The 57,671-nt window shown below is 44.9% G+C and carries 52 protein-coding genes (1 of these 52 running past the window's edge); 25 read left to right on the top strand and 27 right to left on the bottom strand.

The genetic code is table 11. From position 1 onward, the window contains the following. The 3 genes in view from ACOSVQ_RS19010 to ACOSVQ_RS19000 are tightly spaced (at most 18 nt apart) and all read left to right on the top strand, a layout consistent with a single transcriptional unit that may run on beyond the window. Positions 1-772 carry the 3' portion of a virulence factor BrkB family protein gene (locus ACOSVQ_RS19010; RefSeq protein ID WP_491984007.1) on the top strand. Its footprint begins 146 nt before the window's first position, so the window shows 772 of its 918 coding nt (coding positions 147-918); its start codon lies beyond the left edge, outside the window; the stop codon is at positions 770-772. Continuing rightward, complete coding sequence (dtd, locus tag ACOSVQ_RS19005) at positions 744-1,178, top strand: D-aminoacyl-tRNA deacylase (protein WP_491984006.1); 435 nt, start codon at positions 744-746, stop codon at positions 1,176-1,178. The genes ACOSVQ_RS19010 and dtd overlap by 29 nt, the downstream gene beginning before the upstream one ends. Positions 1,179-1,196: 18 nt before the next feature. After that, complete coding sequence (locus ACOSVQ_RS19000) at positions 1,197-2,126, top strand: bifunctional GNAT family N-acetyltransferase/hotdog fold thioesterase (RefSeq protein WP_491984005.1); 930 nt, start codon at positions 1,197-1,199, stop codon at positions 2,124-2,126. Positions 2,127-2,136: 10 nt separating this feature from the next. Here ACOSVQ_RS19000 and ACOSVQ_RS18995 read toward each other — a convergent pair whose 3' ends face one another. The 4 genes from ACOSVQ_RS18995 to hslR form a co-directional block, all read right to left on the bottom strand. After that, positions 2,137-4,014 (bottom strand): AsmA family protein, encoded by a 1,878-nt coding sequence (locus ACOSVQ_RS18995; RefSeq protein WP_491984004.1) that lies wholly within the window; start codon positions 4,012-4,014, stop codon positions 2,137-2,139. A gap of 125 nt (positions 4,015-4,139) precedes the next feature. Further along, complete coding sequence (gene pckA, locus ACOSVQ_RS18990; protein ID WP_491984003.1) at positions 4,140-5,768, bottom strand: phosphoenolpyruvate carboxykinase (ATP); 1,629 nt, start codon at positions 5,766-5,768, stop codon at positions 4,140-4,142. Between the two features lie 338 nt (positions 5,769-6,106). Then, positions 6,107-6,997, bottom strand: a complete 891-nt coding sequence (gene hslO, locus ACOSVQ_RS18985) for an Hsp33 family molecular chaperone HslO (RefSeq protein ID WP_491984002.1) — start codon at positions 6,995-6,997, stop codon at positions 6,107-6,109. Positions 6,998-7,015: 18 nt separating this feature from the next. Then, entirely contained in the window at positions 7,016-7,402 is a 387-nt protein-coding gene (gene hslR / locus ACOSVQ_RS18980; RefSeq protein ID WP_491984001.1) for a ribosome-associated heat shock protein Hsp15, read from the bottom strand. Positions 7,403-7,657: 255 nt separating this feature from the next. Here hslR and gspC point away from each other — a divergent pair, with 255 nt between their 5' ends. From gspC to ACOSVQ_RS18920, 12 genes are all read left to right on the top strand, one after another. Next, positions 7,658-8,533 carry a type II secretion system protein GspC gene (gene gspC / locus ACOSVQ_RS18975; RefSeq protein WP_491984000.1) on the top strand — a complete coding sequence of 292 codons (876 nt, stop codon included), beginning with the start codon at positions 7,658-7,660 and terminating at the stop codon, positions 8,531-8,533. Between the two features lie 34 nt (positions 8,534-8,567). Beyond that, on the top strand, positions 8,568-10,610 hold the full coding sequence (gene gspD, locus ACOSVQ_RS18970; RefSeq protein WP_491983999.1) for a type II secretion system secretin GspD: 2,043 nt from the start codon (positions 8,568-8,570) through the stop codon (positions 10,608-10,610). Further along, complete coding sequence (gspE, locus tag ACOSVQ_RS18965; RefSeq protein WP_491983998.1) at positions 10,607-12,103, top strand: type II secretion system ATPase GspE; 1,497 nt, start codon at positions 10,607-10,609, stop codon at positions 12,101-12,103. The genes gspD and gspE overlap by 4 nt, the downstream gene beginning before the upstream one ends. Further along, a complete protein-coding gene (gspF, locus tag ACOSVQ_RS18960; RefSeq protein WP_491983996.1) occupies positions 12,103-13,323 on the top strand; it encodes a type II secretion system inner membrane protein GspF in 1,221 nt (406 codons plus the stop codon). The genes gspE and gspF overlap by 1 nt, the downstream gene beginning before the upstream one ends. A gap of 79 nt (positions 13,324-13,402) precedes the next feature. Further along, positions 13,403-13,846 carry a type II secretion system major pseudopilin GspG gene (gene gspG, locus ACOSVQ_RS18955; protein WP_491983995.1) on the top strand — a complete coding sequence of 148 codons (444 nt, stop codon included), beginning with the start codon at positions 13,403-13,405 and terminating at the stop codon, positions 13,844-13,846. A gap of 45 nt (positions 13,847-13,891) precedes the next feature. Continuing rightward, positions 13,892-14,461: a type II secretion system minor pseudopilin GspH gene (gene gspH / locus ACOSVQ_RS18950; RefSeq protein ID WP_491983994.1), complete on the top strand. Its 570-nt coding sequence runs from the start codon at positions 13,892-13,894 to the stop codon at positions 14,459-14,461. Further along, on the top strand, positions 14,448-14,801 hold the full coding sequence (gspI, locus tag ACOSVQ_RS18945) for a type II secretion system minor pseudopilin GspI (protein WP_491983993.1): 354 nt from the start codon (positions 14,448-14,450) through the stop codon (positions 14,799-14,801). The genes gspH and gspI overlap by 14 nt, the downstream gene beginning before the upstream one ends. Further along, entirely contained in the window at positions 14,788-15,456 is a 669-nt protein-coding gene (gspJ, locus tag ACOSVQ_RS18940) for a type II secretion system minor pseudopilin GspJ (protein ID WP_491983992.1), read from the top strand. The genes gspI and gspJ overlap by 14 nt, the downstream gene beginning before the upstream one ends. Beyond that, positions 15,446-16,510, top strand: coding sequence for a type II secretion system minor pseudopilin GspK (gspK, locus tag ACOSVQ_RS18935; RefSeq protein WP_491983991.1), 1,065 nt, complete (start codon positions 15,446-15,448; stop codon positions 16,508-16,510). Before gspJ ends, gspK begins: the two co-directional genes overlap by 11 nt. Beyond that, positions 16,479-17,690 (top strand): type II secretion system protein GspL, encoded by a 1,212-nt coding sequence (gspL, locus tag ACOSVQ_RS18930; protein ID WP_491983990.1) that lies wholly within the window; start codon positions 16,479-16,481, stop codon positions 17,688-17,690. The genes gspK and gspL overlap by 32 nt, the downstream gene beginning before the upstream one ends. Positions 17,691-17,699: 9 nt before the next feature. Next, a complete protein-coding gene (locus ACOSVQ_RS18925) occupies positions 17,700-18,206 on the top strand; it encodes a type II secretion system protein M (protein ID WP_491983988.1) in 507 nt (168 codons plus the stop codon). A 4-nt stretch (positions 18,207-18,210) separates the two neighbouring features. Next, a complete protein-coding gene (locus ACOSVQ_RS18920; protein WP_491983986.1) occupies positions 18,211-18,969 on the top strand; it encodes a type II secretion system protein N in 759 nt (252 codons plus the stop codon). Between the two features lie 94 nt (positions 18,970-19,063). Here ACOSVQ_RS18920 and cysQ read toward each other — a convergent pair whose 3' ends face one another. From cysQ to ACOSVQ_RS18900, 4 genes are all read right to left on the bottom strand, one after another. Continuing rightward, entirely contained in the window at positions 19,064-19,885 is an 822-nt protein-coding gene (cysQ, locus tag ACOSVQ_RS18915; RefSeq protein ID WP_491983985.1) for a 3'(2'),5'-bisphosphate nucleotidase CysQ, read from the bottom strand. A 26-nt stretch (positions 19,886-19,911) separates the two neighbouring features. Continuing rightward, a complete protein-coding gene (gene nudE, locus ACOSVQ_RS18910; RefSeq protein WP_491983984.1) occupies positions 19,912-20,454 on the bottom strand; it encodes an ADP compounds hydrolase NudE in 543 nt (180 codons plus the stop codon). A gap of 161 nt (positions 20,455-20,615) precedes the next feature. Then, entirely contained in the window at positions 20,616-21,209 is a 594-nt protein-coding gene (nfuA, locus tag ACOSVQ_RS18905) for a Fe-S biogenesis protein NfuA (protein ID WP_491983983.1), read from the bottom strand. Between the two features lie 91 nt (positions 21,210-21,300). Continuing rightward, on the bottom strand, positions 21,301-22,050 hold the full coding sequence (locus ACOSVQ_RS18900) for a ComF family protein (RefSeq protein ID WP_491983982.1): 750 nt from the start codon (positions 22,048-22,050) through the stop codon (positions 21,301-21,303). Positions 22,051-22,134: 84 nt separating this feature from the next. Between ACOSVQ_RS18900 and bioH the strand changes: the two genes are divergently transcribed. Both bioH and ACOSVQ_RS18890 read left to right on the top strand, forming a co-directional pair. Continuing rightward, the gene (gene bioH / locus ACOSVQ_RS18895) at positions 22,135-22,902 is read left to right on the top strand and encodes a pimeloyl-ACP methyl ester esterase BioH (protein ID WP_491984019.1); all 768 of its coding nucleotides are present in this window, start codon (positions 22,135-22,137) and stop codon (positions 22,900-22,902) included. Positions 22,903-23,043: 141 nt separating this feature from the next. After that, the gene (locus tag ACOSVQ_RS18890) at positions 23,044-23,514 is read left to right on the top strand and encodes an ATP-dependent Lon protease (protein WP_491983981.1); all 471 of its coding nucleotides are present in this window, start codon (positions 23,044-23,046) and stop codon (positions 23,512-23,514) included. A 118-nt stretch (positions 23,515-23,632) separates the two neighbouring features. On the opposite strand, the gene ACOSVQ_RS18885 is transcribed toward ACOSVQ_RS18890, so the two are convergent. Both ACOSVQ_RS18885 and greB read right to left on the bottom strand, forming a co-directional pair. Next, positions 23,633-25,972 (bottom strand): Tex family protein, encoded by a 2,340-nt coding sequence (locus tag ACOSVQ_RS18885; RefSeq protein WP_491983979.1) that lies wholly within the window; start codon positions 25,970-25,972, stop codon positions 23,633-23,635. A 100-nt stretch (positions 25,973-26,072) separates the two neighbouring features. Then, on the bottom strand, positions 26,073-26,549 hold the full coding sequence (greB, locus tag ACOSVQ_RS18880; RefSeq protein WP_042484864.1) for a transcription elongation factor GreB: 477 nt from the start codon (positions 26,547-26,549) through the stop codon (positions 26,073-26,075). Between the two features lie 151 nt (positions 26,550-26,700). Between greB and ompR the strand changes: the two genes are divergently transcribed. Together ompR and envZ are read left to right on the top strand one after the other, a co-directional pair. After that, positions 26,701-27,420, top strand: a complete 720-nt coding sequence (gene ompR, locus ACOSVQ_RS18875; protein ID WP_042484867.1) for an osmolarity response regulator transcription factor OmpR — start codon at positions 26,701-26,703, stop codon at positions 27,418-27,420. Between the two features lie 210 nt (positions 27,421-27,630). Continuing rightward, positions 27,631-28,935: a two-component system sensor histidine kinase EnvZ gene (gene envZ / locus ACOSVQ_RS18870; RefSeq protein WP_491983977.1), complete on the top strand. Its 1,305-nt coding sequence runs from the start codon at positions 27,631-27,633 to the stop codon at positions 28,933-28,935. Between the two features lie 51 nt (positions 28,936-28,986). Here envZ and ACOSVQ_RS18865 read toward each other — a convergent pair. From ACOSVQ_RS18865 to gmk, 7 genes are all read right to left on the bottom strand, one after another. Continuing rightward, positions 28,987-30,218 (bottom strand): IS3 family transposase gene (locus ACOSVQ_RS18865; protein ID WP_491983975.1). Its coding sequence is split into 2 segments (ribosomal slippage): positions 28,987-29,867 and positions 29,867-30,218, totalling 1,233 coding nucleotides; the frame shifts between segments, so codons are not numbered across the junction. Between the two features lie 100 nt (positions 30,219-30,318). Continuing rightward, positions 30,319-31,725, bottom strand: coding sequence for a uracil-xanthine permease family protein (locus ACOSVQ_RS18860; protein ID WP_491983974.1), 1,407 nt, complete (start codon positions 31,723-31,725; stop codon positions 30,319-30,321). Between the two features lie 238 nt (positions 31,726-31,963). Next, positions 31,964-34,042: an ATP-dependent DNA helicase RecG gene (gene recG, locus ACOSVQ_RS18855; protein ID WP_491983973.1), complete on the bottom strand. Its 2,079-nt coding sequence runs from the start codon at positions 34,040-34,042 to the stop codon at positions 31,964-31,966. Positions 34,043-34,109: 67 nt separating this feature from the next. Next, on the bottom strand, positions 34,110-34,796 hold the full coding sequence (gene trmH, locus ACOSVQ_RS18850) for a tRNA (guanosine(18)-2'-O)-methyltransferase TrmH (protein ID WP_491983971.1): 687 nt from the start codon (positions 34,794-34,796) through the stop codon (positions 34,110-34,112). 117 nt (positions 34,797-34,913) lie between these two features. Further along, positions 34,914-37,034, bottom strand: coding sequence for a bifunctional GTP diphosphokinase/guanosine-3',5'-bis pyrophosphate 3'-pyrophosphohydrolase (gene spoT / locus ACOSVQ_RS18845; protein ID WP_491983968.1), 2,121 nt, complete (start codon positions 37,032-37,034; stop codon positions 34,914-34,916). Between the two features lie 41 nt (positions 37,035-37,075). Next, positions 37,076-37,348 (bottom strand): DNA-directed RNA polymerase subunit omega, encoded by a 273-nt coding sequence (gene rpoZ, locus ACOSVQ_RS18840; RefSeq protein WP_004728487.1) that lies wholly within the window; start codon positions 37,346-37,348, stop codon positions 37,076-37,078. 97 nt (positions 37,349-37,445) lie between these two features. Next, entirely contained in the window at positions 37,446-38,069 is a 624-nt protein-coding gene (gene gmk, locus ACOSVQ_RS18835) for a guanylate kinase (protein WP_491983966.1), read from the bottom strand. Positions 38,070-38,465: 396 nt separating this feature from the next. Between gmk and ACOSVQ_RS18830 the strand changes: the two genes are divergently transcribed. Further along, positions 38,466-39,137: a 7-cyano-7-deazaguanine/7-aminomethyl-7-deazaguanine transporter gene (locus ACOSVQ_RS18830; protein WP_491983964.1), complete on the top strand. Its 672-nt coding sequence runs from the start codon at positions 38,466-38,468 to the stop codon at positions 39,135-39,137. Between the two features lie 90 nt (positions 39,138-39,227). Here ACOSVQ_RS18830 and ACOSVQ_RS18825 read toward each other — a convergent pair whose 3' ends face one another. Together ACOSVQ_RS18825 and ACOSVQ_RS18820 are read right to left on the bottom strand one after the other, a co-directional pair. Further along, the gene (locus ACOSVQ_RS18825) at positions 39,228-40,931 is read right to left on the bottom strand and encodes a sodium:solute symporter family protein (RefSeq protein ID WP_491983963.1); all 1,704 of its coding nucleotides are present in this window, start codon (positions 40,929-40,931) and stop codon (positions 39,228-39,230) included. A gap of 12 nt (positions 40,932-40,943) precedes the next feature. Next, entirely contained in the window at positions 40,944-41,210 is a 267-nt protein-coding gene (locus ACOSVQ_RS18820; protein WP_020329362.1) for a DUF4212 domain-containing protein, read from the bottom strand. Between the two features lie 390 nt (positions 41,211-41,600). Between ACOSVQ_RS18820 and ACOSVQ_RS18815 the strand changes: the two genes are divergently transcribed. Beyond that, positions 41,601-43,346 carry a potassium/proton antiporter gene (locus ACOSVQ_RS18815; RefSeq protein WP_491983961.1) on the top strand — a complete coding sequence of 582 codons (1,746 nt, stop codon included), beginning with the start codon at positions 41,601-41,603 and terminating at the stop codon, positions 43,344-43,346. Between the two features lie 12 nt (positions 43,347-43,358). Here the strand turns inward: ACOSVQ_RS18815 and ACOSVQ_RS18810 are convergent, their stop codons facing one another. The 5 genes from ACOSVQ_RS18810 to ACOSVQ_RS18790 all read right to left on the bottom strand — a co-directional run bounded on the left by ACOSVQ_RS18810 (position 43,359) and on the right by ACOSVQ_RS18790 (position 51,152). Beyond that, a complete protein-coding gene (locus ACOSVQ_RS18810) occupies positions 43,359-43,988 on the bottom strand; it encodes a response regulator (RefSeq protein ID WP_491983959.1) in 630 nt (209 codons plus the stop codon). A gap of 175 nt (positions 43,989-44,163) precedes the next feature. After that, a complete protein-coding gene (locus ACOSVQ_RS18805) occupies positions 44,164-45,981 on the bottom strand; it encodes a protein-disulfide reductase DsbD (RefSeq protein ID WP_491984018.1) in 1,818 nt (605 codons plus the stop codon). A 198-nt stretch (positions 45,982-46,179) separates the two neighbouring features. Then, entirely contained in the window at positions 46,180-47,487 is a 1,308-nt protein-coding gene (locus ACOSVQ_RS18800) for an anaerobic C4-dicarboxylate transporter (RefSeq protein WP_491983958.1), read from the bottom strand. 123 nt (positions 47,488-47,610) lie between these two features. Further along, positions 47,611-49,062 carry an aspartate ammonia-lyase gene (aspA, locus tag ACOSVQ_RS18795; RefSeq protein ID WP_491983957.1) on the bottom strand — a complete coding sequence of 484 codons (1,452 nt, stop codon included), beginning with the start codon at positions 49,060-49,062 and terminating at the stop codon, positions 47,611-47,613. A 179-nt stretch (positions 49,063-49,241) separates the two neighbouring features. Beyond that, positions 49,242-51,152, bottom strand: coding sequence for a sensor domain-containing diguanylate cyclase (locus ACOSVQ_RS18790; RefSeq protein WP_491983955.1), 1,911 nt, complete (start codon positions 51,150-51,152; stop codon positions 49,242-49,244). 109 nt (positions 51,153-51,261) lie between these two features. Between ACOSVQ_RS18790 and ACOSVQ_RS18785 the strand changes: the two genes are divergently transcribed. After that, positions 51,262-51,759, top strand: a complete 498-nt coding sequence (locus ACOSVQ_RS18785; RefSeq protein WP_491983954.1) for an FxsA family protein — start codon at positions 51,262-51,264, stop codon at positions 51,757-51,759. A gap of 85 nt (positions 51,760-51,844) precedes the next feature. On the opposite strand, the gene ACOSVQ_RS18780 is transcribed toward ACOSVQ_RS18785, so the two are convergent. The 3 genes from ACOSVQ_RS18780 to ACOSVQ_RS18770 form a co-directional block, all read right to left on the bottom strand. Continuing rightward, positions 51,845-52,318 (bottom strand): tRNA (cytidine(34)-2'-O)-methyltransferase, encoded by a 474-nt coding sequence (locus ACOSVQ_RS18780; protein ID WP_491983953.1) that lies wholly within the window; start codon positions 52,316-52,318, stop codon positions 51,845-51,847. A gap of 99 nt (positions 52,319-52,417) precedes the next feature. Next, a complete protein-coding gene (gene cpxA / locus ACOSVQ_RS18775) occupies positions 52,418-53,824 on the bottom strand; it encodes an envelope stress sensor histidine kinase CpxA (protein WP_491983952.1) in 1,407 nt (468 codons plus the stop codon). Continuing rightward, entirely contained in the window at positions 53,824-54,507 is a 684-nt protein-coding gene (locus ACOSVQ_RS18770; protein WP_491983951.1) for a response regulator, read from the bottom strand. Before ACOSVQ_RS18770 ends, cpxA begins: the two co-directional genes overlap by 1 nt. A 233-nt stretch (positions 54,508-54,740) precedes the next feature. Here ACOSVQ_RS18770 and ACOSVQ_RS18765 point away from each other — a divergent pair, with 233 nt between their 5' ends. The 3 genes from ACOSVQ_RS18765 to pfkA all read left to right on the top strand — a co-directional run bounded on the left by ACOSVQ_RS18765 (position 54,741) and on the right by pfkA (position 57,627). Continuing rightward, a complete protein-coding gene (locus ACOSVQ_RS18765; protein WP_491983950.1) occupies positions 54,741-55,328 on the top strand; it encodes a CpxP family protein in 588 nt (195 codons plus the stop codon). Between the two features lie 180 nt (positions 55,329-55,508). Next, complete coding sequence (gene fieF, locus ACOSVQ_RS18760) at positions 55,509-56,417, top strand: CDF family cation-efflux transporter FieF (RefSeq protein WP_491983949.1); 909 nt, start codon at positions 55,509-55,511, stop codon at positions 56,415-56,417. A 247-nt stretch (positions 56,418-56,664) separates the two neighbouring features. Beyond that, positions 56,665-57,627 carry a 6-phosphofructokinase gene (pfkA, locus tag ACOSVQ_RS18755; protein ID WP_491983948.1) on the top strand — a complete coding sequence of 321 codons (963 nt, stop codon included), beginning with the start codon at positions 56,665-56,667 and terminating at the stop codon, positions 57,625-57,627. Positions 57,628-57,671 lie beyond the last annotated feature (44 nt).

The raw sequence follows: 57,671 nt of genomic DNA, 5'->3' as shown, positions 1-57,671 counted from the left end.
ACTCGCTATCATGTCATCTTTTGAGATCTTCTCTAACGTGGGTGAGGTGCTGCAAGATTTCGTGATAGAGCATTTTGTTCCCGCTGCGGGTTTAGCTGTGCGTACCGCTTTGTCTGAGTTCATCGCCAACACTGCGAAAATGACTGCCGTGGGTGGTGTGTTTTTGTTTGTTGCAGCACTAATGCTGATTTCCAATATTGATAAGAACTTAAATTACATATGGCGAGTGAAGAACAAACGCCGCGTGGTTTTCTCATTTTCTATGTATTGGATGATATTGACGCTGGGACCTCTCTTATTGGGTGCAAGCATCGCGATGACGTCATATATCACTTCGCTTAAAATCATCAATAGTGAGGCTCTGGTTGGCGTTTATACCCTGTTCTTGCGCTGGCTTCCGTTCTTACTCTCATTTTTCGCTTTTTCGGGTTTGTACTTATTAGTTCCCAATAAAAAGGTCTATATTTATCATTCTCTTGCTGGTGCGCTGGTGGCAGCTGTTCTGTTTGAGCTAAGTAAAAAGGCGTTTGCCGCTTACATCACCCATTTCCCTTCTTATCAGTTGATTTATGGGGCGCTGGCTGCAATACCAATTTTGTTCGTCTGGATATATTTGTGCTGGGTGATCGTATTGATTGGGGCAGAAGTCACGGCTGCGTTAGGTGAGCGCGAGTGCTGGAGTGAAGAAGAAGACGTGCTAAACTCGTGTTCCCTTTCAAGTGATGACAAGGAAGAGAATTCCAGTGATAGCGTTGATTCAACGAGTAAGTGAAGCTGCAGTACGCGTCGACGGTGAAGTAGTCGGTGAAATCGAAAAAGGCTTATTGGTATTGTTAGGTGTTGAGCGTGAAGATGACGAAGCGAAAGCTAAGCGTTTGATGGAGCGCGTGACTTCCTACCGAGTATTTGAAGACGAAGCTGGCAAAATGAATTTAAGTGTGAAAGATGTGGGAGGCAGCGTGTTAGTTGTTTCTCAATTCACGCTACCAGCTGATACAAAAAAAGGGACACGTGCGGGGTTTTCTCGTGGTGCTCACCCACAAGACGCTGAGCGTCTGTACGATTATTTTTCTGACTTATGTGAAGGTGTTTTGCCAACAGAGCGAGGACGCTTTGCTGCAGACATGAAGGTTTCACTGGTCAATGATGGGCCTGTAACGTTCTGGTTGCAGGTATAAATTTTAGGAACGGAATCTATGTTTAAACTTATTACGCCGACTACGGATAATCAGCTCAATAAGTATTACCACTTCCGCTGGCAGATGTTGCGAGAGCCTTGGCGAATGCCGATCGGCTCTGAGCGCGACGAATATGACCCTATGAGTCATCACCGAATGATTGTCGATGGTAGAGGAAGACCTATCGCAATCGGTCGTCTATACATTACACCAGACAGCGAAGGTCAAATTCGTTATATGGCAGTAAAATCGACACGTCGCAGCAAAGGTATGGGGTCGTTAGTTTTAGTCGCTTTAGAGTCATTGGCTCGTCAGGAAGGTGCAAAGCGTCTGGTCTGTAATGCTCGGGAAGATGCGATTTCATTTTATGAAAAGAATGGCTTTGAACGTCGTGGCGAATTGAACGATGAGCGCGGGCCTGTTCGTCACCAACAGATGGTTAAACATCTCGATCCAATGGCTGATGTGTTACGCAAACCTGAATGGTGTACGGAGCTTCAGGAGCGTTGGGCTACTCAAATTCCTATCAGTGACAAAATGGGTATAAAGGTTCAGCAATATACGGGCTATCAATTCCAGTGCTGTGCGCAAATAAACCCAAACCTGAATCCTCATAACACTATGTTTGCTGGCTCAGCATTTACCTTAGCAACTTTAACCGGTTGGGGGATGGCATGGCTTCTGATGAGAGAGCGTGGCTTAGAAGGGGATATCGTGCTGGTGGATAGCAGTATTCGTTACCGTCACCCTGTTGTTCATAATCCAGTTGCTTCAACGTCTTTGGATGGTATTAGTGGTGATTTGGATCGCTTAGCTTCAGGTCGTAAAGCTCGTATTGTGGTCAATGTGAACATATCGAGTGGCGATATTGAGGCGGTGGCCTTTGTCGGTACATATATGCTGATTCCCAACTATCAAGAGATCCTGAAGAAAGCAGGCGCTCATTAAATCGTTGGGTTTAATTTGAACAAGGTTGAAAATCCTGTTTGTCGCCAATTAAGTCATAACTCACTTTCTCACAGCCCTGTGCGACATTAATTTCAAATTGCCCTTCTTGAGGTGACACCAAATCAAGTTGGGCAACGATGTCAGCTTCCAAACCTGCACCTTTCAAGGCAGTCTTAGCAAGACTGATTCGCCCTCTATCAGCCATAAGCTTGAGGTTATCCACTTCAAAAGGCTGAATGACGAGAGAATTTGGACTTTGAATACTCATAACTCCATCTCGCAAGCTCGCGTTGAGCTCTCCTGAGATTGAGTGGGCTAGCATCGAATAGTCACCGGCTAAGCCTTCAGCATTGATATCAAACTCAGCTGTAGCATCAATTTTGACAGGCAGTTTGATGAAGTGATTGATAACCGGAAACGGTAATCCATCAGCATGTGCAGTCAAAGACCAAGGGGCACTAGGTTGCGAGAAGTCCCAGCTCGCATTCGCTTCAAGATAACCTTTTTCAAGTGGAATAAAGGCTCTCTCTAGTTGCCACTTACCTTTATCACTGCTCATTTCAATGACACCTTGTGTGCTCACTAGCTCACCAATGCTTGCACTGTTGGCACTCATGTTGAGCTCACCGTTCCACAATCCCCATTGTGCGTTTTTAACCAATTGAGTTGCTGAGCCTTCAACGGTTAAACCTGACAGTTGCCAAAATGGCTTGTTGATGAGCTGAATGAGTTGCAAGTTATTGATGTTTAGGCTGTCTATGGTCAGATTATTGAGCTGTGGCCATTGTTGTGGTATCCAGGCTAGGTCTTGTTGTGATTCTGCAAACCACTTAACACCACTTACATTGAGCTGTTTAAAGTGAACGCTATTCGGTGTCACTGTCCCAGATAAGCGCACGCTGCCTTGCAAAATTTCTGTTGAAAAATCGCTGATGGAAATGGTTTGGTCTGAAAAATCGAGCTTAATACTGGGTTCAATCCATTGTGTGCCTTTCCACGAAATGGAATCGGCATTTAACGACAAATAGCCTTTGTCTTGTTGCCAGAGTGACTTATTAAGGGAAAGGTTCTCCAATGATGCTGCTAAGTTCTCTAAAGCGAATCCAGCAACGCTAAGTTGGCTGTTAAGAATATCTAAGCTGTTAATGTGGCTAATGTATTTGATTGCTTGCTGCCATACTTTATCAGCCTTGCTGTTTAAGGATTCAGGCAGGCTTAAATGGCTGATGGTGGTATTGATGAGCGACCATCCCGATTCAAATTGTTCTGCTTGGCCTGAAAAGTCGCCACCTCGCCATTTGAATGAAGCACCATATACTGTGCTGTCGGATGGTTTGTAGTCCGCGTCAATCAGAATTTTATCGAAGGCTTCTCCATCCCAGTAAAACTGATCCGCAGAGAGCTGAAGTTCACCGTAGGGCAGTAATTGCTCAGTATCGTTCCACGAAGGATGTTTAACCTGAAGATTGACTCCGCGTGCAATTAATCCTTGCTGTGAAAAGTCCACGTTGTGGAGGGCAAGTTGGTTCAGTTCTAGATTATGAAGGAAGTTTGAGGCCGGTAAGCCTTGGGAAAAGTTAGCTCCGTCGAGCAGTAGACTGTCTATGACTAACTTATCTTGCTTAATGAGTTTTTCGTTTAACCAGATATCGACTTTGGAAAAGGCGATAGGTTTTACATCGGTTTCTATGCTTACGTTATGCAGAGTAAAGTGCGCTGGGTATTCATAGTCGAGTTCAGAAAACGAGAGTTGATTTGGCCATAGTTGGTGAGTTAGCCACTGAGCTGAAGGCGTGAAATAGCGGGTGTGCATAACACCAAACACTACTAACGTTAAAGTAAGTAGTAAGGCTATAACTCCAATCCCTAGGGCTAACAGCTTTTTCATGGCTTTGTATCGGCTAAACGGAACAAGATAACAGCTTTGATCAAATATCGATTCGCTTCAACAAAAAAGCCCCTAAAAATAGGGGCTTGCTAAGTTTTTTAAGCTTGAAAGCTTAGCTTTCAGGTTTAGTCTAGTTGTGGACCTGCTGCAACCAGAGCTTTACCTTCAGCGTTATCCGTGTACTTGTCGAAGTTGTTGATAAAGCGCGTCGCAAGATCTTTTGCTTTGCTTTCCCATTGTAGTGGGTCAACGTAAGTATCTCGTGGGTCTAGAATTGTTGGGTCAACACCTGGTAGCGCTGTTGGGATTTCTAAGTTGAAGATAGGAACGTGTTTGGTTTTCGCTTCTTCAATAGAGCCATCTAGAATCGCATCAATAATGCCGCGAGTATCTTGAATAGAGATACGTTTGCCTGAACCGTTCCAACCTGTATTCACTAGGTAAGCTTCAGCACCAACGGCTTCCATTCGTTTCACTAACACTTCTGCATATTGAGTTGGGTGTAGCGTTAGGAACGCTGCGCCAAAACAAGCAGAGAAAGTTGGTGTTGGTTCGGTAATACCACGTTCAGTACCTGCAAGTTTTGCAGTGAAACCTGAAAGGAAGTGGTACTTAGTTTGCTCTGGAGTCAACTTAGACACTGGTGGTAGCACACCGAATGCATCAGCAGACAAGAAGATAACTTTGTTTGCGTGACCGCCTTTTGAAATCGGCTTCACGATATTATCGATATGATAGATAGGGTAAGAAACACGAGTGTTCTCTGTTTTCGAACCGTCATCGAAATCGATAGAACCATCACCGCGTACGGTTACGTTTTCTAGCAGAGCGTCACGACGAATAGCGTTGTAGATATCTGGCTCTGCTTCTTTAGAAAGCTTGATGGTCTTCGCGTAACAGCCGCCTTCAAAGTTGAACACACCGTCATCATCCCAACCGTGTTCGTCATCACCGATAAGTGCGCGTTTTGGATCTGTAGAAAGCGTGGTTTTACCTGTGCCAGACAGACCAAAGAAAATCGCAACGTCGCCATCTTTACCCATGTTCGCAGAACAGTGCATAGAAGCAATGCCTTGAAGAGGAAGGAAGTAGTTCATCATTGCGAACATACCTTTCTTCATTTCGCCGCCGTACCAAGTTCCACCGATAAGCTGCATTTTTTCAGTCAGGTTAAACACGGTGAAGTTTTCAGAGTTCAGACCATGCTCTTGCCACTTGGTATTGGTGCATTTTGCGCCGTTCATAACAACGAAATCAGGTTTGAAATTCGCTAATTCTTCATCGCTTGGGCGGATGAACATGTTTTTAACGAAGTGTGCTTGCCAAGCTACTTCAGTAATAAAGCGCACACATAAACGCGTATCGGCGTTAGCGCCACAATAACCGTCAAATACAAACAGACGTTTGCCAGAAAGTTGTTTGTTCACTTGAGCTTTCAAGTCGTTCCAAATTTCTTGGCTAATTGGTTTGTTATCGTTTTTCGCTTGCTCTGATGTCCACCATAGTGTGTCACGAGTGGTGTCATCTTTAACGATAAACTTATCTTTAGGTGAGCGACCAGTAAAGATACCAGTGTCTACTGCTACTGCACCCAGTTCAGTGACTACGCCTTTTTCGTAGCCTTCTAAGTCTGAGCGTGTTTCTTCAGCGAATAACGTTTCGTAACTTGGGTTGTGTATCACTTCAGTTACGTTAGTTATTCCGTATTGGGTTAGGTCTAATTGTGCAGCCTTTGTATGTTCCATAACGGTCATAGGTGCTCCTTATAAGGATTTTTGTAGGGATTTTGTAATAATGTTTTTAATTGTTATCTGCTAACCATGCTAACAACGGGTCTGGGAGAAAACAGGGAGATAGTTCAAAAAATATCCACTTACTTCCTATGGTTTTAGGTAACTCGTCACATATCTTAGCCCGAGTATTTTATCTTGTTGTTGACCGGAGATACCAGAGAAAATCGTTAATAATGGCTAGAAATTAAGTATGCTATACGGTGCTTGTGAGCCTTGATTTTATTAGGTTTCGATCACAAAAAAAGCCAGCGCTAGGCTGGCTCTTATGCAAGAATTACGTGCTTGTTAATTCTAGTGAATTAATGCAGTGTTTTTGAGTCACTTTGTGCTTGTGAATACAACTCAGCAACTTGTGCTGAATCGAAAGAATACGTTGTGCCACAGTAATCACAATGTAAAGAAACCGATCCTTCCTCTGCCAAAATGTCGTTTATTTCATCTCGAGAGATAGTGACAATTGCAGCACCGCTGCGATCACGTGAACAGCCACAAAGGAATTCAACATCTTGAGGTTCAAACAGTTTTACTTGCTCTTGGTTGTATAAGCGGTATAGCAACTCGTTTGCTTCAAGAGTGAACAGTTCCTCGTTTTTCACTGTATTTGTTAGCTGCTCTAAGTGCTCAAAATCATCCGGTGAGCCAGTGCCATCTGGAACAACTTGCAGCAGCATGCCCGCAGCATGACGTTTACCTTCGTGTTCGCCAGTACGAATCCATAAACGGGTTTTTAATTGCTCAGAGCGCATGAAGTAGTTTTCAATCACTTGGGCAATGTTGTCACCTTCAAGACCGACAACTCCTTGGTAACGTTCACCTTTCTTCGGCTCAATCGTAATCACCAAATGGCCTTTACCCATTAAATCGTGCAAGCCAGCATCATCGGCGATGTCGCCTTCCCAGCGAGCTACGCCGCGAATACGCTGGTTGTTATCGCCATTGATAACCGCTAGAGATACCGGGCCATTACCTTGCAATTGCATGGTGATAGAACCTTCGAACTTAAGTGTTGCTGTTAATAGTGTGGTAGCAACCAAAAGTTCGCCCAACAAAGTTTGAATCGGTGCTGGGTATTCCTTGCTCGTGATGATCTGTTGGTATGCTTTGTCTAGCTGTACGAGCTCACCACGAACTGATAAGTCTTCAAATATGTAGCGATTTAATACGTTAGTCGCCTTTGCGCTTGTAGTCATAAGGAATAATCCGGCTATTTACTGATGTTTAAATTTTAGAAGATCTCGACGCTGTTTTTTATCTGGGCGGCGATCTGGACTTGGGTTGTGAGCATTTAACTTGCGGGCTAACGCATGACGCTCACGTTTTTCAATACTCTCAGGCGTTTCTGAATAGAGGGTTTGTGCTTCCGGTGCGCCGCGCCTTTGATCCGAAACCTTTTCAATGGTAACGGTTTTTTCTTCTTGACCTTGGCGCAGAGTAATCACTGCACCAAGCTCGACAATTTTGCTTGGTTTTGAACGTTGACCATTATAGTGAACTTTGCCGCCATCGACCATGTCTCGTGCAATAGAGCGTGTTTTATAGAATCTTGCAGCCCAAAGCCATTTATCGAGCCGAACTGCTTCGCTAGTGGAACTCATTTTGCTTAATGCCCTCTAATCAGTGCTCTTTAGTCTCCGATGGGGGATAAAGTGGTGCTTAATCGGCATATTTTCAACCGAATCGAAAATTTAATAATAGAAAAAAACATGCTCTATTGTTTAATGTTATATTGTTCGACTACTGTTTATTGAGGCGACAGTAGGTATGGAATGAATAAAATCAAACGATTAATGAAGGAAAAGTGGCAAGAATGCGGTTAGGCAATTTTATTTTCGACAGCGTGGCAAATTAATATGTTGAAAAATATCTCTCTATGGCAAAACCCTATCAGTGTCATTCTTACCGTTGTCTTGATTTCGGCGTCAGCATGGATGTTGGGCAAAATGATCTGGATGGTGCAAAGTGAGCCTGTCGTGATTTCCCAATGGAGCCCTTCTACGGGTGGTTCGGCGCTACAAGATCGTACTAGTGTTGATATTGACGCCTTGCAAAAAGGCAACATATTTGGCCAATACTCAGAATCTGTTCCTGTCGTTGAAACACCTCAAGTCGTTGATGCACCGAAAACACGTTTGAATCTCGTTCTTGTAGGCGTTGTTGCAAGCAGTGACGCTAACAAAAACCTCGCGGTGATTGCCAATAAAGGTGCTCAGTCTACCTATGGCATCAATGAAGTGATTGAAGGTACAAGAGCCAAGTTAAAAGCCGTATTTCCTGACCGCGTGATTATTGATAACTCTGGACGCGATGAAACTTTGATGTTGGATGGTATCGATTACTCCAAACGTAGCGACAGCGCTAACTCTAGCAGTGACCGACCTAGAGCACCTCGCTCGGCTGCCAGTGAAGTGAAGAGTGATGAAGATAAGCTAGACACTATTCGTCAAGCCATCCTTAAGAACCCACAAGAAATTTTCCAATATGTTCGTCTTTCTCAAGTGAAAGAAGAGGACAACATTGTTGGTTACCGAGTAAGCCCAGGTAAAGATTCAGCATTGTTTGACTCTGTTGGCTTACAAAACGGTGATATAGCGATTGAATTTAACGGGTTTGATTTAACCAAGCCTGACGTAATGAATGATTTAGCATCTGCGGTGTCAGAGATGACAGAGATTAATCTGTCCGTTCTACGCGACGGCCAGCAGCATGATATCTATATACCATTGTAATACTGACGCATCAGCTTCAGCTTAGGGAGTATTTGTGAAGCATTGGCTTAAAAAAAGTGCGTGGCTGATAGCCAGCAGCTTATTAATTTCACCTGCAGTATTAGCCAGTGAATTTAGTGCGAGCTTTAAAGGCACGGACATTCAAGAGTTCGTCAATATCGTTGGCCGTAACCTTGAAAAAACCATCATCGTTGATCCGTCAGTGCGCGGAAAAATCGATGTACGCAGTTACGATACACTCAATGAAGAACAGTATTACAGCTTCTTTTTAAACGTCCTTGAAGTGTATGGTTTCGCCGTTATCGAAATGGACAACGGTGTATTGAAAGTCGTCAAAGCGAAAGATGCCAAAACATCGCCAGTACCTGTACTGGGTGATAATGACCGAGCTTCAGGCGACAGCGTAGTCACTCAGGTGGTTGCTGTTAAAAACGTATCGGTACGTGAGCTTTCGCCGCTTTTACGCCAACTAATTGATAACGCAGGTGCGGGTAACGTTGTTCACTATGATCCTGCCAACATTATTCTTATCACTGGGCGTGCTGCGGTGGTAAACCGTCTGGCGGATATCGTTCATCGTGTTGATCAAGCCGGCGATAAAGACATTGAAGTTGTTGAATTAAAAAATGCGTCAGCTGCGGAAATGGTTCGCATCGTTGAAGCGTTGAACAAAACTACAGATGCGAAAAACACGCCCGAATTTTTGCAGCCAAAACTGGTGGCGGACGATCGCACCAATGCCATTCTTATTTCAGGCGACCCTAAAGTTCGTCAACGTCTAAAAAGTCTGATTAAAAAGCTCGATGTGGAGATGGCGACGAAAGGCAATAACCGTGTGGTTTACCTTAAGTATGCAAAAGCAGAAGAGCTGGTGGATGTTCTGAAAGGTGTATCAGACAACCTACAAGCAAAGGATCAGCAAGGCGGACAGAAAACGACAAGTTCAAAAAATAACGAAGTGATGATTTCTGCCCACAAAGGAACAAACTCACTCGTTATTACTGCACCTCAAGACATTATGAATGCCATGCTGGACGTGATATCTCAGTTGGATATTCGTCGTGCGCAGGTACTGATAGAAGCCTTGATTGTTGAAATGTCGGAAGGCGACGGTATGAACCTTGGTGTTCAGTGGGGCTCATTAGAAAGTGGTTCTGTAATCCAATACGGCAATACCGGAGCTTCAATTGGTCAGGTTATGGTTGGTTTAGAAGAAGCAAAAGACCAAACCACAACGGAATACTATTATGACTCTGCGGGTAACCGTCATCCCTATGATTCAACCGAATCTGGTGATTACAGCACCTTAGCTTCGGCATTGTCGGGTATCAATGGTGCAGCGGTAAGTATCATGATGGGTGACTGGACTGCGCTTTTAAGTGCGGTATCGACGGACTCTAACTCCAACATTCTTTCATCACCAAGTATTACGGTAATGGATAACGGTGAAGCCTCTTTTATTGTTGGTGAAGAAGTGCCAGTCATTACAGGTTCGGCGGCGAGTTCAAATAATGAGAATCCATTCCAGACCGTTGATCGTAAAGAAGTGGGTATCAAACTGAAAGTCGTACCGCAGATTAACGAAGGTGATTCGGTTCAACTGAAAATTGAGCAAGAAGTGTCGAACGTATTGGGTGCAAATGGCGCAGTTGACGTGCGCTTCGCTAAGCGTCAGCTGAATACGTCTGTAATGGTACAAGATGGTCAAATGCTGGTGTTAGGTGGTTTGATTGATGAGCGAGCGCTCGAAAGTGAATCCAAAGTGCCACTGCTAGGCGATATTCCTCTTCTTGGCTATCTGTTTAAATCAACCAGTACTCAGGTAGAGAAGAAAAACCTGATGGTGTTTATCAAACCAACCATTATCCGCGACGGTATGACGGCGGATGGCGTCACTCAACGTAAATACAATTACATCCGTGCAGAACAGCTGTTTAAAGCCGAAGAAGGTTTGAAGCTCATGGATGATAACAATATTCCAGTATTGCCTAAATTCGGAGAAGAACGACGCCATCCAGCAGAGATTCAAGCGTTTCTTGATCAAATTAATGCTGGTCAGATGGAAGCCAAACAATGACAGAAGTTGTGTCATCGATTATCCGACGATTGCCGTTTAGTTTTGCCAATAGATTCAAGTTGGTTTTAGAGTGGAATAAAACTCAAACTTCCGCTGCAGTTTATTACGTTCCTCCTATTTCGATGGTCGCGCTAGCGGAAGTTAAGCGTGTGGTGCGAGGTCGTTTTCAATTGGTGGAACTGAGTGCCAGTGAGTTTGAAAGCAAGCTAACGCAGGTCTATCAAAGAGACTCTTCAGAGGCTCGTCAATTGATGGAAGATATTGGCGCTGACAACGATGATTTTTTCTCATTGGCAGAAGAGCTTCCGCAAAGTGAAGATTTGCTTGAATCAGACGATGACGCACCTATCATCAAACTTATTAACGCTATGCTCGGTGAAGCGATTAAAGAAGGCGCTTCAGATATTCATATCGAAACCTTCGAAAAGTCATTGTCGATTCGTTTCCGTGTCGATGGTGTATTGCGTGACGTATTAAGTCCGAGCCGTAAGCTCGCGCCTTTGTTGGTTTCGCGCGTGAAGGTTATGGCGAAGCTAGATATCGCTGAAAAGCGCGTTCCTCAAGACGGTCGTATATCTTTGCGTATCGGCGGTAGAGCGGTTGATGTTCGTGTTTCTACTATGCCTTCTTCACATGGTGAGCGTGTAGTGATGCGTTTGTTGGATAAGAACGCAACTCGCCTTGATTTACTCAGCTTGGGTATGACACAAACAATCCAAGAGAGCTTTCGAAAGCTGATTGAGCGGCCTCATGGCATCTTACTGGTTACGGGACCTACTGGTTCTGGTAAATCGACGACGTTGTATGCAGGTTTACAGGAGATTAACTGTAATGAGCGCAATATTCTAACCGTTGAAGACCCGATAGAGTTTGATATTGATGGCATTGGTCAAACGCAAGTAAACCCTAGAGTGGATATGACTTTCGCTAGAGGCTTAAGAGCGATTTTACGTCAAGACCCTGATGTAGTGATGGTTGGGGAAATTCGTGATTTAGAAACGGCGCAAATTGCGGTTCAAGCGTCTTTAACTGGTCACTTAGTGATGTCTACTCTGCATACCAATACTGCGATAGGGGCTATCACACGTTTACGTGATATGGGTATTGAACCATTCCTGCTTTCTTCCTCACTGCTCGGTGTACTGGCGCAACGATTAGTTCGTACCTTGTGCCCTGATTGTAAAGAAGCTTATGAAGCTGAAGATTCTCAGAAAAAACTATTTGGGGTGAAGAAAAAATCTCAACTGACGCTCTATCGTGCAACAGGCTGCCCGCATTGTAATTACAAAGGGTATCGCGGCAGAACCGGTATTCATGAATTGTTGCTGGTCGACGAAAAGGTTCAGGCTTTGATCCACGACGAGGCTGGTGAGCAATCAATCGAGAAACAGGTTCGCGACCACACCCCAAGTATTCGTCAAGATGGTCTTGAGAAAGTGCTGCAAGGTATCACGTCACTGGAAGAAGTGATGCGAGTAACCAAGGAATCCTGATGGCGGCATTTGAATATAAAGCACTGGATGAGAGAGGGCGAAGCAAAGCTGGAGTTATTGAGGGAGATAGTCCTCGTCAGGTACGCCAGCGGTTGAAAGAGCAGAATTTGGTGCCGATTGAAGTCGTAGAAACCAAAGCGAAATCACAGCAGTCTCGCTCTACCTCTTTCAGTTTTAAAAAAGGCATAAGTACGCCGGATCTAGCTCTCATTACACGTCAGCTTTCCACATTGGTTCAGTCTGGAATGCCATTAGATGAGTGTCTTACTGCGGTATCTGAACAGGCAGAGAAAACACATATTCGCAATATGTTGTTAGCCGTTCGTTCCAAAGTCACGGAAGGTCATACATTGGCGGACAGTTTTGGCGACTACCCACATATATTTGATGATTTATTTCGCTCGATGGTTTCAGCTGGAGAGAAGTCGGGACATTTGGACTCAGTTCTAGAACGTTTAGCTGACTACGCTGAAAATCGTCAAAAATTGCAGTCTAAATTACTGCAATCGATGATTTATCCGATTGTACTAGTGGTGTTTGCGGTTGGTATTGTCGCGTTCTTGCTTGCGGCCGTAGTGCCAAAGATTGTTGGGCAGTTTGTACAGATGAACCAACAGTTACCACTTTCCACACAGTTTTTACTTTCTGCGAGTGAATTTGTTCAAAGCTGGGGATTACACGTATTGGCAGGCATTGTCGTTGTTGTCTACTTAGTCAAGTGGGCACTGAAAAAGCCGGACATACGTTTAAATTGGGATAGAAAACTGATGGCTTGGCCGGTGATCGGCAAGATTACACGCGGTTTAAATGCTTCTCGATTTTCACGTACTTTGTCGATTTGTGCTTCAAGTGCGATTCCTATTTTGGATGGTATGAGAATCGCGGTGGACGTAATGTCTAATCATTACGCTAAACAACAAGTGCAGCTCGCTGCTGAAAAAGTACGTGAGGGGATCAGCCTTCGTAAGGCATTAACAGAAACCAAATTATTTCCGCCAATGATGTTGCACATGATTGCCAGTGGCGAACAGAGTGGCGAATTAGAAAGTATGCTGACCCGAGCTGCGGACAACCAAGACACTCAATTTGAATCCACAGTGAACATCGCATTAGGCATATTTACGCCGGTATTGATTGCTGTGATGGCCGGGATGGTGTTGTTTATTGTTATGTCAACACTGATGCCAATTTTGGAAATGAACAATTTGATGACGAGATAACACTCTCTTGGCTTTCTGGTAATTGGAGAGTGTTATTTTTAGCAAATAGAAGAACAACGAATTTGCGAACGGAGCAAAAATGAACAAACGTAATACATCTCAGGCTGGCTTTACTCTTTTAGAGATTATGGTGGTTATTGTCATTCTAGGTATTCTGGCAAGCCTTGTTGTACCAAATTTAATGGGCAATAAAGAGAAGGCCGATCAGCAAAAAGCGATTACCGATATTGTGGCATTAGAGAATGCTCTGGATATGTACAAGCTAGATAACAGTGTCTACCCAACCACAGATCAAGGCCTAGAGGCATTAGTTACCAAACCATCGAATCCAGAGCCTCGTAATTACCGCGACGGTGGTTATATTCGTCGTTTACCAAAAGACGCTTGGGGTAACGATTACCAATATTTAAGCCCTGGTGATAATGGTGCGGTTGATATTTTCTCGCTTGGTGCTGATGGTCAGGAAGGCGGAGAAGGTGCAAACGCCGATATTGGTAACTGGAATATTCAGAATTTTCAATAAAACCGATAACTAAGGACAGGGGGCGCTTGCCCCCGCTTTTCTTTCATGAAGCAATCTCGCGGCTTTACATTGCTGGAAATTTTATTGGTGTTAGCGCTGATTGCGGTTAGTACCGTGGCGGTTATTGCTACATTTCCAGTTTCGCAAAAAGATGAAGCCAAACTGGCTGCGCAAAGTCTGTTTCAGAGAATTCAGCTAATCAATGAGGACGCCATTTTAAGCGGTCGTGATTTCGGATTGCGAGTCGATGAGAAGAAAGGAGAGTTCTTATTTCTCACACTAACTTCTGATGGCTGGAAAGAGCTAGAAAAGCGTCAATTTGCTTCTGAGATGAAGCTTCCTTCTGAGCTCGCGGTCAATTTCCAACTAGGTGGCACAGTTTGGGCGAAGGATGATCGCTTGTTTGAGCCGGGAACTTTGTTTGACCAAGACATGTTTGCCGAGAAAAAGCAGCTGCAACCACCACAGATTTTCATCTTATCCAGTGGTGAGGTGACACCCTTTGTTTTAAGTATTTATCCAAAGCAACAGAACATTGAAAGTTGGCGCATTGTGGTTGAAGAGAATGGTCAAATACGTCTGTTGGCACCGGGAGAGCAAAATGAAAAAGCATAATGGCTTTACCTTGCTTGAGGTGTTAGTGGCACTAGCCATTTTTGCCACTGCTGCGGTAAGTGTGATTCGCGCAGTGAGCCAGCACATCAACACGGTTCAGTATTTGGAAGAAAAGACGTTTGCTTCCATGGTGATAGACAACCAAATGGCATTAGTGATGCTTGAGCCGAGTGAACTGCGTGCGAAAAAAGGCACTGAATCGCTGGCAGGAAGAACTTGGTACTGGAAAGTGACGCCTATTGATACTTCGAGCGGTTATCTGCGTGCATTTGATATTAGTGTCGCAATTGATGATAAGAGCAGCCCTATTACCACGGTAAGAAGCTATGTTTCGAAATAGACGGTCACAAAACAGACAGGTGACGAACAAAGTTTCTCAACAAGGCTTCACGTTGATTGAAGTGCTAGTGGCTATCGCTATTTTTGCCAGTTTGAGTGTCGGTGCTTACCAAGTTTTGAATCAGGTGCAGCGTAGTAATGAACTTTCACAAAAAAGAACAACGCGTTTGAATGAGATCAATCGCGCCATAGTGTTAATGGATGCGGATTTTAGACAAATTGCTGCCCGCCAGTTTCGTACCGAAGGTGGTGAACCCAGTAACCAGTTTTTGATTTGGCAAGATGAGCTTCTAGGGTCAGAGCAAAAAGCAATTGTCTTTACCCGTTTGGGTTGGCATAACCCACAGCAGCAGTTTCCTCGAGGGGAGATCATCAAAGTTGCTTATCGACTAAAAGATGGTGCTTTAGAAAAAGTCTGGTGGCGTTATCCAGATACCTCGACGGGGCAAGAAGCAATTATCACTCCAGTACTAAACCAAGTGGATAGTTGGAGCATGCGATTCTACTTCGAAGGTAAATGGAGCGACACTTGGGAGCAGGAGATGGTGTTACCAAATGCCATCGCAGTGAAATTGACATTAAAAGATTACGGAGAGATTGAACGTATCTATTTAGTTGCTGGTGGTGTTGTTCAGGGGGTCGAAGATGCTTCGTAACTCTGTAAGGCAAAGCCGCATCATACAAAGTGGTTCGCTTGGACATAGACGCTCTCAACGTGGCGTCGCACTGATTGTTGTATTGTTACTGCTGGTTATCATGGTTTCCATCGCGGCAACTATGTCAGAGCGATTGTTTACTCAATTTCAGCGCGCGAGTCATCAGGTGAACTACCAGCAAGCTTATTGGTACGGTGTGGGCGCAGAAAGTTTGGCGAGTGTTGCGATTGAACAAAGTTATAAAGACAGTGACACCATCAATTTGAGTCAGGCTTGGGCTATAGAGGAGCAGACATATCCTCTCGACTATGGTCAATTACGCGGGCGAATCTATGATAAACAAGCCTGCTTTAATCTGAATGTGCTTAGTACCATCGAATCGAGTTCGGGCAGTAACAGTAAGCCATATCTGCTTAGAGTCTGGCAGACATTGTTGGACGAGCTAGAGATAGAAAACTATCAAGCAGAAGTAATTGCTGATTCGACGCGAGAATTTATTGATAGTGATGACCGAGTACAAAGTACTTACGGTGTAGAAGACAGCTATTATGAGTCCATGTCACCAGCTTACATGGCAGCTAACAGCTTGCTTGCCGATACCAGCGAACTACGCGCCGTTCAGCAAGTGACTGGCGATGTGATGCTGAAAGTGGCGCATTATGTGTGTGCGTTGCCAACAGATGACTGGCGCCTAAATGTGAATACTCTGGCTCCTGAAAATGCGGCACTGTTGGCGGCTATGTTTAGCCCAAATTTGTCTGAATCGAATGCGAAAGCGGTATTGGAAAATAGACCGTTTGACGGATGGGGCAGTGTTGATGCGTTTTTAGCAGAAGCGCAAATTGCTGCGACGGGTGACAGCCTTATCGATCAGGTAAAAGGCTATTTGGCAGTCGATAGTCAGTATTTTGAATTAGATGCACAAGTTTTAGTGGATGAGGCGCGCGTTAGAATTCGCAGCCTTTTTTATAGTGAAAATCGAGAAACTGCAACGGTAGTTCGCCGTCGCTTTGGAGGAATCAGTGAGCGAGTTTCTGACCGTTCGACTGAGTAGTCAAAAAGAAGCCATTATCCCTTGGTTGGTATGGTCTTCGATACAACAAGAAGTGATTGCGAGTGGAGAAATTTCAGGTTGGGAACAACTTGAACAGCTTCGCTCATACGCTGAACAGCGTTCAACCATCGTTCTGGTATCCGCCAGTGATGTGGTCTTGAACCAAGTAGAAATTCCAGCGGGTGCGAATCGTAAAATTGAGTCTATGCTACCTTACTTGGTGGAAGACGAAGTCGCTCAAGATGTGGATGATATGCATTTTAGTATCATTCAAAAGTCAGGGAATAAAGTTGAAGTCGCGGGGATTGACCGTGAATTTCTGCAATCATGTCTTGATGCTCTTTCTTCTGTAGGTGTGGTTGTTAAGCGTGTAATCCCTGATGTTCTCTGTGTGCCTGTTCAACAAGGTTTAACTGCGGTGCAATTAGGGCATGAGTGGTTGATTCGTAAAGGGGAATCACAGGGAATTTCTGTCGATGTTGACTGGTTAGAGCTGTTTAGTCGATCCGACTGGGTTAAAGAGGAGGATAACTTTTTACCTCTCACAGCCTTTACCCCACTACCAGAGTTGAGTCTTGCTGAAGGTCAAGATTGGCAGTTCACACCTTCCGCTCTAGTGATGCAATTGCTAACTGAACAAGCTTTGCTAAATAAAGTTAATTTGCTCACTGGTAGCTTCAGAGTGAAGTCATCCTCTTTGAAATACTGGCGTATTTGGCGCAAAGCAGCGTATGCGGCGGTGTTTTTTATTGTGGTTCTTATTAGCTACAACCTTTTGCAAACTCAGCGTTTTGAGCTGCAAGCACAAAGCTATCGCTCTGAAAGTGAACGTATATTTCGCACTGTGTTTCCTGACCGAGAAAAAATCCCAACCGTTAGCTATCTGAAACGTGTGATGAATGATGAACTGAATGCGCTGCAAGGTGGTCGCGGTAAAGGTTCGATATTGGAGTGGATGACTCAATTGCCCACCACATTGGGCAGCATTCAGGGTATGGATTTGCAAAGTATTAAATTCGATAGCAATCGCGCTGAAGTTCGCTTGGAAACGACCAGCAAAGACTTCCAAAGCTTTGAGCAAGCAAGAGTTAAGCTGGCTGAGCAGTTTATGGTTGAACAGGGGCAAGTGAACAAAAATGGCGATGTGGTCGCGGGTTCATTTGTTTTGAAGCGTAAGTAGGTATTGGTAATGAATGAGCAAATAGCGAATAAATTAGTGATGCCATTTCAACGCTGGTGGCAGAGTATCAATCAACGAGAGAAAGTGATGGTTTCCGTCTGTTCACTCGTGATTGTGGTTGCAGTTGTATTTTGGGGTGTCATTCAGCCGCTCAATGAGCGAAGCGAACTGGCCAAAAACCGCATTCAAAGCGAAAAACAGCTGTTGAGTTGGGTAAGTGACAACGCAGAAAAAATCTCGACGTTACGTAAACAAGGTGGGGTGGTGAGAACCTCCACTCCACTGAATGAAGTTATCACCACGTCAACTCGTGAGTTCAAAATTGAGCTTATCCGCGTACAACCACGTGGAGAAATGATGCAGGTATGGGTACAACCATTGCCGTTTTCTCAACTGGTGGCTTGGATTGCTTATTTGAAAGAGCAACAAGGCGTCACTGTGGAATTCATGGATATCAAACGTGCTAAACAAACTGGTGTTGTTGAAGTACAACGTTTGCAGTTAAAACGAGGCTGATAAGTTGAAGAAAGTTGTAAGCTATGGCGTCGTATTTGCTGCGGTATTCATCACCAGTGCTTTGGTAAACCTCCCTGCTCAGTTTGTCATTCATCTGCTGCCATTACCTTCTCCGTTACAGGTGATTGGTGTTCAAGGGACGATTTGGCAAGGAAGTGTAGAGCAGGTACGTTGGCAAAATCGCAATTTTGGTGATGTGAACTGGCAGTTAAAACCTACTGCACTACTAAGTGCAAAAGTGGAAGCGGATGTGCGATTTGGACGCGGCAGTGAGTTGAGCTTGCGTGGTAAAGGGACGGTAGGTTACGGCCTTTCAGGCCTCTATGCTGAAAATACCATTGCCTCGATGCCAGCAGATGTAGCATTGGCACAAGCTCCACTTTCGTTGCCGATTGAAGCTCAAGGGCAATTGGATCTGTCTATCAACGAATATCGTTACCAAGCACCGTTTTGTTCAACGGCTCAAGGCTCACTGGCTTGGAGCTCTGCCAATGTGGAATCGCCACTGGGTCAGCTAGATATCAAACAAGCTATTGCCGACCTGCAATGCATTGATAGCGCAGTAACAGTGAAAGGTAAGCAAAACAGCGAGCAAGTGGGTAGCGAGTTTTCTGCTCAGTTGAATCCAGACCGTAGTTATCAGGCTGATGGCTGGTTTAAGCCGGGTTCTGAGTTTCCTGAATCATTAGCACAACAGCTTAAATGGTTACCTAAGCCTGATGCGCAAGGTCGTTATAACTATAAGCATCAAGGCCGCTTATAGCTAATTTATGCTGTGATGATTTAAGCTGCGCACGCTTTAAATAGTAAAAAGGCGAGAACTGAATTCTCGCCTTTTGCGTTTCCAATTCGCCCGACTAGCATTTCAGGATTTTATCCCAAGGGAGGTCAGCATCGCCTAATACGATGAAGTTCGGATTCTCCAAGGTTTCTCGCTCATTGTATGAAAGCGGCTCTAGAGCGGTATTAAGAATACGTCCGCCAGCTTCTTCGACAATGCACTGTGTCGCGGCTGTATCCCATTCTCCGGTTGGACCTAAGCGCAAATAGCAGTCCACTGCACCTTCTGCAACCAAACAGGCTTTTAGTGCGGCTGAGCCAAGAGGCACTAAATCGTAGTTCCAAGCGCTGCTAAGTTTACTGGTAATGCGGTTGATGTCCTGACGACGGCTAATTGCAATCGCTATCGACTGATTTGGCAGTTCATGGGTATGAGTTCGAATGCGCAGGCTCTCAGACATATCGGGAATCTTCCAAGCCCCTTTGCCTGCATATGCATAGTAAGTGACGCCAGAAACAGGACCATACACAACTCCCATTACTGGTTTGTTGTGTTCAACTAGGGCGATAATCGTCGCGAAATCACCGCTGCGAGCAATGAATTCCTGAGTACCATCGAGTGGGTCAACTAACCAGTATCTTTCCCACGTTTCTCGGGTTTGCAAACTGATGTCAGAATCTTCTTCAGAAAGAATTGGAATATCTGGCGTTAATTCGTTCAAACGCTCCATCACCAGCTTGTGCGCAGCAAGGTCTGCACTAGTTACTGGCGTTTCATCTTTTTTGGTAAACGCTTGGTAAGACTTTTTCTCATAAATATCGAGGATTAGCTGGCCTGCAGAGCGAGCAATCTCGATAACTTCTGGCAGTAGGTGAGAGAGATCTTTGGCTGTTGGCATAATCTTTCCTATAACTCTGACGGTAATTATTTTAGAAAGCGCAGAGTAAGCATTAGGGCCGTGATACTTCGAGCTTCACAGAAGTCTAAGTGTGCCAGCAGTTCTTCAGCTTGTGCTAAAGGCCAGCGCACCACTTGCAGAGGCTCGGGTTCATCACCTTCCAATTGTTCTGAGTATAGATCTTGTGCAATAAAGAGCGTCATTTTGCTGGAAAAATAAGAGGGAGCCAGTACCACTTCTTTCAGTGCGGTAAGCTTGTGCGCGCCCACACCTACCTCTTCTTTTAATTCGCGGTTCGCTGCTTGTTCCGCAGTCTCTCCCGGATCCATCAAACCTTTTGGAAAGCCCAACTCATATCGCTCTGTTCCGGCACAGTATTCGCGAACTAAAAGCAGATCTCCTTGTTCGGTTACAGGAACCATCATCACGGCGTTACGACCACTGGGTTTCATCCGTTCGTAAGTGCGTTGCTCTCCATTGGAAAAACGAAGATCGAGTGCTTCGATAGAAAATAGCTTTGATTTAGCCACTACACTCTTGGCAAGAATCTCCGGTAACTTGGATGACATTCACTTACTCCTTCACTGCATTAGTTTTCTTACTATATGAGAAAATGTCTCAACTTAAAATATCACTTTCATCGCTGACGGAAATAAAAGCTCTTGGAAAGAAAAATTACTGGAAATAAAAAAGCTGATGCTTGTGGCATCAGCTTTCTTGGATTGACTCATTAGTAGTATGAGTGGTCACCTCGGTCATGCTCGGTGGCATCGCGAACTGCGGTTAGCTCGCCTTCGAACTGAGCCAGTAGCTCTTTCTCAATACCTTCTTTCAAAGTGACATCTACCATTGAACAGCCGTTACAGCCGCCACCAAAGGCAACAATCGCAACGCCTGCATCAGTAATTTCAACTAGGCTAACGTGACCGCCGTGACCCGCAAGTTGTGGGTTTACTTGAGTTTGAATAGCGTACTCAACACGTTCAATCAGACTTGCGTCATCAGCCACTTTACGCATTTTCGCGTTTGGTGCTTTCAGCGTAAGTTGTGAACCCATTTTGTCGGTAACAAAATCAATCAGCGCATCTTCAAGGAAAGGTAGGCTTAGTTCGTCAACGTAAGCAGAGAACTCGGTAAATGGAATCTCAGTATCAGTAGCTTCAACTGCTTCTGGTGGGCAGTAAGAAACGCCACATTCTGCATTTTGTGTTCCTGGGTTTACGACAAAAACACGAATGTTTGTGCCTTCAGGCTGCTGTGAAAGCAGTTTTGCAAAGTGAGACTGAGCAGATTCAGTAATAGTTATAGTGTTAGTATTTGACACGACGAATACCTGAGTGCATTTGTAGGTTATTTGGTCACCATTCTACTCCTGTGATTGGAAGAATCCAGCCCTTTGTTTTTATGCTAGGGCTTCACTTGTCTTCTTCCGGCTCAGGAGTGCGGCATATGCAGTAAATATCAATCCTTTCGACGCCCACTTCAAGTAGCAAGTGACATAAATGCTGCACAGTGCTCCCTGTCGTGACGACATCGTCTACTATTGCAACATGATCGCAGTTTGGATGCCTGTTAAGGCGAAAAGCTTTGGCAAGATTGCGCTTACGTTGAGCTTTGCTTAAACCTTGCTGCGCCTTTGTATTCAATACTCTGGAAAACAGTTGTGATTGATAATGAACACCGAGAAACGCTGCCAAATGTTTAGCAAGAAGATCACTCTGATTGAATCCTCTACGCAGATATCGATGCCAGTGGAGAGGAACGCTAGTAATAACAAGTGCTGGGTCATGAATCGATTCAGATAGCTGTTTCGCTAGCGGTTTTGCTTGCCAGAACTGACGCTGATATTTGAGTTGGTGGATGCTATTGCTTAGTGGAAACTGATAGTCACCGACACAATGTAATTGATGCCAGATTGGTGGCTTGCTAAGACATTGACCACACATCTCAACGGGTGTCAGTGTTTTTAAACCGCAGCGTTGGCAGCGAGGCAATTTGGGATACCAAGCTTCGCATGCAGAGCAGACGCTAAAAGGTTGAACGTTATCTGATGGCAGCTTACAGATTGGGCACTGCGGCGTTATGCAATCTCGTATAGATAGACCATCTCGTATGAAGAAGCTGCGGCGTATAAAATTAGCTTTTTGAAACCAATCGGATAACATGTTTTTCGCCTTAAAAAGAAGGAATCAATACCATGTGCCTTCTGTAAAATGGATTGAATGAATTTAGTAGGAGAGTATGTGACTATGACTTCAGAGTTGTATTGGCAAGTCAGTGGCAGTGGACCTGATATCGTGTTAGTACACGGTTGGGGGATGAATGGTGCTGTTTGGCAGCAAACGGTTGATATCCTTAATACCCAGTTTCGTGTTCATGTGGTTGACCTGCCGGGATACGGACACAGCGCAAATTGCCATGCCGAAAACCTAGAAGAGATAGCACAAGCTTTGATTCTTAACGCACCAAAAAATGCGATTTGGATTGGATGGTCACTCGGCGGGCTCGTTGCAACGCATATGGCTTTGCATCATAACCAATACGTTAGCAAATTGGTGACGGTTGCCTCTTCACCGAAATTCGCTGCAGACAAACCGTGGCGGGGCATTCAACCCAATGTGCTTTCTGCTTTCACCGATCAGTTAGTGGAAGATTTCCAGCTGACGATTGAGCGTTTTATGGCTTTGCAGGCAATGGGTAGCCCTTCTGCAAGGCAAGATGTGAAAACCTTAAAGCAAGCTGTCTTATCGCGCCCAACGCCGAACCCTAAAGCTCTGTTGGCTGGGCTGAAAATGCTCGCTGACGTTGATTTACGTGAAGAGCTTCCTCATATTTCTGTGCCAATGTTGCGCTTATACGGTCGTTTAGACGGCTTAGTACCCATTAAGGTTGCTCACGATTTGCAGCAAGTCGTACCTGATAGCGAGCAGTATATTTTCACCGAATCTTCCCATGCGCCATTTATGACGGAACTGGACACCTTCTGTCAGCAGTTGATCACCTTTGCGCACAGTTAAAAACAAGCTAGCTATTTGATATGCATGTGTTTTCTTTTTGTGCTAAATATTTATAGGGATTGGTCGATAAATAAGCTAACCCGATAAGGCAAAAGGAAACTCTGTTTTATTGGGCTGGGCGATACTGAGGAGGTTTCGGCTATGATTGTGTCACCGACTAACGTTAGTGTGCCACTTATCGCCCCATCAGTGAACGTTCAGACGGAGCAGGCCGCGCGCGACAACAAAGTTCGTGAACCTGTTCTGCCGACCGTTGAGCTGGTTAGAACCAACTCGGAACGTAATGTAAAAGCTGATGATAAAAGGCGAAAGCGAGCTTCGTGGGATCCGTCAGAACATCCAGATTATGATGTGGTGACAGAACATGAAGCGCAATCCTCTTATCAAGAAGAAAGACACAGTGAGCTAGATAGACTATTCGAGCTATTAGCACTGTCGACATACAGTGAAGAGCAAGGTAAAGGCTATGCAATGCGGTTTCGTTTACCGAAACGTGTCATTGATGATGCGGTAACTGCTGGAAAGATGGCTCGCAGACGTAGTGTTATTAAGTACCATTATGGGCATGCTGTGGCGCCAAATATTCCGTCAGAAGTGATAGCGATATTATGAATGTCGTTATCTCGCAACACTCAAAATAAAATCCCCATGGCAAAAGCGATGGGGATTTTTATTTGTAGCGCTTAACTCGTTTGTTTCGAATTAGGCTCTTTGGGTTTAGCTACCAGTGTTAGCGTTTCGCTTTAGCAAAAGCGTCTGCAAAGGCGCTATTAAAGCCACCACCTTGAGATCCGTTTCCTTGCGAAGAACGGTTATTTCCACGTGGTTGATTCACTTTAGGTTGAGCGCTTCTTGGCTGAGCGTTGTCAGAACGTGCTGGACGGCTGTCTTGCCCCGGTTCATCGTTAAGACGCATGGAAAGCGCGATACGTTTACGCTGTACGTCTACTTCCATCACTTTGACTTTAACGATATCACCCGCTTTTACCACTTCACGTGGATCAGAAACATAGCGATCAGTCAGCGCCGAAATATGCACTAAGCCATCTTGGTGAACACCGATATCCACAAATGCACCAAAGTTAGCCACGTTAGAGACAACACCTTCTAGAATCATCCCCGGCTCAAGATCAGAAACCTCAGTAATACCGTCGGCAAAAGTCGCTGTTTTAAACTCAGGGCGAGGATCGCGTCCCGGTTTATCAAGCTCTTTGATGATGTCACTAACAGTTGGCACACCAAAGTTTTCATCGGTGTAATCTACCGCACGTAATGTGTTTAAGAATTCACTGTTGCCAATCAAGGTCTTAATATCTTGACTGTTTTTCTCTGCGATATTTTTCACCACAGGGTATGCTTCAGGGTGTACTGCGGATGCATCTAGCGGGTTTTTACCATTCATAATTCGCAGGAAGCCAGCACACTGCTCATAAGCTTTAGGTCCTAAACGCGCGACCTTCTTAAGATCAGTACGGGCATTGAAACGACCATTTTCATCACGGTAATCGACAATGTTCTGTGCCAACACAGTTGAAAGCCCAGCGACGCGGGTGAGTAGAGCTGGAGATGCGGTATTCACATCCACGCCTACTGCGTTTACACAGTCTTCTACAACCGCATCTAGGCGTTTTGCCAGTAGAGATTGGCTTACATCGTGCTGGTATTGACCCACACCGATAGATTTAGGGTCAATTTTCACCAGCTCTGCCAGTGGGTCTTGCAGGCGGCGGGCAATCGAGACTGCGCCACGCAAAGACACGTCCATATTCGGGAACTCTTTTGCTGCCAGTTCTGATGCTGAATAAACCGAAGCACCTGCTTCGCTGACCATGATTTTTTGCACTTTCAGACCATCACGTTTGATCATCTCTGCGGCAAAGGCATCGGTTTCACGAGAAGCGGTACCATTACCAATCGCAATCAAATCGACGTTATGTTTTTTCACTAATGCAGATACGGTCTGCATTGCTCGGTCATATTGGTTTTGTGGCTGATGTGGGTAGATGGTATCGGTAGCAAGAACTTTACCGGTTGAATCAACCACTGCAACTTTACAACCGGTACGCAAACCAGGGTCTAAACCTAAGGTTGCGCGAGGACCAGCAGGTGCTGCCATGAGAAGGTCTTTGAGGTTGGTTGCGAAGACATTGATAGCTTCAATCTCAGCGCTCTCTTTCATCGTGCCCATCAGTTCGGTTTCCATATGCATAGAAACCTTGATACGCCACGCCCAACTGATCACCTGTTTACGCCATGTGTCTGCTGGCGCTTGGCTCAAATGAATACCGTAATGCTCCGCAATAATGGTTTCACAGTGAGATTGACGCGCGGTTTCTTCAAGCTCTGGATCTGCATTTAGAGTCAGAGTTAAGAAACCTTCGTTACGTCCGCGAAGCATCGCAAGAGCGCGGTGAGACGGTACTTTGCTTACTGGTTCTTGGTGTGCAAAGTAGTCTTTGAATTTTTCACCTTCTTGCTCTTTCCCAGCAACGACGCGAGAGACCAGCTCTGCATTGCGAGTCAGATGACGGCGGATTTTCTCCAGCAAGTCTGCATCTTCAGCAATGCGTTCCATGATGATTGCGCGAGCTCCGTCCAGAGCTGCTTTGGTATCTTCGATGCCTTTATCTGCGGCAATATAGCGCGCAGCTTCAGATTCTGGTTCTGTCTGCGGTTCATTCCACAGCTTGTCAGCTAAAGGTTCTAAACCCGCTTCGATAGCGATTTGACCTTTAGTGCGACGTTTTGGTTTGTATGGAAGATAGAGGTCTTCAAGGCGGGTTTTGCTGTCTGTTTCTGAAATCGCTTTCTCTAATTCAGGCGTCAGTTTGCCTTGATCTTGAATCGATTTAAGAATGGTTTGACGGCGGTCTTCCAGTTCACGCAGATAGGATAAACGACTATCCAGTGTACGCAGTTGGGTGTCATCCAGACCACCAGTCACTTCCTTACGGTAACGAGCGATAAAAGGAACAGTGTTGCCATCATCAATTAGGTTGACGGCTGCGATGACTTGCTCTGAGCGAACGTTTAGCTCATTGGCAATCAATTGGCAGATAGCTTGGCTCATCCGTAGATCTCTTTAATTCATTGGTACTAATAGGGCTATATGGGGATGTGAAGCCGAAATTTCCAGTTTTGAGCATGCGCGGCTTCACTCTTTGAAAATATTAATCTTGGTAACGAATGGAGTTTACAAACCACTCTTTGGGACCTTCAGGCGTGTGAACAACAAATTCATCGTCCACCTCTTTTTTTAGCAGTGCACGAGCCATTGGTGAATCAATCGAGATATAACCTTTTGCATCGCCATAGATTTCGTCAGGTCCAACAATGCGAAATGCTTTTGAATCACCATTTTCGTTTTCAATTTCAACCCAAGCACCAAAGAACACTTTGCCTTCCTGCTGCGGTGAGTAATCTACCACTTTCACTTGCTCAAGACGTTTGCGAAGGTAGCGAACTCGGCGGTCTATTTCACGTAAGCGCTTCTTGTTGTACTGGTAGTCAGCGTTCTCACTGCGGTCACCTAGGCTGGCTGCCCAAGTCACTTTTTTTGTTACTTCAGGGCGTTCTTCACGCCATAATGTATCCAGTTCTTTTTTTAGACGATCAAAGCCTTCACGTGTAATAAGGTTTGTCTTCATGTTCCTGACTTATGGTAATTGCAACTGGCTGCTACATTAGCTAAAAAAGAAATAAACGTTAACAATTCTTTGAATTACTTTCGTCAGAACGGTGTTACATTTCACTATCCCAGAAATGTATGGGGTTGAATAACGAATAGGTAGGGCGTAAATGCAAGAAAACTTTAAAGTCTTAGTGGTCGATGACGATGCACGTCTGCGTGCGCTATTGGAACGTTACTTATCTGAGCAAGGCTTCCAAGTTAGAAGTGTTGCGAACAGTGAGCAAATGGACCGCCTATTAACTCGTGAAACCTTCCATATCATGGTGTTAGATTTGATGCTGCCTGGCGAAGATGGTCTATCTATCTGTCGTCGTCTGCGCAACTCAAATAATATGATTCCTATTTTGATGCTGACAGCAAAAGGCGATGAGATTGACCGTATCGTTGGCTTAGAAATTGGCGCGGATGATTACCTGACCAAGCCTTTCAACCCTCGTGAATTGCTAGCGCGCCTTAAAGCAGTATTACGTCGTCAGACTATTGAAGCTCCGGGAGCGCCAAGTTCTGAAGAGTCTTTGGTGGAGTTCGGTGAGTTCCGCCTGAACCTAGGTACTCGTGAAATGTTCCGTGGCGAAGAGCCAATGCCTTTGACGTCAGGTGAATTCGCTGTGCTGAAAGCGTTGGTGATGAACGCACGTGAACCGTTATCTCGCGATAAGTTGATGAACATGGCTCGTGGTCGTGAATACTCAGCAATGGAACGTTCAATCGACGTACAAATTTCTCGCTTACGTCGTATGCTGGAAGTTGATCCAAGCAAACCTCGCTATATTCAAACCGTGTGGGGCTTAGGTTATGTGTTCGTTCCTGACGGTAAATTAAACTAAGCGTAAATTTAACTTATGCGGTTTTATACACGCGTCGGCTGATGAAACTCAATGGCGCGTGTTACTTCTCTTCTCTACGTGCGCCTTATCTGTAATTTTCATTGACGGTAGACCTCTGTCTGCAACAATCAGTATATGACTTCTGGCTGTATATGCCTTTGGTCTGTCAAAGCCGTTTGAATAACTCGTCGATAAAAACATAGGCAAAATATGCGTATTCGTAGCTCGTTTACTCAATCCATCCTTCTCTTTTTAAGCCTGCTCATTGCCAGTCAGGTTTACTCGTATTACGCCGTGTTTAATTACGCGCTGATGCCGAGCTTAAAGCAGTTCAACAAAATCCTCAGTCACGAAATCAACTTGATGCTTGATGACACCGTTAATCAAGATATGGATGTTCCGATGGATGCTTTGTTGCGCCGCCGCGTTCTCGAACAGCTTGGTGTGACCATTCATACTGATGACAGCCCGATAGCCAGTGAGTTTGAACACGCTGTTAGCATTGATTTGATGAGTGAAGACATGAGTTTGGAGCTCGGTTCACCAACGGAAGTGCGTATGATGTCTGGCACTGAGAGTTACATCTTGTGGATGAAAATCGAGGCGTTGCCGGGACAACTACTTCGTATCCCGCTTTCTGAATTACGAGAGAAGGATTTTGCTCCTCTGTTTCGTAACAGCATCATCATGGCATTGATGATTGTTTTCGGCGGCTGGTTATTTATCCGCATGCAAAACCGACCTCTCATCACGCTAGAGAAAGTAGCGCAAGCTGTAGGGCGTGGCGAAGTACCTCCGCCATTGCCGGAGAGAGGTGCTTCGGAAATTCGCTCTGTGACACGTGCTTTTAACCAGATGTCAAAAGGCATCCAAGCGTTAGAAGAAGACAGAGCTCTATTGATGGCGGGTATCAGCCATGACCTTCGTACACCTCTTACCCGTATTCGATTGGCAACAGAGATGATGGCTCCGGAAGACAGTTATCTGGCAGAAGGAATCATCAGTGACACCGAAGAGTGTAATGAGATCATCAGCCAATTCATGGACTATTTGAAGCCAGTGAACAAGCAGACCTTCGAAAAGGTGAATGTGAATGATATCGCGCAGGATGTGGCAAGCTCTGAAGGCGGATATGAAGTACAAATCGAAGTGGAGCTGCACAAAGGCAAAGCAATTGCGTTTGGTAACCCTATTGCGATCAAACGTGCGGTCAGTAACTTAGTGGTGAATGCCGTTCGTTATGGTAATGGCTGGGTGCGAGTCAGCTCTGGTGTCACCGCGGATAACAGCATGGTTTGGATTTGTGTTGAAGACAATGGACCGGGCATTGAGCCGAGCCAAGTGAACAAGGTGTTTGAACCTTTTACTCGTGGTGATACTGCTCGCGGCAGTGAAGGTACTGGTTTGGGGCTTGCGATTGTGAAACGTATTATTAGCCAGCACAGCGGCTCTGTCATGGTTAGCAATCGTAGCGAAGGTGGTTTACGAGCGCAGATTAGTTTCCCGACCAAGTGATTGAATATCTAGCTAATCAATTGTCTAGTCCTAAAATAGGTTGACGCTTTTTTATGAAGCCAGTAGGTAATCCCTGCTGGCTTTTTCATGCACTTCACTCGGAGTTTTCATCCCCAAGCTCATGTGCGGCCTCAAGTCGTTATATATCGATATCGACTCTTTTACTAACACTCTGAGCTCCTTCATCGTATTGCATTGATAGAGTAGGAACTCACTCTTTAATATCCCGTTAACTCGCTCTGCAAGGGCGTTTTGATAGCAGTCATAACCGTCTGTCATTGATGGAACCATGCCGTTAGCATTTAACTTTTCTTGATATTCTGACGAACAATACTGTAGACCTCTGTCTGAGTGATGGATAGTGGCGGCATTTGTTCGTCGATTCGTGATTGTCATGTCTAACGCCTTTACAACATCACTCGCTTTCATTTCATTACTCAGTTCATAACCCAATATTTTTCGAGAGTAAGCGTCCGTAACTAACGAGAGATAATGCGTACCCTCATCTATTTTTACGTATGTGATGTCGCTGACAACAACTTCTTCTATATGCTTAACCTCTTTTTCTTTTAACAAGTTAGGATGTTTTCTTAACCAATGTCTGCTGTTCGTTGTCTTGGTGTAGTTCTTCCTTGGTTTGACTAACATATTCTCGTTTTTTAAATACTTGAATAGGCCGTCTCGTCCTAGTTTTATCCCTAGCCTCTCAAGCTGAGGCTTAATCAACAGGTATAGCTTGCGGGTACCGATTCGTGGCATGTACTGTCGCCAGTACATCACCATTTCTTTCACTGGCAAAAGCTCATCCACACGTGCTTCTAGACGCTGTTTCCATTGATACACGGCCTGTCGAGATAAATTGAACAGTTTGCATGCAGAAGCTAGCTTTACTTTTCCCTGCTCTTTGGCGAGCCAGAGCGTTCGGCTAAGTACTTTTTTTCCAAATCAATTCCGTAGTCATCTTTAAGAAGCTCAACCATATCGCCATAAATCATGTTTTTCATTTCGGCATTGGCGAGGGCTTTTTCAAGACGCTTAATCTTTTGGGCAGGTGTCTCTTTGGATTTAGACATCGGAGAGTGCTCTATTGGTTTCGACCAATCTAACTTACCATGCTTTCGGAGCCAAACAAGAACGGTACTACGACCCTGTATGCCATAGTGTTCTTGAGCCTGTTTGTATGTCATGTCGCCTTTTTCAACTTGGGCAACGACAGCCAATTTAAAGCCCATAGTGTAATCTCGCTGAGAGCGCTTTATTGTTGTATTACTTGATGAGTTCATTGATAAGTCTCCGAAGTGTCAACTTATCTCAGGACGGGACAAATTTTGGAATTAAAAAGGCTCGCATTGTGCGAGCCTTTTTCTTAAATCATCATAAGTACTATGAATCTAGAGCTTGTTCCAGTTCTTGCTCAGATTGCTCTTTTCTTACTGGTGCAGTTTCAGGTAACAGTAGGTTTAAAAGAATCGCTGTAATACCGCCAGCTGCAACACCTGTCGAGAAAATGCTTTTCACAAAGTCTGGCATAAATTGCAGGATTTCAGGTTTCTGTGCGATGCCCAGACCCATTGAAAATGACAGAGCCATGATAAGAATCGCGCGACGGTCTAAATCCACGCGAGCAATGATACGGATACCTGCTGCTGCGATAGTACCGAACATGACTATCGTCGCGCCGCCTAATACAGGCTCAGGGATTAGCTGAACAAAGCTTGCTACGCCTGGGAATAAGCCTAATAGCACGAGCATACCTGCGATGAAGTAACCCACGTAACGGCTAGCCACGCCAGTCAGTAGAATCACGCCGTTATTCTGGCTAAAGGTTGAGTTCGGGAAGCTGTTAAATACCGCCGCAAGCGCTGAGTTAACGCCATCTGCTAAAACCCCACCCTTGATACGCTTCATGTAAATCGGGCCTTTTACTGGCTCTCCTGACACTTCCGACGTCGCTGTGATATCACCGATAGCTTCCAAAGCGGTGATTAAGAAAATCAGTACTAGAGGAATGAACAGTGACCAGTCAAAGCTCAAGCCATATTGCATAGGTACAGGCAGCGCGATCAGCGATGTTTCACTCATTTTGCTGGTGTCGACCATGCCCATAAGATAAGCCATCGCAACACCCACAAGCATCGCAATAACAATTGAGGCAACACGAATATATGGGTTACGTGCACGGTTTAGCAAAATGATGATGGCAAGAACAGTTCCTGCGAGAGCCAGTTTATCAAGACTACCGAAACTACCGTCGCCCATTGCCGCGTAGCCACCACCCATAGAGACTAAACCAACTTGGATTAGAGTCAGACCGATCAGTGTAACGACAATTCCTGATACCAGCGGTGTGATTACACGTTGTGCAAATTCCAATACGCGAGAAAGCAGAATTTCAGCAAATGAAGCGACTAGAATAGTGCCAAAAATAGCCGCCATCATGGTTTGAATATCGGCGCCGCCAGCTTTTAGCGCAAGACCAGCACCAATGATTGGACCTAAGAAGTTAAAACTGGTGCCTTGAATCGATAACAAGCCTGAACCGATAGGGCCAATAGTTCGAATTTGAATAAATGAAGATACACCTGAAGCAAATAAAGACATGCTGATAATGGTGTTGGTTTCAGCTGCTGGAACGCCCAAACTTTGGCAAATAATCAGAGATGGCGTAATAACAGCAACGAACATAGCAAGCAGGTGCTGAAGTGCAGCAAAAAAAGTATGTGGCAAAGGCGGTCTGTCATTGAGTTGATAGACAAGATCGGACTTACGAGCCGCGTTTTCGGTTGTCATTTTTATTTTCCTAATTGAGTGATTCACAAAGATGCGCTGAATGGGCATTCCTTGTGGAGCAGAATTGTTGTCTGTGATTGCTGTTAATCAGGTTCTGCTCTGGAAATTAGACTTAAGGCTTTTAAGGTTAATAGAGCTTTAAGGCTAAATTTTGCGGCGATTATAGAGTAATAACTGTAAAAAGCAAACGTTTGCTTTAAGTTGGTGCAAAGGAACATAAAACGAATTAATTCAAGGTTTAAGCTTTCGCGTAAACGTCTCGTTCGCCAAGCCAGCGATCGATAATAGCCGTTGCATTTGTCGGGTAATTATCGTGAATGTGACGAGCTATGCGCTGGACTTCTGGAATTAAGCGTTGATCTCGTACTAAGTCAGCTATTTTGAAATCAGCCAAACCTGTTTGTTTGGTTCCTAATAGCTCTCCGGGACCGCGAATTTCCAAATCTCGCTGCGCTATAACGAAACCGTCGTTACTTTCACGAAGTACGCCAAGACGTTTTTGTGCTGTTTTGGAGAGTGGCGCGTGGTACAAAAGTACACAATGACTGGCAACCGAGCCACGACCAACACGACCACGCAGCTGGTGCAGCTGGGCTAAGCCTAAGCGCTCTGGGTTTTCAATGATCATTAAGCTTGAGTTAGGTACATCCACACCTACTTCAATCACTGTGGTTGCGACAAGAAGATGCAATTCATTGTTTTTAAATGCCTGCATCACTTCTTGTTTCTCGGTTGGCTTCATTCTGCCGTGAACCAAACCGATTTTGACATCGGGCAGTTTGCGTTGCAGCTCTTCTGCTGTATCAGCTGCAGCTTGTGCTTCCAAGACTTCAGATTCATCAATCAGAGTGCAAACCCAATAGGCTTGCTTGCCTTCATTCAGACAAGCATTACGTACGCGCTCAACAATGTCGTCCCGTTTGGTATCTGGAATTGCTACAGTTTGAATCGGCGTTCTGCCTGGCGGCAGTTCATCGATAATTGATGTTTCTAAATCCGCATACGCTGTCATCGCCAGTGTTCGAGGAATCGGGGTTGCTGTCATGATCAATTGATGTGGATACGCACCTTGCTTAGCGCCTTTCTCACGTAACTCTAATCGCTGGTGGACACCAAAACGATGCTGCTCATCGATAATCACTAACGCTAAATGATCAAAAACCACGTGTTCTTGGAACAGTGCGTGAGTACCCACTACCATTTTTACTTCACCACTGATAATACGCGCGAGCTCGGCTTCTTTGGCTTTGCCTTTGAGTTTGCCCGCTAGCCAACCTACTTTGATACCCATCGCTTCAAACCACTGGCTGAAGTTTATGGCGTGCTGCTCTGCAAGCAGCTCTGTTGGTGCCATCAAAGCGACTTGGTAGCCATTTTCAATGGCTCTGGCAGCCGCTAGAGCAGCAACGAGAGTTTTACCTGAACCCACATCCCCTTGAACTAAACGCATCATAGGGTGAGGTTTTGCGAGATCTGCTTCGATTTCGTTAACCACGCGAGTTTGGGCATTGGTTGGTGAAAAAGGTAATTGAGCCAACAGCTGATTTTTCAGAGAGTCTGACGCTTTTAGCGGCAAAGCGACATCTTGCTGCCCTTTACTGCGAACTGCCAACATGGATAGGTTTTGAGCCAGCAGTTCTTCCATAATCAGGCGAATTTGCGCCGGATGGCGACCATCATCAAACAGACTTAAATCGATATCCGATGGTGGGCGGTGGATGGTGTGTAACGCCTGAGCCAGAGTTATTTGATGATCGTATAAACCGGATGGAAGCAGTTCTTGCACTGCTGCTTTATCAAGTAGTGATAAAGCTTGGTCAGTCAGGCTGCGCAGAGTGAGCTGACGCAGACCTTCTGTGGTCGGATAGACCGGAGTCAGGTTAGCTTCGACATCAGGCTTTTGTTCTGGGAAATAGAACTTGTATTCAGGATGAATAATTTCCAGCCCAGTATTGCCACGCTTAATTTCACCGTAAGCGTGTACTAACTTACCTTCAGTAAAATTGTTTTTAATCCCTGCTGTAAAGTTGAAAAAACGTAGCGTGAGCGTGCCGTTTCCGTCGCTGATTTTTACTGTCAGCATTTTGCGACGACCGAAAGTAGTATCGACCGCCATCACTTTACCTTGCACCGCAGCCCAAAGACCTGGATGCAATTTTACTATTGGGTAGATTCGAGTGCGATCTTCATAGCGTAACGGCAGGTGGAACAGCAAATCTTGTACGGTGATAAGCCCAACTTTCTCCAGTTTTTCGGCCACTTTTGCCCCCACTCCGGAAAGTGAGGTTAATGGAATTGCTGATAAAAGCTGAGACATAATCAACCATTTAGCTGTTTGAAATATGGGTTATTCAAACATTAAGCTGTGTTTTTGTACAGGGGAATTATTTGCTTTGCATCGCTTTCCACCAAGATTCATCTGCCACAATTTGGCCTTCATCATCCAGTGGGGGATAGGGAAGCTTCTTACGTTTAGCTACTTTGGCTAATACAGGGTGACCGCGCTCGAACAAAATACGATGAATGGTTTCTTCAGGAAGCGGGCTTTTTTCCTGCTGATACATACCAGCAGCTTGGCGTTGACGTTGTGCTTCATACAGAATCAGTGCGCTAGCAACCGATACGTTGAGTGATTGCACCATTCCTACCATAGGAATCACGATGTCCTGATCTGCCAGCTCAAGTGCTTGTTTTGAAATACCCACTTTTTCACTGCCCACGATAATCGCTGTCGGTTTGGTGTAATCAATTTCACGAAAATCTACCGCTTTTTCGGAAAGGTTGGTCACTAATACCTGCATGTTCTGCGCTTTTAGCGATTTTATCGCATCTTGAATGCTGTCGTGAGTATCGACTTCGACCCAGTTACGAGCGCCTGCTGAGGTATGAGCAAGAGTACGCATTTGTTTGTTTGGCCAAACCGCATGGATTTTGTGTAATCCAATTGCATCGGCAGTACGAATGACCGCAGATACGTTATTTGGCTTGTGTACTTCTTCTAAACATACGGTCAGATCAGGTTGGCGTGCTTTCAGCACCTCTTGAATTCGAGTGTAACGTTCTAAGTTCATAACAAGTTTTCTATGTTTTAGTCTGTGGTTGGTAAAACGGTCACCACATAAAATAAAAAAGCCCTTGATAGGCCATATCAAGGGCTACATCGTTAGGTTATTTGAGCATAGGCGCTATTAGTGCCTTCTGCGTCTCACCTTCGGTGCGTTTGGCATTGCACGAATTTTCTTCATAATGCCAGCAAGATGAACACGATCTTTTGTGGTCAGTACCACAGTTACTGTGTACAGACGGCCATCACGTTCTTCTGTCGACAGACCATGAATATTGGAGCCTGTCTTCGAAATCACATTAGTCAGTTCTGCAAGTGCGCCTTGGCGGTTTTGCATATCGACTTTCAGTTCAGTGATGAAGTCTTGATCGTAATCTTTAGTCCATTCCACCGCCATGTACTTATCAGGCTCTTTCTGATGCCCGCGTACGTTAGGACAGGTTTCGCGGTGCACCACCAATCCACGGCCCGGAGAAACGTGCGCAATAATGTGGTCATCCGGAATTGGGTGACAACAGTTCGCGAAGGTTAACAGAATACCTTCTGCACCTCGGATCGGCAGTTTCTTCTTAGGTTGACCGTCTTTGCTTTCTACTTCGGTTAATTCATCAGCATTGCCTAGTAGACGACGAGCAATCACGATACTCATTAATTCGCCAAGGCCAATCGCTGCTAATAAATCATCGACACTAGAAAGTTTCAGGTCGCTAAGAACATGCTGAACACTGTCTTTTTTGATCGTGGTGATCGACTCTTCACCCAAGGCGTGATTCAGCAGACGGCGTCCCAAGCTGACCGACTCTTCACGGCGCATGGTTTTCAGAACCTGACGGATCTTAGTGCGAGCACGTGAAGTCACTACGTAGTTTAGCCATGCGGCATTTGGACGCGCACCAGGAGCACTGATGATTTCAACGGTTTGACCATTTTTCAGTGGCTTACTTAATGGATAAGGGTTGCGATCAACACGAGTACCTACACAGGTATTACCAACGTCGGTATGCACCGCATAGGCGAAGTCTACCGCTGTTGCGCCAACAGGCAGTTCAACGATACGACCTTTAGGAGTGAAGACGTAAATCTCATCTGGGAACAGATCAGATTTCACGTTTTCGATAAATTCGAATGAGTTACCTGCGCTTTGTTGTAGCTCAAGTAAGCTTTGCATCCAACGCTGAGCTTTGATCTGTGCTGTTGTGCCGGTGCGGTCGCCATTGGCTTTATATGACCAGTGTGCTGCCACACCTTTGTCCGCCATTTGGTCCATATCTTCAGTTCGGATTTGAACTTCAACAGGAACACCGTGTGGGCCAACCATCGAGGTATGCAGAGACTGATAGCCGTTCGCTTTTGGAACCGCAATGTAGTCTTTCATTCGACCCGGACGCGGTTTGTACAAGCTGTGGACTTGGCCTAGCGCTCGGTAACAGGTGTCAGCGCTATCAACGACAACACGAAACGCATAGATATCCATGATGGTGTGGAAGCGTTGCTCTTTAGTCTTCATCTTGTTGTAGATGGAGAAAAGGTTCTTCTCACGACCAAACACGCGAGCCGGCAATCCAACTTCGTGCAGGCGACCTTCGATCTCGCTATGGATGCGTTGAATCATCTCTTTGCGGTTACCACGCGCCGCTTTCACGACTTCTTTCAGAACTCGATATCGGTTTGGGTATAACGCTTCAAAACCTAGCTCTTCTAACTCGGTTTTAATGTTGTGAATACCTAAACGGTGGGCGAGTGGTGCGTAAATTTCTAGGGTTTCTCGGGCAATACGACGCTTTTTATCCGGACGAAGAGCACCTAACGTGCGCATGTTGTGCGTACGGTCAGAAAGCTTAATAAGAATAACGCGGATGTCTTGCACCATCGCAAGAACCATTTTGCGAAAGTTCTCTGCTTGAGCTTCTTTTCTATCGCGGAATTTAAGTTTGTCGAGCTTAGATACACCATCAACCAGTTCAGCGACGGCTTGACCAAATTGAGTTTCTAAATCTTCTTTGGTGACGTCACAGTCTTCAATAACGTCGTGAAGGAGGGCTGCTTGTAGTGTTTCCAAATCCAAGCGCATTTCAGCCAGAATTCGAGCTACTGCCACTGGGTGGATGATATAAGGTTCGCCGCTTGAGCGGGTTTGCCCTTCGTGGGCATCTCTTGCCACTATATAAGATTGGCGCAGAGCCTCAACTTGAGGCTCTGTGAGATATTCCTGGGCAACGTCTTTGAGGCTATCGAATAGATACAAATTATAGGCCCGAGAGTTGTCTATTGTCTTACTTGCAGGGATTAACGGTTGTGAACAATGCTGCTCACTGCTGCTAATTCAGCTGCTTCTTGCTCTTGCTGCTCTTGACGCTCACGTGCATCAAGTACGTCTTTAGTGATAAGACCTTCTTCGATTTCGCGAAGAGCGATAACCGTTGGCTTATCGTTCTCTTCAGGCACAAGTGAATCTTTACCACCAGTTTGCATTTGACGAGCGCGGCGAGCCGCAATCAGAACTAGGTCGAAACGGTTGCCAACTTTTTCAACAGCGTCTTGAACAGTTACGCGTGCCATGAGAACTCCAATATAAACAAAAATGTTGAATGACGAGAAAGTATACAACCTTACGCTAGTGGTTTCTAGCTAGTAAAGTTGCTAATAATACGTTTAATTACTCTGCAAGTAGTGCTTTAAGCATGCCTTTGTATTTGATTGACTGCTTATCTTGTTTTAGTCGCTCAGCACGAATGATCGCTCTAAAATCGGTTAGGGCGGTATCGAAGTCATCATTAATAATGATGTAGTCGTATTCGTTGTAGTGAGAAATTTCAGATTTAGCTTCTGCCATACGCTTAGCAATAACAGCTTCGCTGTCTTGTCCGCGCGCGTTCAAACGACGTTCTAATTCACCGTTTGATGGTGGAAGAATAAAAACACTTCTTGCTTCTGGCATTTGCTCACGGATTTGGCGAGCACCTTGCCAGTCGATATCTAAAAAGACATCAATACCTTTATTAAGAGTCTCTTCAATCCAGACACGTGAAGTACCGTAGTAGTTACCAAAGACTTCTGCGTATTCTAGGAATTCGCCTTTTTCGATCAGCGTTTCAAAGTGTTCCTTTTGCACAAAGTGGTAATGAACACCGTCTTGCTCACCCGGACGCATGCCACGAGTCGTGTGCGACACCGATACTTTCATCGCATAGGCTGGGTTGTGTTCCAACATTTCTGCGATCAAGCTAGATTTACCTGCGCCGCTTGGTGCAGAGACAATATACAGAGTACCTTTGCCCATTGTTTGGTTCCACTTTGGTTTGGGATTGCGTAATCGGATTGTGCTCCGACACTCTTAAAGATAGCACTAGCTTAATCATTTCATTGGATTGATGAAATTTAGGCTAGAAAAATGGAGCGGAAGATTAGCATGATCTTGAGGATCTTCTCAAGGAAAAGGTCAAAAGTGGCGCAATTCCTGACCCCAAACCATTGCCAGCGCTGAAGAATCCAAGCCTTTGTTTTTAATCGATGTGAGAAAACGTTTGCTATTTTGTGAACTATTGCAGGTGAAATTGATTAATGTATAATCGCCGCCCTTAGCACGGGAGAGACAACTCTTCCGTATTACAATTTGCGAGAAGCGAAAGCTTCATTTGGGTTCCCTCGCCCCCAAATCAAACTAAAAAGGTACAATATGAGTAACTTTACCCCTGCGCAACAGCGCAAAGCCCTGACATTTTTGGTTTTGTTCCACCTAGTGATTATTGCGTCAAGCAATTATCTGGTTCAAATCCCGTTTACCGTATTCGGTTTACATACCACTTGGGGCGCTTTCACTTTCCCATTTATCTTCTTAGCGACTGACTTAACGGTACGTATTTTTGGTGCTGGTCTTGCGCGTAAAATCATTTTTTACGTCATGCTACCTTCACTCGTAGTTTCGTATCTGCTTTCGGTTGTGTTCTACGAAGGTCAGTTCCAAGGTCTTGCACCATTAAGTGAGTTGAACATGTTTGTCGCGCGCATCGCGATTGCAAGTTTCATGGCTTACCTGCTTGGTCAGATCATGGACGTGTCTGTATTTAATCGTCTTCGTCAGATGAAGCAGTGGTGGGTTGCACCAACAGCATCAACGCTGTTTGGTAACGCTTTAGACACTATCGCTTTCTTCGGTATTGCATTCTACCAAAGCCCAGATCCATTTATGGCTGAGCACTGGACTGAAATCGCATTGGTTGACTACGGTTTTAAACTCGTGATTAGCCTTGGTTTGTTCGTCCCTATGTACGGTGTATTGCTGAATTACCTGATTCGCAAACTGACTTCGGTGAATCCAAACTTTACAGCGGTTGGTGCTAAAGCTTAATTTGCACTGAACTTAAAAGAGAAAGCCCAAAGCAATGCTTTGGGCTTTTTTGTCTGTAGGGCTAAGCTATCTGCTTAACCTTGCAGTCTATTAATGGTCGTGAGCTGCGCCCGCACCTTTAGGGAAGCGGATTGACTCAACCATGTCTTGTACTTCAGTTGGTACTTCTGCAGTAAATTTGTTCACTACGATAGACACTACGAAGTTCAAACACATACCTAGAGTACCGATACCTTCTGGGCTGATGCCAAAGAACCAGTTTGCAGGTGTATTGGCCGCTGGGTTTACAAACTTGAAGTAGATGATGTAAGCCGCTGTAAATACAATACCCGCAACCATACCCGCAATAGCACCTTCTTTGTTCATCTTCTTGTAGAAAATACCCAAGATGATGGCAGGGAAGAAGGAGGCTGCGGCCAAGCCGAAGGCGAACGCAACTACCTGTGCTACGAAACCTGGAGGGTTAATACCCAAGTAACCCGCACCGACGATGGCAATGATTGCAGCGACACGAGCAGCCATCAGTTCTTGTCTATCGGTCATATTTGGCTTGAAGCCTTTCTTCAACAAGTCATGAGAGATAGAAGTTGAGATTACAAGTAGTAGACCAGCCGCCGTAGATAGTGCTGCTGCCAAGCCACCTGCTGCTAGTAAACCAACAACCCAGTTAGGCAGTTTTGCTAGTTCTGGAGATGCCAATACGATGATGTCGTTGTTGATGGTCATTTCATTACGTTCATCACCTGCATAGAACATTTTTCCATCACCGTTCTTGTCTTCCCATTTAACTAGACCAGTACTTTGCCAGTTTTTATACCAGCTTGGTGCTTGCTCAGCAGCAACGCCTTGCATGTCAGGACCGTTAATCGTGTTGATTAGGTTCACGCGAGCAAACGCAGCAACGCCTGGTGCAGTAGTATAAAGTAGAGAGATAAATAGTAGAGCCCAACCCGCAGAGATACGCGCATCACGTACTTTTGGTACTGTGAAGAAGCGAATGATTACGTGTGGAAGACCGGCAGTACCTACCATCAGTGCAGCACAGATGAAGAATACGTCCACCATGCTCTTACTGCCTTCAGTGTACTGAGTAAAGCCAAGTTCTTGTGTTAGACCATCTAGCTTATCAAGTAGATAAACATCCGTTCCTGCGATGGTTGAACCCATACCAATTTGTGGTAGTGGATTGCCAGTCATCATGATTGAAGTAAAGATTGCTGGTACAAGGAAGGCGAAAATGAGAACACAGAACTGAGCTACCTGCGTATAAGTGATGCCTTTCATGCCACCAAGTACTGCGTAGAAGAACACAATCGCCATACCGATAACGATACCAACGTTGATGTCTACTTCTAGGAAGCGAGAGAACACTACGCCTACACCACGCATTTGGCCTGCAACGTAAGTAAACGAAATGAAGATCGCACAGAATACTGCAACCATACGAGCTGTTTTCGAGTAGTAACGCTCACCAATGAAATCTGGAACAGTGAACTGACCAAACTTACGAAGGTAAGGTGCTAAACATAGAGCCAATAGAACGTAGCCGCCTGTCCACCCCATAAGGTAAACCGTACCATCGTAACCGATGAACGAAATGATACCTGCCATTGAGATGAAAGATGCTGCTGACATCCAGTCTGCTGCTGTTGCCATACCGTTGGCTACAGGGTGTACACCACCGCCTGCAACATAGAATTCACTGGTTGATCCCGCACGAGCCCAGATGGCGATGCCAATATACAGAGCGAAAGAGAGACCAACGAGAATAAACGTCCAAGTTTGAATATCCATTTCTAAAACCTCTTAGTCTTCGTGCACGTTATATTTCTTGTCGAGCGAGTTCATTCGCGCAACGTAAATAAAGATTAAAGCGACAAAGGTGTAGATTGAGCCCTGTTGTGCAAACCAGAATCCAAGCTTAAAGCCGCCTAAATGAATGCTGTTTAGCGCGTCAACGAATAAAACGCCTGCGCCATAAGATACTAAGAACCACACTGCGAGCAGTGACCCCATAATCCCCAAGTTTTCTTTCCAGTAGGCTTGAGCATGTTCTGTAGATTCGAACGCCATGGCCTTCTCCTTCCTGTTAGATGTTGTGTTAACGTAATGTTACGATTTATACATTAGCAGTGTTAAGGCAAGAGATCTGTGCAACTTTAGTCTGTGGTCTTTACTTTGTAATTTGTTGTAAATTAAGTAATTAACTGGCGTGTGGTGGGATTTTTGAATGTTAATTAACTGTTAAATTAGCCAAAAGTATAAGGACGTTGAGATAAAAATCGAAAATTAACCGTGTAAATAACAGTCATTTACTCGTCATTGATGGCTTCTAAGCTTAAGGCAATTAGGATTGCAATTATTTACACAGACTTTTCTGACGCAGGTAAGAAAAATGTGCACAATGGAGAGCATAATAAACTTGTATTTATAAACAGTTGAGTCGGTTGGGTAGGTGAAAGATTGGATGCGATAACGATAAATAGTTTTTTTCTGGTAGGTGCGCTACTCATTGCTCTGAGTGTGTTACTTAGCCCTGTTTCATCGAAACTGGGTATACCAATTCTGTTGGTGTTTCTTGCTGTTGGTATGCTGGCTGGAGAAGACGGTCCAGGAGGAATACTGTTTGATAATTATCCGTTAGCGTATCTAGTCAGTAACTTAGCGCTTGCTATCATTTTGCTTGATGGTGGTATGAGAACGCGCGTTGCCAGCTTTAAAGTAGCTTTTTGGCCCTCTGTTTCTTTAGCAACTTTCGGTGTGGCTTTGACGACCATCATCACCGGTGCTTTGGCGACTTGGCTGTTTGATTTGTCGCTGATGCAGGGCATTTTAGTAGGGGCTATTGTGGGCTCGACAGATGCGGCGGCCGTATTTTCGTTACTTAAAGGTCGAAGTCTCAACGAGCGTGTCGGCTCGACGTTAGAAATTGAATCCGGTACTAACGACCCTATGGCGGTATTTTTAACCGTCACAATGATTGCGATTTTGAGCAGTGCCAGCGGCGATTTCAGTGTTAGTTTCCTAATGCTTAACTTCCTCCAACAGTTTGGCGTCGGAGCTTTATTGGGGTTATCTGGAGGTTGGTTGCTTTGGAAAATCATCAACCGTAGTCAGCTTCCAGAAGGGCTCTATTCCATCCTGACAGTAAGTGGCGGTCTGATTATTTTTGCTTTAGCTAACGCTTTAGGCGGAAGCGGAATTTTATCTATCTACTTGGTGGGCTTACTACTTGGCAACCGACCAACCCGCAGTCGTCACTCTATTTTAAACGTATTGGATGGTATGACTTGGTTGGCGCAAATCGGCATGTTCCTCGTACTTGGTATGCTGGTGACGCCAACAAACTTGTTAACGATTGCATTACCGGGTCTAGCATTAGCGTTTGGCATGATCCTGTTTGCCCGCCCAATATCAGTGTGGATAAGTCTGCTGCCATTTAAGAGCTTCACATCAAAAGAAAAATGGTTCATTTCATGGGTGGGTTTACGCGGTGCTGTACCGATTATCCTCGCGGTATTCCCTATGATGGCTGGTTTGCCTGACGCGCAGCTCTATTTCAATTTAGCTTTCTTCGTTGTGATGGTGTCTCTGATTGTTCAAGGTGGTTCATTAACCAAAGCGATGAGTCTGGCAAAAGTTGAGCTGCCATCGAAACCCGAGCCAATTTCTCGCTCGGGATTAGAAGTATTTCCTACCAGTGAATGGGAGCTGTTTGTTTATCAGTTGCAACAAGAGAAATGGTGTATCGGCGAGCCGATTCGTAACCTGTTTATGCCGGAAGGGACTCGTATCGCCGCGCTGTTTCGCGAAAAAACATTGCTGCACCCGTCGGGAAGCACGCGTTTAGAGGCGGGAGATATTCTCTGTGTCGTCGCTCAAGAAAAGGATTTGGCGGCACTAAGTCAATTATTTAGTGAAGCTCCGGTTAAAGAATCGCTTGTTCGCTTCTTTGGTGATTTCTTCCTCGATGTGGAATCAAAGCTGGTGGATATCGCGATGATTTATGGTCTAGATTTAGGTCCATTCCGTACGGATATGACGCTAAAAGATTTAGTGACGGAACATTTGGGCGTGACCCCAGTATTAGGTGACCATTTCGAGTGGTACGGTTTGCATTGGGTGGTTGCTGATGTCGTTGACTGGCAAGTGACGAAAGTAGGTCTGCGTTTGCCAGCCGAAGAAGATGTGGTTGAATCAACCGAATAGTGTTGGACGCGCTTAGCTGTTCAGCTCTTTCAATAAAATAACAGCTTGAGTTCTGCTCTTTACCCCAAGCTTTCGGAAGATCGCTGTCATGTGTGCTTTGATGGTGGCTTCCGAAACATTCAACTCATAAGCAATTTGCTTGTTCAGTAAACCATCCGAAAGCATACCCAGCACCTTGTATTGCTGTGGTGTTAGCGTCGCGATTTTACCCGCCAGATCATCACAAGCTGCGTTGTTGGTGATAAGTCCTTCAGGGAAGTAGGGTTCACCGTTAAGCACTTGGTTTAAAGCAGCAATCAACGCGCGCATGTCACTGGATTTAGGAATGAACCCGAAAGCACCGTGGCTCTTCACCTGTGAAACCACAGATGCTTCTTCACTGGCAGAAATGACCACAATCGGTAAATCAGGGTACTCGGCACGTAATTGAATTAGACCAGACATGCCATTGGCTCCGGGCATTTTTAAGTCCAGCAGCAACAGATCAGGTTCAGGATCTTTTTCTAGAAGGTTAAGCAACGCATCTAAAGAGTCTGCTTCAAGCAAGTTCGCACCGCTTATCGCCATATGGACGGATTGAAACAATGCGTTTCGAAACAGAGGGTGATCATCTGCAATGATGATGGTGTAAGTCGAATCCATGACGTTAAGCACTTTTAACAATTACGTTAAATAAATTATTGTATGCTTTAACGTTTCGAACAATCGCCACAGACTAAAAGTCTGAACTATATCCAGTTTTTATCTGCATGAAGATGAATACCACAACAAGGTTTGACGTATAGGGCCAAACCTTGTTGCATTAGGCGATACAAAATTAGATCTGATGGTCTTTAAGGTGCTGCAAAAAGCGATCTGCTTGCATAAATCCGGTAATTCGAGCGTTGGGTACTCTTTCGCCCTGATTGTTCCAAAATTCAATGGTTGGAAGACCAAGTACGTCCATCTGATTCAGTAATTCGATGTCTTGCGGTTGATTACGCGTTACATCTGCTTGTAGTAACACAAAATCCTTTAATTTTTGCTCTACTTCTGGCTGGTGGAAGGTGTATTTTTCGAACTCTTTACACGCCACGCACCAATCGGCGTAGAAATCCAACATAACGGATTTTCCGGCCAGCTTCGCTTGTTCTAGTTCAGCGTTAAGTTCATTGATATTCGCGATACGTTTGAAGCTGATGGTTGATTGCCGCTCTATTTGTGCATTGTTGTTAAACCAGTAATTGAGAGCCGGTTGCGCTGAAGCAAGCAAACCGAGAATGGCAATAATGCCTAAAGTGCTCTGTTTCCAACCACCGAAAGGTAGGCTGTTTTTTACGTGATATAACCAAGCAAATGCTGCAAAACCTAGCAGAGACCAAAGCGCCGTTGCCCAGATTTCTGGGAGTAATCGTTCCAGAAAAAAGATAGGCGCAGCAAGAAGAATGAAACCGAAAGCGGTTTTTACTTTATCCATCCAAGCACCTGCTTTCGGCAATAAACGGTTGCCAAAAACGGCGACCAAAATCAGTGGAATACCCATACCAATAGCTAATGCGTAAAGCGCGACACCACCAGTGAGCAAATCTCCACTCTGCGCCACATACAACAGAGCACCGGAAAGCGGCGCAGTGGTACATGGTGAACACACTAAGCCAGAAATCGCACCCATGGCAAAAACGCCCGCTAAGCTGCCACCTTGCTGTTGATTGCTAAGATTGTTAAGCCAAGTTTGTACTGAGCTTGGTAGCTGAAGGGTATATACACCAAACATCGATAGAGCCAGTAATACAAACAGCGTACTCAGGCCGATCAGAACTGAAGGGTGTTGAAGAGCAGCTTGGAACTGCAATCCTGCAGAAGCAACGACTAAACCTAGTAGAGTGTAAGTTAGCGCCATACCTTGCACGTACACCACGCTTAATAGCAAAGCGCGCTTATGATTAAGTTGCCCACTGCCTAAAACGATGCTGGTCAAAATTGGATACATAGGCAGAACACATGGCGTAAAAGCCAAACCAATGCCTAATGCCAAGAAGAGTAGTGGTGTCCACCAACTTTGAGCTAACTTGCTTGCAAGTGTGCCTTGTTCAGAAGTTGGCGTTTTATTATTGCCGGCTGCTTGTGGTTTAGCTGGCGTGCTAACACTTTGGCTAGCAGTATTAAGTTCAGAATTCGCAGGTTGTGAAAAGTCGAACTTGCTGACTTCTACCACTTGGGTTTCTGGTGGATAACAGAAACCAGCTTTAGCACATCCCTGATATTGAACAATGATACGTGCACCCAGTTGATAATCACTGAGCGGCAAATTAATCGAAAGTGGAGTCGTGTAAATGGTGACATCACCGAAGAACTCGTCATGATAAGGTTCACCGTCAACCAGCTGATATTCGCCTAAAGTGACGTTTTCTGCAGTGATAGTGATGCGATTTTGATAGAGGTAATACCCTTCTTTCACTTGCCAATCGAGAAACAGATTACTTCCCTGTTGAAAGGAGCTAAATGGAAAGGCTTGATCAACCGGTACAAATTTATTTCCGTTATTTACCGATAAACCGTTAGTTACTGATAAAGAGCTGTTGTTGCCAAAAGCGGCCAATGCAGTGTGGCTGAAAGTAGACAGGGTAAATAACAACAAAAATAGAATGTTACGCATCATCTAAACAATATTCTGGCTGATTGAAGAACACATAGTAACTCAATCAGACCGAGATGAGAGGTAATAAGTTTCATCCAGATATAACAAAACCCGCGAAACTCACACAACTAAGGTTGTTTGAATCTCGCGGGTTTCTCTTATTTCGCTTTAATGGTTTGTTCTGATTTGAATAGTTCAGATATGGTTAGTCTGGAACTAGATGAACAATCCGCCAAATAGGAAGCCAAAGGTTACTGCTGAAGCAATAGTTACAACACCCGGAATGAAGAATGGGTGGTTGAAGACATATTTACCAATGCGAGTTGAACCTGTGTCATCCATTTCCACTGCAGCAAGCAGAGTAGGATACGTTGGCAATACAAACAGAGCACTTACCGCTGCGAAAGAAGCAACCGCAGTAAGTGGTGCAACACCAATAGCAAGCGCCGCAGGCATTAGCGCAACGGTCGTTGCACCTTGTGAGTAAAGCAGCATTGATGCGAAGAACAGTACGATAGCCAGCATCCATGGGTTATCCGCCAACAGTGCACCAGCTACATCTTTGATGTCCGCAACGTGAGCGTTAACAAAAGTCGAACCTAACCAAGCTACACCAAGAACACAGACACACGCTGTCATACCTGAACGGAATGTTGGTGCGCTAGAGATTTTCGCTGCATCAATTTTAGTTACGATGACGATCAACGCCGCGGCGGCTAGCATTACAGTCATGATTGCTTCGTTACGACCTAAAGCAGGGTTCTCAATCAGACCCACAGATTTAGAGATAGCCGCTGCGTAGCAAACAACGAAACCGATAGCTGCTAGGAAAATATATGTCGCTGTTTTTGCTGTTGGCAGAATGTCGCGATGCTGTTTGTCAGCAAGTTTAATCAACCCTTTTTCTAAGCGATCTTGGTAAACGGGATCGTTTTTCAACTCACCGCCCATAAAGTTCGCAACTAGTGCTCCAACCATACAAGCAGCAAACGTTGTTGGGATACACACAGCAAGAAGCGTGAGGTAATCAACACCAAATGGTGTCAGCATCGCAGCAAAAGCGACAACTGCAGCTGAAATAGGAGAAGCAGTGATAGCAATTTGCGAAGCGACAACGGCAATAGAAAGAGGACGTGAAGGACGAACACCTTGTCCTTTAGCAACTTCGGCAATAACCGGAAGCGTAGAAAACGCTGTATGTCCTGTACCTGCCATCAATGTCATGATGAAGGTAACAATCGGAGCATAAAAAGTAATACGCTGAGGATTTTTGCGCAGGAAGTTTTCTGCGATTTGAACTAACCAATCCATACCACCCGCCACTTGCATTGCGGCAATTGCCGTAATCACAGACATGATGATAAGAATAACGTCAACTGGGATGAAAGCTTGGCTTGTTGGTACACCAAGACCTAGGGAAAGTGCGATAACACCTGCACCACCTGCTAAGCCAATACCAATGCCACCAATACGTGCACCCAAGAAGATGAAGAGAAGAACAACTAATAGCTCGACCCAAACCATAGTGATACCTCGTTTAGTAATGAAAAATTTGGTTTGCAGTCCGTTGCAATTGTTATTTATGTGCTGCTTTTTGCAGCTTTTTTAAAAGAAAAGGCTCCTTACAGAGCCTTTTCGTTAAATCAATTATTCGTAGCGCTTCGCTTTATACTGCGGGCGCATCAGGTTTTCAACAGAGAAAATGTCATCAAGCTCTTCCGCTGTTAATAATCCGCGATCGAGTACAACTTCTCGGACGCTTTTCCCGGTTTCGGCGCAGATTTTTCCTACAATGTCGCCCTCGTGGTGGCCAATGTAAGGGTTTAGATAAGTCACGATACCGATTGAGTTAAACACGTAGTTTTCACACACTTCTTTGTTGACGGTAATGCCATCAATACATTTGTCACGAAGGTTTACACACGCATTTGAAAGTAGAGAAATAGACTCAAACATTGCTTGTGCGATTACTGGCTCCATTACGTTTAGCTGGAGTTGACCACCTTCCGCTGCGAAAGAAACTGTGTTGTCGTTGCCCAGAACTTTGAAGCACACTTGGTTCACCACTTCTGGCACAACAGGGTTAACTTTTGCCGGCATGATTGAAGAACCCGCTTGTAGCTCAGGTAGATTTAGCTCATTCAAACCCGCGCGAGGGCCTGAAGAAAGCAGACGTAGGTCATTACAAATCTTAGATAGCTTCACGGCTAAACGTTTTAGCGCACCGTGAGTCATTACGTATGCACCACAGTCAGACGTTGCTTCGATAAGGTCTTCCGCTGGGACGACCTCTAGACCTGTTACTTCCGCTAGGTGTTTCACCGCCAGCGCTTGGTAACCCGGTGCTGCGTTTAAGCCAGTACCGATTGCTGTTGCACCTAAGTTGATTTCAAGTAGTAGCTTAGAGGTGTATTCAAGAGCGCGAATCTCTTCGTTCAGTGTCACTGCCCAAGCTCGGAATTCCTGACCTACCGTCATAGGCACGGCGTCTTGCAACTGAGTACGACCCATCTTGATCACAGTCGTGAATTCTTGGCTTTTAAGCTCAAATGCACCTTTTAGGTATTCAATCGCTTCAATCAGTTTTAGCACGCTGTTGTAAACAGAGATGCGGAAACCAGTAGGATATGCACAGTTGGTTGATTGGCTACGGTTTACGTGGTCGTTTGGATTAATGAATTGGTATTGCCCCTTTTCCTTACCCATCAACTCTAGCGCTAAGTTGGCAATCACTTCATTGGTATTCATGTTTACAGAAGTACCAGCGCCGCCTTGGAATACGTCAGTCGGGAATTGATCCATGCACTTACCTGTTTCAAGGATCACATCACACGCTTGAATGATGTAGTTCGCGACATCTTTTGGAATTACTGCCAACTCTTTGTTCGCAAGAGCAGCGGCTTTTTTGGTCATGACCATGCCACGAATGAATTCAGGAATATCAGAAATCGTTGCGCTGGAAATGTTGAAGTTTTCGATTGCTCGGAGAGTGTGGATACCGTAGTAGGCATCCGCAGGGACGTGACGTTGGCCTAGTAGATCTTCTTCAATACGATTGGCTGATTGAGCTGTTTGTTGAGCTTCATAAAGAGTAGCCATATTTTGGATCCTTAGAGAATAATTCTATTGATAATAGTTACAGTAAGCCGTATCTGTATTAAGAATCCATTCATCAGAATAATTGGCTGAAAAACCGTCCTGATATGGTGATGTATCATACTGGAGTTGGAATTTAAAAATAGGAGGTTCGTCACTTTTTATGTTAGCGAAAACCAAGTTTATGGTGAGTTAGATTCTAAAACGCTCAAAGTCTCTTTGCCGTGGATGGAAATGCAATTACGTCCCTTGCGTTTCGAGCGATACATGGCTTGATCAGCGTTAGTGAAAGTCTGGTTTGCATCTGCTGTCACTTCGGCCAAACCTACGCTTATTGTTACATCGTATAGTGTCCAATTCTTAATATCGGTCGAGACTCGCTGCATAAGCGACTGAGCTTGGGCAATGTCGGTGTGTTGAATCAAAACAGCAAATTCGTCGCCGCCGATTCGCGCGATAAAATCCGTATCGCGTAAAACGGTGCGTAGTTGGTTGGCAATATACAAGATGACTTCATCGCCAGCCGTGTGGCCAAAGGTGTCATTAATTTGTTTAAAGCAGTCGATATCAATGACCGCGAGGCAGCAGGGCGGATGGTTGATGTAACGTTGTTTTAACCGACACTGATATTGCAGGTTCTGGTCGAACTTTTTTTTGTTCCACAATGACGTCGCTGGGTCGCGCTCTGTCCGCTCTTTCAGAGTAATGATGGTGTTGTGATGTTCGGATATATCGGTAAAAGAATAGACGTAATACTGAATGCTCTTAAATTTGCCGGTGATTGCGTGTATCTCTGTTTGGCAAATGATCTCCTTGTTATCGGTGGTATGCAGTGGGAAGTGCCCTTGCCAGAGTCCTCGAATAGAAAGCTGCCTTTGAATCAGATTTTGTTTTGTTTTGGAGGGGAAGAAATCCACGATGTTGCCGCCAAGGAGTAGCCCTAGATCGCTTTTAACCAAGTTGCAGAAGCCCGTATTCACCCTAAGTATCTTCATGTTTTTATCAGTGACCACCACCGCCATGCTGTTTTCTATCGCGTATTCCGCATAGGTTTGATCTGCTTTGATTCGTCGATAAGCGTCCATAAACATGGATGCAATGATGGACAATATACCTAAGCCTAACCAAATGATGATGGCCTCAATTTTTAGCTGGTTCTTCCTATCTGACAGAAGCCCAGTAATTGCAGAGTTGGGGTACATAGTCAGCATAGTTAATGCGTTTTCTGAACCAAACAGTTGGCTACTGAAGCGCTGAAAAATATACAAACCTTTATCGGTTATTAAGCTGTTTCCTGCGCTCTGATTTTGATTAATTGCGTTCCATATTTCATTGTTATCAGTGGCTAAATTGTTATTGGAACGCGCTTGAACGAGGTCTCCGAATAATTTGTTTTTGTCACTACTAATAATGTAATAGCCATGCTTATCGATAAAATCGACATTGAGATTCTGTGTGTTAGAAGTGATTTGGTCGATGATGGCGAGAACATCAAGGTTGGCAATGAAATAGCCTTGCCGAACGCTATTGGCAACGATGGGGTAGATAACTCTGTATCCAGGTTTATAAGGGATAACTGGCTTGTCATTTTCAAATTCAAGGTCAATTCCATAATGCCCTTGCTCACCATTCGCCAGCTTTTGGGCATAAAGGAAATAGTCGCGGTTGCTTTTATTTTGCAGTCGATCATTAGGCACAATGTACGGGCGAGCCATGTTTGGCATGTAATCAACCCGAATCACTTCATAACCTCGGTTATCAATGAAGCGTAACTGATAGAACAAGGTGGAGTTAAATGCGGTTACGTACCACTGGCTTTCAAGGTAGTGCCTGAACTGAGGGTCTCGATTGACGGCAAAGTCATTAAGTAATGTTGAATGGCTTAGTTCATAAAAAGTTTGCTGAATTTGCGAGTCTGTCCGGCGGGCTTTGGAGTCTACGTAAGACAGAAATTGTAGGCCTTGAGCTTCGAGGCGAGAAATATAAAGCTGTTGGGCTTTATCGATTAAATGAAAATAATAGGCGAACGGAATTAGTGACAAAACTAGCCACAACACAGTACCTGTTTTGATCGTGTTGGCAATTCGCTTCATGATTTACGTTCTGACTCAAACTCTACTTAAAAGGTAGTTGAGCCTATAACGCTTTTCCATTGCGCAGATGAAATGTTGGCGCTAAGGTGTAGCAAAATAAGGAGGAGCCGTGTTTCCGATTTTACTATTTCTATTTATTGCTGTGCCTATCATCGAGATTGGCTTGTTTATTCAAGTCGGTGGCATGCTAGGCTTATGGCCGACTATTGCTTTGGTTTTGCTCACCGCATTTGTCGGTGCATCTCTGGTTAGAAGCCAAGGTTTACAAACACTGCTTACGGTTCAACAACGTATGCAACGTGGCGAAATGCCTGCCCAGCAGATTGTTGAGGGTGTGATGCTAGCGGTAGCGGGTGTTTTGCTGTTAACACCGGGTTTTATGACCGATGCGATGGGGATGATTGTTTTGTTACCTGCCCCACGAGCACTGATTGCCAAGTATTTGATGAGCAAAGTTGTGGTATCGAATATGTCTGGCGGTTTTCATTCAAGTCATTTTGATCATGATCCATTCCGCTCTCACGATTCGCATCAGGGAAACACTTTTGATGGCGAATTTGAGAAGAAAGATGACGACGACCAAAACTCTAACCATCGTCTTCATTAAGCTGCTATTGGTAAGAATCTAACCCAATAAAAAAGCTCAGGTCGTTTACCTGAGCTTTTTATCTTTTGCTGTTGGTTTGTCGAAATTACAGCGCGCCTTCAAATCCCATTTGTCGCCATGCTTCGAAAGCAATGATAGCCACCGCGTTGGATAGGTTGAGACTGCGAGCGTCGGGCATCATTGGGATTCGAATTCGTTGCTCCATCGGCAAACTCTCAATAACTTCCGCTGGAAGTCCACGAGTTTCTGGACCAAACAGCAATACATCACCTTTCTGGAATTTGGCATCCACGTGATGACCGGTGGTTTTGGTCGTACAAGCAAAAATACGGTGCTCGCCTTTTTCTGCAAGGTAGTTAAGAAATGCTTGATAGTCTTTGTGGCGAGTGACTCGAGCTAAATCGTGATAGTCCAGTCCTGCACGACGCACTTTCTTTTCTTCTAAATCAAACCCAAGTGGCTCGATTAAATGAAGATTCGCACCACAGTTTGCGGATAAACGAATTATGTTTCCTGTGTTAGGGGCGATTTCTGGCTCGAACAGGGCAATATCAAACATGACTATTCACTTCCTTACTAAATTTAAGGGGCGAGTATAAATCCCTCGCCCCTCAATTCACAAGTTATAGCAACCGCTTATCTGTTATAGTAATCGTCGCTAGATGGGTAGCGTAAACTGAACTTTTAAACCATTTAGAGGGCTGCGGCTCGCTTCAATAACACCACTGTGCTGGCGAATGGCGCTTTCAGTGATAGCAAGACCTAAACCAGTTCCACCGCTGTGTCGGTCTCGCGCAGTCGAGACTCGATAGAACGGGCGGAAGATTTGTGTCAGTTCGTCATCCGGAACACCATCACCGTTGTCTTCTACTGACACCGTGACATGGTGTTCCGTAGTCGAAAAACGTACCACTATAGTGTCTTTGCCATAGTAAATTGCGTTACGAACGATGTTTTCCAAAGCGCTCATCAATAGCTTTGGATTACCAGAAATACTGACGTTTGGTATCTCGTCGAATTTCAGGGTTTTGCTCATTTGCTCTGCTTCAAATTGAGCATCGCTGAGCAACTCTTCCCACAAGCTACGCAGTGGTTGTTCTTCACGGCTCAAATGACTGTTGGTCTGCATTCTCGACAATTCAAGTAGCTCGCCAATCATTTGTTCTAAACGTTGTGCTTCGGTATCAATACGTTCTAGCTCAGTGCTGCTGCCTTGTTTACGAGTGGCAAGTGCATTGGCCATACGTAGTCGGGTTAGTGGTGAACGCAGTTCATGGGAGATATCCGATAATAATCGCTGCTGACCGGAAATCATTTGGTTTACCGCTTCTACCATCTGGTTAAAGCTACGTCCAGCCTGACGAAACTCCATGGTTCCTTTTTCAAGATCAGGGTCAGCTTCGAACTGTCCACGCGCGACTCGCTGAGCGGCAAGAGCCAGACGTTGAGCAGGTTTACTCAGAGCCCAAGCAAGCCAGAGTAATAGCGGCGTACTAACCAACATGATCGCCAGCAGCAGTTGAACAGGTTTATCGAATAATTGCAGTAAGAACGGTGGTGGTTCATCCCAACGGAAACCGACATACAGCAAGAGATCCTGATGAGCGAAAGTCACAGGAACGGGGCCTGCGATCATATAGCGTCCGTAAAGGCGTTGTTGCGGTTTGTCTATAGACTCAATGCTGGTGGCAAAGTTCTGCAACGCTTTGTATTTGAAATCTGGACGCTCGCGTGCGGTGAGCACATTGCCATCTAAGTCCGTGACAAAGAAACGAGGTCGGGTGTCTTTGTCTTCGTCACGCATCATTGGACCTTGTCCACGATTGCCGTTTCCATTGCCCTCTAGGAACATCAGAATACGGGTAAGGTTATCTTCACCTTGGAAACGTTCTTCAAGCATCTCTTTTTGTACCACGATACGTTGATACATCTCCGGTGGGAGGTCGCGAGACTTTCGAGGGTCTAAGTGGGGAAGTGCCAATACGGCCAGTAACACCAAAAACATGGTGAGCCAGAAGATGGCAAAGATGCGTCCGTAAAGGTTATTGAATGTTGGTAAACGCATTAATCCTCCAACACCATTAGGTAGCCTCGCCCTCGCAGGGTTTTGATTCTCAATTTGCCATCAGCTCGTTCTGGAAGCTTTTTACGCAGATTGGAAACATGCATGTCAATCGCGCGGTCAAAAGCCGCCAATCTTTTACCTAATACATCTAGGCTAAGATCTTCTTTGGTGATAGTGTTTCCCGGATTTTGTACAAAGTGTGCTAATAACGCGAACTCGGTTGTGGTGAGATCGAGCAGTTCACCTTGGCAATAAGCTTCTTGTTTGCCGGGAAAAACCTGAATGTCTTGGCATTCGATAACGTCTGAATGCTTGTTTGAATGCTGTTGGGTTCGGCGCAACACGGCACGAATTCTTGCTAGCAGCTCTCTGTCGCTAAATGGTTTTGGCAGATAATCGTCAGCACCGAGTTCTAAACCGATCACTCGGTCAATCTCTTCACCTTTTGCGGTCAACATCAGTACTGGGGTTTGCCACTTTTCACGCAGTTTTTTCAGCGTTTCCATACCGTTTAGCTTGGGCATCATGACATCAAGCAAAATCAAATCGACACTATCATTGACAGCGTGCAGCCCAGCTTCTCCATCATTGGCTTCGGATACGTCAAACCCTTCATAGCTTAAAACTTCTTTTAGCAAGCTGGTTAGTTCTGTGTCGTCATCAATTAATAGAATGTGTGCCATGGTTACCTCAAAAGTATACGAACTGCCTTTTCTACGTTTTTGAACCATATAAGTTCACGATAAACGTTGGATGCTGAATATAGTGTACTGTGAATTGACCTTTAGGATCATAGGTAAACTCACCCTTTACGATTATTTACGCTTCTCAAACACTGCTTTACGTACCAAGTCGTATTATAAATTCAAGCGCTGCACAGGCAGCCGATTCAAGTCCAAACGAGAAGGAAAAGATTATGAAACTGGCAAAAAAAATGATCCTTGCAGCCGTTGTTCTACCAATTACTTTAGGCTCTGCAGCTGTGTTTGCTGCAGGTGGCGGTAAAGGCCCAGGTCGAGATTTCGACGGTGATTGTGGCCGTGGTGGCATGATGAATCCAGAAGTGTTTGCTCAGCTTAATGTGACACCTGAACAGAAAGCAAAAATGGCAGAACTTCGATTAAAACAACGCGATGCAATGCAAGCACAACGTTCTGGCAAACAAGCTGAAATGCGTGCTTTTAAACAGCAAGAGCGCGATTTGGTGATGTCAGCAAACTTTGACGAAGCCGCTGCGAAAAAATTGGCAGAACAGATGGTTCAACGTCAAGCGGATCAACGTGTTGCGATGATGAAGCAACGCAATGAAATGATGAACGTATTGACTGCGGATCAAAAAACAAAACTTGCTTCTATGCAGCAAGAACGCATGAATGAATGTGTGCTATTTGGTCATGGTGGCCCAAATGGAAAAGGTGGCGGTAAAGGCGGCCAAGGTCCTCAAGGACAAGGCATGATGCGTGGCGGTCCTCAAGGTCAAATGGTTCCACCAATGGCTCAATAAATGGCATAGTGAATCTCACACCGTTTGTTATTGTGGTTAATAATCAATTGGTGAGTGAGTAAAGGCAGCTTCGGCTGCCTTTTCTTTTTCTGGTTTTACCTGTGACTAATTTGAGTAACAAACAAGCATCCTGAGAGCTTTTAGGTATAATCAACTCATTGTTTGTTATGGTAAGACGTTATGAAAAAGGAATACGCACGTTTAGTAACGATTGCTGCGTGGACGGCAACCTGTGTTGCGACCTTACTTCTGATAGTTAAAGTTGCCGCTTGGTGGATAACCGGTTCAGTGAGTTTACTGGCATCACTGATTGACTCAATGCTGGATATCGCTGCGTCAGTGGTCAATCTAGTGGTTCTGCGCTATTCACTACAGCCAGCAGACAGAGAGCATGCTTTTGGTCATGGTAAGGCTGAATCTTTAGCCGCACTAGCCCAAGCTATGTTTATCTCCGGTTCCGCCTGTTTTCTTATATTAAACGGTGTTGACCGTTTCTTCCGTCCTCACGACTTACAGGCTCCAGAATACGGTATCTATGTCAGCTTATTGGCAATGGTAGTGACTTTTGCACTGGTACTTTTTCAACGTCATGTGGTGAAGAAAACGGGCAGTCAGGCTATTGCAGCAGACTCGTTGCACTACCAGTCTGACTTGTACATGAATGGCGCAATTATGGTTGCATTAGGTTTGAGCTGGTTTGGCGTTAAACAAGCGGATGCGGTCTTTGCTATTGGTATCGGCTGTTTTATTCTATACAGCGCGTTTAAGATGGTTCAAGAAGCGATTCAGACACTGCTGGACAGACAGCTTCCGGAAGAAGAGATTGAGCAGATCCGTCATATTTCTCTATCGGTTGGCGGTGTTTTAGGGGTCCATGACCTCCGGACTCGAATGTCAGGGCCGGTAAGATTTATTCAGCTACACTTAGAACTGGATGACAAGATGCCTTTGATTGAAGCGCATCGAATCGCAGATATTGTGGATGCCAAATTATGTAAAGCGTTCCCAGGGGCGGATGTCTTAATCCATCAGGACCCATATTCATTGATGTTTGGTCCTGAAAGGAAACAAAAACTTCAGCCATGGTAGCGACAAAGCGTATGAGATAGACTATATTTTTTGCGGCATGAATAAAATGCACGAATCTGATGTGAATCAACGATGTGAATGTGCAAAACTGTAATACTGCTTCTGGGTAAAAAGCTTTATGGCAGCGCATGCTAAGCAAGTTAGTTTTTCTAACACGCAAACATAATTACAAGATTTTGCTGTTCGAACACGATTTCGGGCAGCGCCAAAATTAGCTATACAAATTTCAAAAAAATTGAGGGTGATCATGATTAAAAAGATCGGTGTTTTGACTAGTGGTGGCGATGCTCCGGGTATGAACGCGGCAATTCGCGGTGTTGTTCGTACAGCGTTGAGCCATGATATTGAAGTTTATGGTATCTATGATGGTTACCATGGCCTGTACGAAGACCGCATCAAGAAACTTGACCGTTCAAGTGTGTCTGATGTTATCAACCGTGGCGGTACTTTCTTAGGTTCAGCGCGTTTCCCTGAGTTCAAAGAAGAGTCTGTGCGCCTAAAAGCGATCGAGAACTTGAAAAAGCATGGTATCGAAGCGCTTGTTGTTATAGGTGGTGACGGTTCGTACATGGGTGCTAAGAAATTGACTGAGATGGGTTACCCATGTATCGGTCTTCCAGGCACAATTGATAACGATATCGCAGGTACTGATTACACTATCGGTTACTTAACTGCACTGAACACAGTTATCGAATCTATTGACCGTCTACGTGATACTTCTTCATCTCACCAACGTATTTCTATCGTAGAAATTATGGGTCGCCACTGTGGTGATTTAACTCTGATGTCTGCGCTAGCGGGTGGTTGTGAATACATCATCACACCTGAAACTGGTCTAGATATGGATGGTCTGATTTCAAACATCCAAGACGGTATCAAGAAGGGTAAGAAGCACGCAATCATTGCTCTGACTGAGCTTATGATGGATGCAAATGTTCTGGCAAAAGAGATTGAGAAAGCAACTAAGCGTGAAACTCGCGCGACTATTCTTGGTCACATCCAACGTGGTGGTAAGCCAACAGCATTTGACCGTGTACTTGCTTCTCGTATGGGTAACTACGCTGTTCACCTATTAATGGAAGGCCAAGGTGGTCGTTGTGTTGGTATCCAAAAAGAACAGCTTGTTCATCACGATATCATCGATGCAATCGAGAATATGCGTCGTCCAGTTCGTAAAGATCTATATAAAGTCGCTGAAGAGTTGTTCTAAACCTCAGTTGATTGGAATAAACAAAAAGACCGCATTATGCGGTC

It is taken from the genome of Vibrio sp. HM8-C (assembly GCF_058630515.1).
This window is presented reverse-complemented; position numbering and strand designations above follow the sequence as displayed.

Excerpts from the sequence above, each read along its gene's own strand:
- ACOSVQ_RS18765 (WP_491983950.1), top strand. The coding sequence starts at position 54,741 with ATGAAACTGGCAAAAAAAATGATCCTTGCAGCCGTTGTTCTACCAATT.
- ACOSVQ_RS18770 (WP_491983951.1), bottom strand. The coding sequence starts at position 54,507 with ATGGCACACATTCTATTAATTGATGACGACACAGAACTAACCAGCTTG.
- ACOSVQ_RS18900 (WP_491983982.1), bottom strand. The coding sequence starts at position 22,050 with ATGTTATCCGATTGGTTTCAAAAAGCTAATTTTATACGCCGCAGCTTC.
- pckA (WP_491984003.1), bottom strand. The coding sequence starts at position 5,768 with ATGACCGTTATGGAACATACAAAGGCTGCACAATTAGACCTAACCCAA.
- gspF (WP_491983996.1), top strand. The coding sequence starts at position 12,103 with ATGGCGGCATTTGAATATAAAGCACTGGATGAGAGAGGGCGAAGCAAA.
- fieF (WP_491983949.1), top strand. The coding sequence starts at position 55,509 with ATGAAAAAGGAATACGCACGTTTAGTAACGATTGCTGCGTGGACGGCA.
- ACOSVQ_RS18820 (WP_020329362.1), bottom strand. The coding sequence starts at position 41,210 with ATGGCGTTCGAATCTACAGAACATGCTCAAGCCTACTGGAAAGAAAAC.
- ACOSVQ_RS18885 (WP_491983979.1), bottom strand. The coding sequence starts at position 25,972 with ATGAGCCAAGCTATCTGCCAATTGATTGCCAATGAGCTAAACGTTCGC.
- bioH (WP_491984019.1), top strand. The coding sequence starts at position 22,135 with ATGACTTCAGAGTTGTATTGGCAAGTCAGTGGCAGTGGACCTGATATC.
- gspJ (WP_491983992.1), top strand. The coding sequence starts at position 14,788 with ATGTTTCGAAATAGACGGTCACAAAACAGACAGGTGACGAACAAAGTT.
- aspA (WP_491983957.1), bottom strand. The coding sequence starts at position 49,062 with ATGGCTACTCTTTATGAAGCTCAACAAACAGCTCAATCAGCCAATCGT.
- ACOSVQ_RS18805 (WP_491984018.1), bottom strand. The coding sequence starts at position 45,981 with ATGCGTAACATTCTATTTTTGTTGTTATTTACCCTGTCTACTTTCAGC.
- ACOSVQ_RS19000 (WP_491984005.1), top strand. The coding sequence starts at position 1,197 with ATGTTTAAACTTATTACGCCGACTACGGATAATCAGCTCAATAAGTAT.
- gspE (WP_491983998.1), top strand. The coding sequence starts at position 10,607 with ATGACAGAAGTTGTGTCATCGATTATCCGACGATTGCCGTTTAGTTTT.
- ACOSVQ_RS18925 (WP_491983988.1), top strand. The coding sequence starts at position 17,700 with ATGAATGAGCAAATAGCGAATAAATTAGTGATGCCATTTCAACGCTGG.
- ompR (WP_042484867.1), top strand. The coding sequence starts at position 26,701 with ATGCAAGAAAACTTTAAAGTCTTAGTGGTCGATGACGATGCACGTCTG.
- pfkA (WP_491983948.1), top strand. The coding sequence starts at position 56,665 with ATGATTAAAAAGATCGGTGTTTTGACTAGTGGTGGCGATGCTCCGGGT.
- gmk (WP_491983966.1), bottom strand. The coding sequence starts at position 38,069 with ATGGGCAAAGGTACTCTGTATATTGTCTCTGCACCAAGCGGCGCAGGT.
- ACOSVQ_RS18830 (WP_491983964.1), top strand. The coding sequence starts at position 38,466 with ATGAGTAACTTTACCCCTGCGCAACAGCGCAAAGCCCTGACATTTTTG.
- cysQ (WP_491983985.1), bottom strand. The coding sequence starts at position 19,885 with ATGCCAACAGCCAAAGATCTCTCTCACCTACTGCCAGAAGTTATCGAG.
- trmH (WP_491983971.1), bottom strand. The coding sequence starts at position 34,796 with ATGAACTTAGAACGTTACACTCGAATTCAAGAGGTGCTGAAAGCACGC.
- ACOSVQ_RS18825 (WP_491983963.1), bottom strand. The coding sequence starts at position 40,931 with ATGGATATTCAAACTTGGACGTTTATTCTCGTTGGTCTCTCTTTCGCT.
- gspH (WP_491983994.1), top strand. The coding sequence starts at position 13,892 with ATGAAGCAATCTCGCGGCTTTACATTGCTGGAAATTTTATTGGTGTTA.
- ACOSVQ_RS18790 (WP_491983955.1), bottom strand. The coding sequence starts at position 51,152 with ATGAAGCGAATTGCCAACACGATCAAAACAGGTACTGTGTTGTGGCTA.
- recG (WP_491983973.1), bottom strand. The coding sequence starts at position 34,042 with ATGTCTCAGCTTTTATCAGCAATTCCATTAACCTCACTTTCCGGAGTG.
- greB (WP_042484864.1), bottom strand. The coding sequence starts at position 26,549 with ATGAAGACAAACCTTATTACACGTGAAGGCTTTGATCGTCTAAAAAAA.
- ACOSVQ_RS18890 (WP_491983981.1), top strand. The coding sequence starts at position 23,044 with ATGATTGTGTCACCGACTAACGTTAGTGTGCCACTTATCGCCCCATCA.
- ACOSVQ_RS18810 (WP_491983959.1), bottom strand. The coding sequence starts at position 43,988 with ATGGATTCGACTTACACCATCATCATTGCAGATGATCACCCTCTGTTT.
- nudE (WP_491983984.1), bottom strand. The coding sequence starts at position 20,454 with ATGTCATCCAAGTTACCGGAGATTCTTGCCAAGAGTGTAGTGGCTAAA.
- gspK (WP_491983991.1), top strand. The coding sequence starts at position 15,446 with ATGCTTCGTAACTCTGTAAGGCAAAGCCGCATCATACAAAGTGGTTCG.
- hslO (WP_491984002.1), bottom strand. The coding sequence starts at position 6,997 with ATGACTACAAGCGCAAAGGCGACTAACGTATTAAATCGCTACATATTT.
- gspI (WP_491983993.1), top strand. The coding sequence starts at position 14,448 with ATGAAAAAGCATAATGGCTTTACCTTGCTTGAGGTGTTAGTGGCACTA.
- rpoZ (WP_004728487.1), bottom strand. The coding sequence starts at position 37,348 with ATGGCACGCGTAACTGTTCAAGACGCTGTTGAAAAAGTTGGCAACCGT.
- ACOSVQ_RS18995 (WP_491984004.1), bottom strand. The coding sequence starts at position 4,014 with ATGAAAAAGCTGTTAGCCCTAGGGATTGGAGTTATAGCCTTACTACTT.
- hslR (WP_491984001.1), bottom strand. The coding sequence starts at position 7,402 with ATGAGTTCCACTAGCGAAGCAGTTCGGCTCGATAAATGGCTTTGGGCT.
- gspC (WP_491984000.1), top strand. The coding sequence starts at position 7,658 with ATGTTGAAAAATATCTCTCTATGGCAAAACCCTATCAGTGTCATTCTT.
- ACOSVQ_RS18800 (WP_491983958.1), bottom strand. The coding sequence starts at position 47,487 with ATGGTTTGGGTCGAGCTATTAGTTGTTCTTCTCTTCATCTTCTTGGGT.
- ACOSVQ_RS18780 (WP_491983953.1), bottom strand. The coding sequence starts at position 52,318 with ATGTTTGATATTGCCCTGTTCGAGCCAGAAATCGCCCCTAACACAGGA.
- gspG (WP_491983995.1), top strand. The coding sequence starts at position 13,403 with ATGAACAAACGTAATACATCTCAGGCTGGCTTTACTCTTTTAGAGATT.
- cpxA (WP_491983952.1), bottom strand. The coding sequence starts at position 53,824 with ATGCGTTTACCAACATTCAATAACCTTTACGGACGCATCTTTGCCATC.
- ACOSVQ_RS18860 (WP_491983974.1), bottom strand. The coding sequence starts at position 31,725 with ATGACAACCGAAAACGCGGCTCGTAAGTCCGATCTTGTCTATCAACTC.
- envZ (WP_491983977.1), top strand. The coding sequence starts at position 27,631 with ATGCGTATTCGTAGCTCGTTTACTCAATCCATCCTTCTCTTTTTAAGC.